Source organism: Serratia sp. CY84636 (assembly GCF_052166245.1).
Classification (GTDB): Bacteria; Pseudomonadota; Gammaproteobacteria; order Enterobacterales; family Enterobacteriaceae; genus Serratia; species Serratia nevei.
The window spans coordinates 115,344-171,062 of record NZ_JBJNOX010000006.1 but is presented as its reverse complement, the minus strand read 5'-3'; the positions used below and the strand labels follow the sequence as shown (position 1 = coordinate 171,062).

Genomic DNA, 55,719 nt, shown 5'->3' with positions numbered 1-55,719 from the left:
GGAATTCCTTTCGTGAATACTATAAGTAATATCATTATCTCCCGCTCTCTTGGTGTATGGGTGAAATTTATTCACTTAGCACAGCGAGGTTATTTTTATTTTCAAGCATCAGCAAGCCTCCTGATTGTAACGTTCCCCTCCTTAGCCACATCAGCTGTGTTGCCTAATGCAGGACAAGTCATGAGAGATCTCGAAGAGACTCGTCTTAATATTCCTGCCCCAGTAGAGATGAAGCCTTCTCCAGCCAAGGCCGCCCCCATTGCGCCTGCTGCGGATAATTCGCCCACTTTGTTGGTAAACAGTTTCTTTCTTAACGGAAACGAGAGTATTTCCTCAGCCAAACTATTGCCTTTGATTGCAGAGTTCAAGGGGCGTGAATTAACGGTGGCACAGTTAAAAACTGTCGTTCAAAGGATAACCATTCACTATCGAAACAAAGGTTATTTCCTGGCCAGCGCTTACCTGCCCCGGCAAGAGATCGTCGATGGTCAAATTCGTATTGATATAGTTGAAGGTAGCTACGGAAACATCACTCTAAATAATAAATCTCAAGTCAGAGACGATATATTACGCCGGCAGTTATCCCATATACACAGCGGCATGGCCATCACAGACGCTCAGTTAGAGCGAAACCTTTTACTGCTCAACGATATACCCGGAGTATTGATCAACAGCACTCTGTTGCCAGGTTCGCAACCCGGCACTACAGATTGGCTGATTAACGCTGCGCCAGGAAAACGGGTAGATGGCGTCTTGCAAACGGATAACTTTGGCGACGTCTATACCGGCGAATACCGCGGCATCGCATCGCTGGGCGTTAACAATCCCCTGCGGTTGGGTGACCGCCTGGACCTTCGCTTGCTGAGCAGCGATAAGCATCAACGCTATTACCGCATGGCTTACCAGCTCCCCGTCAGCCCTTGGGCGACACGAGTAGGCGTTGCGCATTCGTACATGAACTATCGGTTAGGCAAAGATTTCCGCGAGCTGAAAGCCCACGGCAACGCCACCATCGGCAGCGTCTTCGTTGCCCAGCCCCTGCTGCGCAGCCGTACCCTGAACGTCAACGCGCAGCTGCAATTTGACGACAAGACGCTTCGCGACGACATCGATCTCTTCGACAGCCGTAGCCGCAAACGCATCAGCCTGTGGACAGCAGGCGTCGATCTCAATGCCCAAGATCGTTTGTTTGGCGGGGGGCAAAGCGTGGCATCGCTTTCTTACAGCATCGGCAATCTGCACATTGAAGATCCTTCAGCTCGCCGCTGGGACGGCCGTACCGCAAAAACCGAAGGGCAGTTCAGCAAACTGGCGCTGAGTGCGGTCAGGCTGCAAAACCTGAGCGGTGCCTTCCAGCTGTCTACCCAACTCAACGCGCAATGGGCCCCAGGAAATCTGGACTCCTCTGAAAAATTCAGCGTGGGCGGCCCCTATGCCGTACGGGCTTACGCGCCGGGCAGCGGCAACGGCGATTTGGGCTGGCAAGCCAGCATAGAACTGCGCTACGCCCTCAGACCCGGCTGGCAACTGGGCACTTTTATCGACCAAGGACGCGCACGCCTCAACAAACATCCCTGGACGACGGAGAAAAACCGCGTGCACATGTCGGCCGCTGGCTCATCGCTCATCTGGGGAGGAACAAACCATCAGGTCGGTCTTACTGCAGCCTGGCCGCTCGCCGCTTCTGGCCCAGGCAGCGAGACGGATAAATCCCCACGAATTTGGCTACAGGCGGCCCGGTATTTCTAACCGCCTGATGCTAAAGACCAGCTGCTGGAAAGCGGCACTCATGAAAAATAAGGAAATGAATAATGAATAAAATCTATGCATTGGTCTGGAACCCGGTTCGGGAGTGCTGGAATGTGGTCAACGAACACTGCAGCCGCCGTGGCAAGGGCAGCGGCAAGCGCCGTCTGGCAGTGACACTTTCCCTGCTGAGCTTGCTACCGTTGGAACAGGCACTCGCGCTGCCCAGCGGGCAAAACATCGTCTCCGGCAAGGGCGACATCACCACCAACGGTCCTGATATGACCATCAATCAACACAGCTACAAATTAATCACTCAATGGGACAGTTTCAACGTAGGCGGCAACGAGAGCGTGACGTTCCGCCAGCCAGGCGACACATCCGTAGCGCTGAACCGCGTCGTCGGCGTGAATGGCAGTGACATTCAGGGCAAAATCAACGCCAACGGCAAGGTGTTCATCGTCAACCCGAACGGCGTGATATTTGGCAAAAATGCACAGGTCAACGTCGGGGGACTGGTGGCTTCTACCCACGATATCAGCAATGCCGACTTCCTGGCGGGAAAAAACCGTTTCGTCGGCAGTTCGCAAGCGGAAGTCATCAACGAAGGCCGGCTGCAAGCGGCTGACGCCGGCAGCATCGCGCTATTGGGTGCAAGGGTGAATAACCAAGGGATTGTCGTGGCGAAGATGGGTACCGTCGCCTTAGGCGCCGGCGATGACATCACGCTGAACTTCGATGGTAACAAGCTGCTTAATCTGCAGATTGACGGCGCTGCGCTCAACGCGTTGGCTCAAAACCGCGGCGTATTGCACGCCAATGGCGGCCAGGTGTTAATGAGCGCCAAAGCCGCAGGCGATGCCCTGAGAACCGTGGTAAACAACCAGGGCGTGATCGTAGCGGAAACCCTGCGCGAACAATCAGGCCGCATCATCCTCGACGGCGGCGACAATGGCGTCGTCAACCTGGACGGTACGCTGAGCGCCACCGCCAATACCGGCAACGGTGGCACCATTGAGACCAAAGGCGCGCGCGTCGTCGCGCAGCCAAATGTCCAAATCTCAACCCGCGCACTGAATGGCAAAACCGGAACCTGGAGACTGACCTCCGCCGATGTCAACGTAGCGAATGGCGGAAACTTAAATGCCAAAACGCTGGAAAATACGTTAAAAAATAGCAATGTAGATCTTGTTAGCGCCAAAGGCGATGTCACCGTTGCTGAGCAGGTAAATTGGCAGAGCGCCAACAGGCTGTCGCTGACGGCGGAACGGGCCGGGATCAAAATTAACGCCCCGATCAAAGCGACCGGCGCAGGCGGTGCTCTGGCACTTAACCACAAAACGGGCTATACGCTGAACAACAACGCTGCAGTGACCCTATCGGGCACCAACGCTGCGTTCAGCGTCAACGGTGAACAGTACAAAGTGATCCAGACGCTGTCGGAACTGCTGGATATCAATAAAAACCTGAAAGCACGTTACGTTCTGGGCAACGATATTTCCAGCGACAGCCGTATCGATGCCATCGGGGGCAACACGACCTTCAACGGTGTTTTCGAAGGACTGGGAAATATGATCCAGGGTCTGGAAATCACCAACTCTGGCCCTTATCTCGGCCTGTTCAACTCATCCACAGGCTACATAGGCAACCTGAAACTGGATGCGTTGTCGTTTAGCCCTACGTCATTCACGCAATACACCGGAGCCCTTACCGGCCTGAATGCCGGCACCGTTTCCAACGTCAAAGCGACACGGATCAGTATTCACGGCGGCGGCGATATCGGCGGACTGATCGGTATCAACCTCGGTAAAGTGCTTAATTCTTCTGCATCCGGCAAGGTGACAGGCACGACCTCCCGCAGAAACCTCGGTGGGCTGGTTGGCCATAACCTGGGGGTAATTCAGAATAGCCAAGCGAAAGTTACCGTTTCGAGTATTGCTAATGGCTCGTCTGGCCAGCTAGGCGGCCTGGTCGGCGATAACAGCGGCCTGGTGGACGGTTCCTCAAGCGAGGGTAGCGTTAGCGCATCAGGCGAGCAGATGGATCTCGGCGGTCTGGTGGGGGCTAACCACGGCACTATCTTCAACTCCGTCGCCAATACCACGGTCGTCGGTAAGCGCAACAGCCGGATCGGCGGTCTGGCCGGTTTCAACGACGGTAAGATTACTCATTCGACGGCCAACGGCCCCGTCACCGGCGAAGGTGCCTACGCCATCGGCGGTTTGGTCGGGCAGAACAGAGGCGAATTGGATACGGTACAGGCCAACGGCGACGTTACCGGTAAAAACGGCGGGAATATCGGCGGCCTCATCGGGGTTAACGACAAGCAGGCCAAAGTGAAAAATGCGCATGCGAGAAATACCGTTATCGGTGGTGATAACGCCAACATCGGTGGCCTCATCGGGCGCAACAGCGGCGAACTCGTCAACGTTTCCGCCAGAGGAAAAGTACAGGGTGGAAACCAGAGCCTCATCGGTGGCTTGATCGGCGATAACTATGGCAACCTGACAAATGCCGACGTGGAAAGCGAGGTGTATGCCGGTAAGGCCAGCGTAGCCGGTGGACTGGTGGGGCGCAATAACGAAGCCACTCTCACCCATGCCAAAGCGCAAGGCACCCTTTCGGGCGTTTTCAGTCGCACACTCGGTGGGCTGGTCGGTGAAAATAACAGCGGCACGCTTAAAAACGTCAGTGCCGATACCGACGTCAACGGCGGCAACGATGCGTATATCGGCGGCCTGGTCGGTCACAATCGCTATGGCCTCATCACGCAAGCAACGGCTCTTGGTACGGTTAGCGCTGCGGCCAATAGCCGAGTCGGCGGCCTGGTCGGCAGCAACGAGCAAGGTACCATCAGCGACGCGACGGCTAACGTCACCGTCACTGGGGGCAGCGACAGCCAGGTCGGCGGTCTGGTGGGTTACAACAAAGGGATCATCACTCAGGTGAAAACCCTGGGTAACGTTCATGGCGGAACGGGCAGCGACGTAGGGGGAATTGTCGGCCTTAATGATCTTGCCAGTACGCTCGAGCGAGCCAGCGCGTCCGGCGACGTGACCGGAGACGCTTACAGTGCGGTCGGCGGCGTGGCGGGGAGAAATGGCGGCACCCTCAGGAACGTCTCGGCTTCCGGCAAGGTGAACAGCTTCGGTATTTCCCAACGCGGCGGCTTAATTGGCCTCAATGTCGGACTCTTATACGATTCGAGCTTCACGGGTTCGATCGCCCCGGCATCGATGGAAGGCCAGTGGGTAGGCAGCCTGATAGGTTCTAATTTTGATGGGTACGTGCGCAATAATAACGTATCGGGCTCCGCGAAAGATCAACCCCTCTATGGCCGTACGCTGGAAACGCTTTCTCAGTAACATTCCTTTCCTGGTACTCGCAAAAACGGCTTCCATCCGGAAGCCGTTTTCTTAAAGTCTATGCTAAACACAACGCGCTCAGCGCATTACTCGCCTTTCACACGCTCGATGTCCGCACCCAGCGCGCGCAGCTTGTCTTCAATACGCTCATAGCCGCGGTCGATGTGGTAGATGCGATCGACGACGGTCACGCCGTCGGCGATGCAGCCGGCGATCACCAGGCTGGCGGAAGCGCGCAGATCGGTCGCCATTACCTGAGCGCCGGACAGCTGCTCAACGCCGTGGCAAATCACGGTGTTGCTCTCGATTTCCGCGTGCGCGCCCATGCGAATCAGTTCCGGCACGTGCATGAAGCGGTTTTCGAAGATGGTCTCGGTGATGACGCCGGTACCTTCCGCCACCAGGTTCAGCAGGCTGAACTGGGCCTGCATGTCAGTCGGGAAGCCCGGGTGCGGCGCGGTGCGCACGGTGACCGCTTTCGGGCGTTTGCCGTGCATGTCCAGGCTGATCCAGTCTTCACCCACTTCGATATCGGCCCCAGCTTCGCGCAGCTTGGCCAGCACCGCATCCAGCGTGTCCGGACGGGTGTTGCGGCACATCACTTTGCCGCCGGAAACCGCGGCGGCGATCAGGAAGGTGCCGGTCTCGATGCGGTCAGGCAGCACGCGGTACACGCCGCCGCCCAGACGCTCGACGCCTTCGATGGTGATCTTGTCACTGCCGGCGCCGCTGATCTTCGCGCCCAGCGTGTTGAGGAAGTTGGCGGTATCGACAATTTCCGGCTCACGCGCGGCGTTCTCGATAACGGTGGTGCCGGTCGCCAGGGTCGCGGCGCTCATGATGGTCACGGTCGCGCCCACGCTCACCTTGTCCATGACGATGTGCGCGCCCTTCAGGCGGCCCTCGACGGACGCCTTGACGTAACCTTCTTCCAGCTTGATCTCGGCACCCAACTGCTCCAGGCCGGTGATGTGCAGATCGACCGGACGCGCGCCGATCGCGCAGCCGCCCGGCAGGGAAACCTGGCCGCGGCCGAAGCGCGCCACCAGTGGCCCCAGCGCCCAGATGGATGCGCGCATGGTTTTCACCAGATCGTAAGGGGCACAGAACTCGTTCACCCCGCTGGCGTCCACGAAGACCGAACCGTTGCGCTCAATCTTGGTACCCAGCTGGTTGAGTAGTTTAATGGTGGTGTCGATGTCCTTCAGCTTAGGGACATTCTGCAGCTCGACCGGCTCTTCCGCCAACAGGGCGGCGAACAGGATCGGCAGGGCGGCGTTTTTGGCCCCGGAAATAGACACTTCACCGCTCAGGCGAGTCCGACCCTGCACACGAAATTTATCCATCTGACTACTCTCTGTTATCTAATCTGAAGCTGCCCGCCCGGCAGGGCAAACAGCCTTAAAATCCGTTGAGTTTGCGGTCTCGCTGCCACTCTTCAGGGGTGTACGCCTTGATAGACAAGGCATGAATGCGGTTGTCCGCAATGTATTCCATCAGCGGTGCGTAAACCGTCTGCTGTTTTTTGACGCGGCTCATACCGGCGAACAGTTCACCGACCACGATCGCCTGAAAATGGCTGCCGTCGCCCGTCACATGTACTTCATCCAGTGCCAATGCCTGCATCAGCACGTCTTTAATCTCGTTGGTTTCCATAGTATCCAGTTCTGCCGCTAAAGGATCATAAACAGCCTAGTATCTTAGTGGAATACGATGTTTTCTTAAACTAAAGAAAAAGCCCCTGCGTAACAGGGGCTTTGTATCGTTTTACCACGCAAGGGCGGCGTAAAACGCCGCTAACCGGCGGTATCGACAGGCATTATCGCCTGCAGGTTGTAGAGCGCGATCAGCGTTTTCAGGCGCTCGGTGGCGCCGAAAATTTTTAGCGCGACGCCGCGCTCGCGCTGCTCTTCCTGCAGATGCAACAACAGCGCCAGCCCGGCGGAGTCCACGCGCTGCAGTTGCGCCACGTCGATCGCGGTTTTATCCGCCATCAGCGCGTCGCGCTGCCGCCACAGCGGCTGCAGCGTTTCCCGGTCCAGTTCACCGCGCAGGATCAGCGTCTGCTGCTGTGATTCGAAGCTGAGCGCTGCAGACATCAGTTTTTCTTGTCCAGCGTGATAGGCTGCGCTGCGGCGGCCTGCAGCTGTTTGGTCAGGCCGTCGATGCCCTGAGTACGCAGCGTGGACGCCCACTCGTTCTGCTTGGTGGTGATCATGCTGACGCCTTCGGCGATCATGTCATACGCCTGCCAGTAGCCGGTTTTGCTGTTCTTGCGCCATTGGAAATCCAGACGCACCGGCGGACGGCCGCCGTTGTCGATGATGGTGACGCGAATGGCCACGATGTCGGCATTGCCCAGCGGCTGTTCAGGCGCGATCTGGTAAGTCTGGCCGTGGTACATCGCCAGCGCCTGACCGTACGCCTGCTCCAGGTAAGACTGGAAGGCGGTGAAGTAGGCTTCGCGCTGCGCAGGCGTCGCGTCTTTGTAGTAACGCCCCAGCACCAGCGCGCCGGCGTATTTCACCTGCACGAACGGCATCAGTTCCTGATGCACGATGGAGCGCAGGTAGTTCGGGTCCTGCTTGATCTTCGGCTGTTCGTTCTTCAAACGGCTGAAGGTCTTCTGCGCCGCGTCTTGCATCATGCTGTAAGGATTGGTTTGGTCGGCTGCGCTCGCCAGCGGTGCAACCACCAGCAGAGCCACCATCAGTAAACGTTTAAACATGCAGGTATCCTCTCTTAATGACTTGGAACAGCGGGTTGCGGTGCAGCGCCGGCAGCCGGCTCAGCGGCCGCGTCTCCCGATTTGGCGCTGTCCTGACCGCCGCTTTTATACAGGAACTGGCCGATCAGATCTTCCAGAACCATGGCTGATTTGGTGTCCTGGATGGTGCCGCCGTCTTTCAGAATGGTGGTGCCCATGTCAGGATCTTCGAAGCCCACGTTAAGCGCCAGATATTGCTCGCCCAGCAGGCCGGAGGTGCGGATCGCCAGCGAGCTGGTATCCGGGATTTGGTCGTACTTTTTCTGGATATCCAGCGCCACGCGCGGCGTGTAGGTTTTCGGATCGAGCTCGATGTCCGCCACGCGGCCGATCACCACGCCACCGATCTTCACCGGCGAACGCGGTTTCAGGCCGCCGATGTTGTCGAACGTCGCGTAAATGCGGTAGGTCGGCTCGCTGCCGATCGATTTAAGGTTCGCCACCTGCAGGCAGATAAACACGATGGCGCACAGCGCGATCAGCATAAATGCCCCAACCCAGATTTCACTCTTCTTCGTTTGCATCGAATCAATTCCCAAACATCAGTGCTGTCAGCACGAAATCCAATCCCAACACCGCCAGTGACGAATGCACCACGGTACGCGTCGTCGCCCGGCTAATCCCTTCAGAGGTAGGCACGGCGTCGTACCCGTTGAAAATGGCAATCCAGGTTACGGTAATGGCGAATACCACGCTTTTGATCAGGCAGTTGAGCAGATCTTTTTTCCACTCCACGGCGCCCTGCATCGCCGACCAGAAGAAGCCGCTGTCGATGCCCTTCCAGTCCACGCCGACCACCGAGCCGCCCCAAATGCCGATCGCAACGAAAATGATGGTCAACAGCGGCATGCTGATCAGCCCCGCCCAGAAGCGCGGCGCCACGATGCGCCGCAGCGGATCGACCGCCATCATTTCCAGGCTGGAGATCTGCTCCGTCGCCTTCATCAGGCCGATTTCCGCCGTGAGCGCGGAACCGGCGCGGCCGGCGAACAGCAGCGCCGTGACCACCGGCCCCAGTTCGCGCAGCAGCGACAGCGCCACCATCATGCCGAGGCTGGCCTCGGCGCTGTAGGTGGTGAGCACGATATAGCCCTGCAGGCCCAGCACCATGCCGATGAACAGCCCGGAGACCATGATGATCAGCAGCGACTGCACGCCGACGCTGTAGAGCTGTTTCAACAACAGCGGCCACTGCTTGCCGGGTTCCGGCCGGCCAATCAACGCGTTGAACAGCATCAACCCGGCGCGGCCGAAGCTGGCGCTGGTGTTGATGCCACTGCGCCCCAAGGACGCTAACGCTCTTAATAACATGAGCTTATTTACTCCCTAAGCCTAGCAGTTCGGTCTGATAATCCCCGGCCGGGTAACGGAACGGCACCGGCCCATCCGCTATACCATCCAGGAACTGGCGCACGCGCGCATCAGGATTGTTCTGCAATTGCTGCGTGGTGCCTTCGGCGATCACCCGGTGATCGGCCACGATGTAGGCGTAGTCGGCGATGCTCAGCACCTCCGGCACGTCGTGCGACACCACGATGCAGGTAATGCCCAGCGCATGGTTCAGCTCATCGATCAGCTTGACCAGCACCCCCATGGTGATCGGATCCTGGCCGACGAAGGGTTCGTCGAACATGATCATCTCAGGGTCCAGCGCGATCGCGCGCGCCAACGCCGCCCGGCGCGCCATGCCGCCGGAAAGCTCATTGGGCATCAGCTGGGCCGCGCCGCGCAGCCCTACCGCCTCCAGCTTCATCAGCACCGTGCTGCGCAGCAGGGGTTCAGGCAGGTTGCTGTGCTCGCGCAGCGGGTAGGCCACGTTTTCGAATACGGTCAAATCGGTGAACAGCGCGCCCGACTGGAACAGCATGCTCATCTTTTTGCGCGCGTCGTATAACTGACGGCGGGACAACGCGGGAATGTTGTCGCCGTCGAACCAAATCTCCCCGCTGTCCGGCGTCAGCTGGCCGCCTATCAGGCGCAGCAGCGTGGTTTTGCCGATGCCCGATGGCCCCATGATCGCCGTGACCTTACCGCGGGGCACCGTCAGGTTGATGTCTTCAAATATCCGCCGGTCGCCGCGCGAGAAGCTCATGTCGCGCACTTCGACCAAATTATCTGCCTTATGGAGCATGTTAATGGACCCTTTACGACTCATCTGTTGCTGAATCTACCCGTGATGTTAAAGCAATGGGCGCAATCCGTCTCATCTTTACAAAAACTTACTGCCATTTCGCGACCAATGGTGCCATTGGTTTTACTTTTCCGCGCCACCCGGTCAAAATTGGCGCCATAACGAAAAAAAACGAAACTGTTCAACTATTAGCCGGGAAAAACCGTTGCTGTGGCTCTAACGCGCGCAACGGAGGGCAAGCAATACCGCCGCATTGACGGCTTTAACCAACGAACCGGGATAATACCCGACAAAGGACCCTGCATGTTTCTCGCGATAGCATTATTAATCGTTGGTTTATTTCTACTGGTGTATGGTGCAGACCGCTTAGTTTATGGTGCTGCCGTGATTTCCCGCTCGCTCGGCGTCCCGCCGTTGATCATCGGCATGACCATCGTCGGCATCGGCACTTCGCTGCCGGAGCTGATCGTGTCCACCACCGCCGCGCTGAACGGGCAGATAGATATGGCCGTTGGCAACGTATTAGGTTCCAACATTACCAACATTTTATTGATCCTGGGCGTGGCGGCGCTGATTCACCCGCTGGCCGCGCGCTCCGAGATACTGCGGCGCGAACTGCCGCTGATGTTAGCGGTCACAGTATTGTGCGGTTTCGTGTTGATGGACGGTACCCTGAGCAGGCTGGACGGCGTACTGCTGCTGGCCGCCGCCGCCGGCTTCATCCTGCTGATGCTGAAAATCGCCCGGCTGGCGCAGCGCGAGGGCAGCGACAGCCTGACCATGGAACAGATCGCCGAGCTGCCGCAGGACAGCAGCAACACCGTGGCGGTGCTGTGGCTGGTGTTGGCGTTTATCATTCTGCCGCTCTCTTCCAGGATGGTGGTCGATAACGCGACGGTGATTGCGCACTATTTCGGCCTGAGCGAACTGGTGGTCGGGTTGACCATTATCGCCATCGGCACCAGCCTGCCTGAACTGGCCACCTCCATCGCCGGGGCGCTGAAGGGCGAGGATGATATGGCGATTGGTAATATCATCGGCTCCAATATTTTCAACACGGTGATCGTGCTGGGCGTCCCCGCCCTGCTATCGCCGGGTAGCGTGGACACCGCCGCCTTCCAGCGCGATTACTGGGTGATGCTGGCGGCCAGCGTGCTGCTGAGCGTGCTGTGCATCGGCCGCAAACACCGCATCGGCCACCTGGCGGGCGCGCTGTTATTATGCGGCTTTATTGCGTATCTTGCGGTGCTGTTCTTTAACCCTTTCAGTACTTTCGGCTAAACCGACGGGAATGAGTATGTCGAACATTGAGTTGCAACCGGGCTTCGATTTTCAGCAGGCCGGCAAAGAAGTGCTTCAGATAGAGCGTGAAGGGCTGGCTCAGCTCGACAGCTACATCAACGCAGACTTCACCCGCGCCTGCGAAACGATCGCCGCCTGCGGCGGCAAAGTGGTGGTGATGGGCATGGGCAAATCCGGCCATATCGGCTGCAAGATCGCCGCGACCTTCGCCAGCACCGGCACCCCCTCATTCTTCGTTCACCCGGCGGAGGCCAGCCATGGCGATTTGGGCATGGTCACCCCGCAGGACATCGTGCTCGCCATCTCCAACTCCGGCGAGTCCAGCGAGATCCTGGCGCTGATTCCGGTATTGAAACGCCAGCAGATCACCCTCATCTGTATGACTAACAATCCGGAAAGCTCGATGGGCAAAGCCGCGGAGATCCACCTGTGCATCAAGGTGCCGCAGGAAGCCTGCCCGCTGGGGCTGGCGCCGACCACCAGCACCACCGCCACGCTGGTGATGGGCGATGCGCTGGCCGTCGCGCTGCTGAAAGCGCGCGGTTTCACGCCGGAGGATTTCGCGCTGTCGCATCCGGGTGGCACACTCGGCCGCAAACTGCTGCTGCGGGTTAGCGATATCATGCACAGCGGCGGCGAAATGCCCCACGTCAGCGCCGACGCCTCGTTGCGCGACGCGCTGCTGGAAATTACCCGAAAAAATCTGGGCCTGACGGTGATTTGCGACGATCTGATGAAAATCGCCGGCATCTTCACCGATGGCGACCTGCGCCGGGTGTTCGACATGGGCATCAACCTGCACGAGGCGAAGATCGCCGACGTCATGACGCCGGGCGGCGTGCGGGTGCGCCCCAATATTCTGGCGGTCGATGCATTGAACCTGATGCAACAACGCCACATCACCGCGCTGCTGGTTGCCGATGGCGACCAGTTGCTGGGTGTGGTACATATGCATGACATGCTGCGCGCCGGCGTCGTTTAATTAAGGAATAGAACGGAATGGGTATGGTAGAAACCTGCTACGGGCCGGTAGAACAAGAGGTTATGGCGCGTGCCGGGAACATCCGCCTGTTGATTTGCGACGTTGACGGCGTGCTGTCGGACGGCCTGATCTTCATGGGCAACAACGGTGAAGAACTGAAGGCGTTCAACGTGCGCGACGGTTACGGCATCCGCTGCTTGAAAACCTCGGACATCGAAGTGGCGATCATCACCGGCCGCTCCGCCAAGCTGCTGGAAGACCGCGCGCAGACGCTCGGTATCACCCATCTGTATCAGGGGCAGTCCGATAAGCTTTTGGCCTTCCGCGAACTGTTGGATAAACTATCGTTAACGGCGGATCAGGTCGCCTATATCGGCGATGACCTGATCGACTGGCCGGTGATGGCGCAGGTCGGCCTGGCGGTTGCGGTGGCGGACGCCCACCCGCTGTTGACGCCGCGCGCCCACTACGTCACCCGCATTGCCGGCGGCCGCGGCGCGGTGCGCGAACTGTGCGACATCATTCTTTTGGCTCAAAATAAGCTGGAGGACGCCAAAGGGCTGTCGATATGAGTAAAACCAAACTGTGGATCACCATCCTGTTGACGGTGATCGTTCTGGCGCTGATCGGCTGGAACATGACGGACTTCAGCGACGAGACGGCCCCTGGCCCGGTCAACGATCAGGATCCGACTTACCAGAGCCAGCACACGGTCACCGTGGTGTACAACCCGGCCGGCAAGCTGAATTACAAACTGGTGGCGGAAGACGCGAAGTATTACACCGCCGGCGAGCTGAGCTGGTTCACCCAGCCGGTGATGACGCTGTTCGATGAGAATGCGGTGGCCACCTGGTCAGTTCGCGCCGATCGCGCCAAACTGACTAAAGACCGGATGCTGTATCTGTATGGTCACGTCGAGGTAAACAGCCTGACCACCACCTCGCAGCTGGAAAAAATTAAGACGGACAACGCTCAGGTAAACCTGGTCACCCAGGACGTCACCTCCGATGACGAAGTCACGCTTTACGGGACCAATTTTACCTCTAACGGCATGAAAATGCGTGGGAACCTGCGGACCAAAACCGCTGAGCTGATTGATAAGGTTAAGACCAACTATGAAATTCAGAACCAAAAACCAACTCCGTAACCTGTTGCTCGGCAGCTTAGTTTTGGCCGCCAGCGCCCCCGCACTGGCGCTGAAATCCGACTCCAGCCAGCCGGTGAGCATCGACTCGCTCAAGCAGTCGTTGGACATGCAAAGCAACGTCAGTACCTTCACCGACAACGTGGTGATCAAGCAAGGCACCATCGATATTCGCGCCGATAAGGTGGTGGTCACCCGTCCGGGCGGAGATCAGAATAAGACCTATATTGAAGCGTTCGGCAACCCGGTAACCTTCTACCAGATGCAGGACAGCGGCAAGCCGGTCAAAGGCCACGCGCAGAAAGTGCGTTACGACGTGGCGACCCAGCTGGTGACCCTGACGGGCAACGCCTATCTGGAGCAGCTCGACAGCAACGTGAAAGGCGATCGCATCACCTATCTGGTGCAACAGCAGCAAATGCAGGCGTTCAGCGATAAAGGCAAACGCGTGACAACGGTTCTGGTACCGTCGCAGTTGCAAGACAAAAACGGGCAAAAAAAGAGTAACTAATCACTTATGGCAACACTCATCGCAGAAAACCTGGCGAAAGCCTACAAGGGCCGTAAAGTTGTCGAAGACGTCAGCCTGAAAGTGAAATCCGGCGAGATCGTCGGCCTGCTCGGGCCGAACGGCGCCGGTAAAACCACCACCTTCTACATGGTGGTCGGCATCGTGCCGCGCGACGCCGGGCGCATCGTGATCGACGAAGAAGACATCAGCCTGCTGCCGCTGCACGCCCGCGCGCGCCGCGGCATCGGATACCTGCCGCAGGAAGCGTCGATCTTCCGCCGCCTGAGCGTGTACGACAACCTGATGGCGGTGCTGGAGATTCGCCCCGACCTCACCAGCGAACAACGCGAAGACCGCGCCAAAGAGCTGATGGAAGAGTTCCATATCTCCCATCTGCGCGACAGCCTCGGCCAGGCGCTGTCCGGCGGTGAACGCCGCCGCGTCGAAATCGCCCGCGCGCTGGCGGCCAACCCGAAATTCATTCTGCTGGACGAACCCTTCGCCGGGGTGGATCCGATTTCCGTTATCGACATCAAAAAAATCATCGAGCACCTGCGTGACAGCGGCCTGGGCGTGCTGATCACCGACCACAACGTGCGCGAGACGCTGGACGTATGTGAACGCGCCTACATCGTCAGCCAGGGCAAACTGATTGCCCACGGCACGCCGGATGCTATTCTGGCCGACGAGCAGGTAAAACGCGTTTATCTGGGCGAAGAGTTCCGCCTCTGAGCGCCGGCGCGCCCTGCGGGGCGACACCGTTAACGGAAGTAGACAGAAGACTATGAAGCAAGGTTTGCAACTCAGGCTCAGCCAACAGCTGGCCATGACTCCTCAGCTCCAGCAGGCGATCCGCCTGCTGCAGTTGTCCACGCTTGAGCTTCAGCAAGAGATCCAGCTGGCGCTGGAGAGCAATCCACTGCTTGAACAGACCGATCTGCACGACGAAATCGACGCCAAAGAAACCCAGGAAACCGAGGGGCTCGATACCCGCGAGGCGCTGGAACAAAAAGACATGCCGGAAGAGCTGCCGCTGGACGCCACCTGGGATGAGATCTACACCGCCGGCACGCCGTCCGGCACCGGTACCGACTACAGCGACGACGAGCTGCCGGTCTATCAGGGCGAGACTACCCAAACGCTGCAGGATTACCTGATGTGGCAGGTGGATCTGACGCCGTTCTCCGATACCGACGCCGCCATCGCCACCTCCATCGTCGACGCGGTGGACGACACCGGTTATCTCACCGTGCCGCTGGAAGACATTCTGGAAAGCCTGGGCGACGAGAACGTGACCCTCGAGGAAGTCGAGGCGGTGTTGAAGCGCGTGCAGCGTTTCGATCCGATCGGCGTCGCCGCGCGCGATCTGCGCGATTGCCTGCTGGTGCAGCTCTCCCAATACGCCAAAGACACCCCTTATCTGGCCGAAGCGCGGCTGATCATCAGCGACCATCTGGATCTGTTGGCCAACCACGACTTTCGCAGCCTGATGCGATCAACCCGGCTAAAAGAAGATACACTGAAAGAAGCGATGCTGCTGATTCAGTCGCTCGATCCGCGCCCGGGGCAGTCGATCAATACCGGCGAATCGGAGTACGTAATTCCGGACGTGCTGGTGCGCAAAACGCAGAACACGTGGACGGTCGAGCTCAACGGCGACAGCATACCGCGTTTGAAGATCAATCAGCAGTACGCCGCGCTGGGCAACAGTGCCCGCAGCGAAGCCGACGGCCAGTTCATCCGCAGCAACCTGCAGGAAGCCAAGTGGCTGATTAAAAGCCTGGAGAGCCGCAACGAGACGCTGCTGAAGGTCACCCGCTGCATCGTCAGCCAACAGCAGGCGTTCTTCGAGCAAGGCGAAGAGTTTATGAAACCCATGGTGCTGGCGGATATCGCCCAGGCCGTGGAGATGCATGAATCGACGATCTCGCGCGTCACCACGCAGAAGTTTCTGCACAGCCCGCGCGGCATTTTCGAATTGAAATATTTCTTCTCCAGCCACGTGAATACCGACAGCGGCGGCGAAGCCTCCTCGACGGCGATCCGCGCGTTGGTGAAGAAATTGATTGCGGCGGAAAACCCCGCCAAACCACTCAGCGACAGCAAGCTGGCCACCCTGCTTTCCGATCAGGGGATCATCGTGGCGCGGCGCACCGTCGCCAAGTACCGAGAGTCTTTGTCCATCCCGCCGTCGAACCAGCGTAAACAGTTGGTTTGACCTCTATTGAGAAGGAAGACACTATGCAGCTCAACATTACCGGACACCACATCGAAATCACCGATCCGTTGCGCGAGTTCGTGAACAACAAGTTCGCCAAACTCGAACAGTATTTTGATCGCATCAATCAGGTGTATGTTGTATTAAGTGTGGAAAAAGTGCAGCAAATTGCGGAAGCAACGGTGCACGTGAATGGAGGCGAGTTGCACGCCACCTCGGAAGACGAGAATATGTATGCCGCAATTGATACGCTGATCGACAAATTGGCACGTCAATTGAACAAACATAAAGACAAATTGAAGCAACACTGACACCCTAACCCATTCCGTGAGGTTGCCTCCGTCGCAGCCTCGCCCTTCGGCGCGTGACCCGCATGGGTGACGCGCCGAACGGTAATCAGGGTTAAAACCGACGAAAAACCGCCTTGCCGGGTGCGCCCGGCGGCGCGGTTTTAAGTGAAGATGAGATGAACAACGAATATATGCAATTAAGCTCGGTGTTAAACATCGAGTGCACCAAAAGCTCGGTACACTGCACCAGCAAGAAGCGGGCTTTGGAAATTATCAGCGAACTGGCCGCCAAACAGCTCAATCTGCCTTCGCAGGTGGTGTTTGACGCGGTTCTCACCCGGGAGCGCATGGGCAGCACCGGTATCGGCAACGGTATCGCCATTCCCCACGGCAAACTGGAAGAGGACACACTGCGGGCCGTTGGCGTGTTTATCCGTCTCGACCAACCCATCGCTTTCGACGCTATCGACAACCAGCCGGTCGACCTGCTGTTCGCGCTGCTGGTGCCTGCCGATCAGTGCAAAACCCATTTGCATACCCTGTCGCTGGTCGCCAAACGCCTGGCCGACAAAACCGTATGCCGCCGCCTGCGCGCCGCGCAGAGCGACGAAGAGCTTTACCAAATCATCACCGAGTGAGGCCCGGCCGGCGTGACTTCCAGCCCGGATAACGCTACTGTTTCACGATGATGGATCCGGCTGCGGCCGGAATAACAAAGTTTCCACCGGTGGCGATGAACGCCGCCGCGATGCCAGGGGAGTTGCCACATGGTGCTGATGATTGTCAGCGGCCGTTCCGGTTCCGGAAAATCCGTCGCCTTGCGGGCGCTGGAAGACATGGGTTTTTACTGCGTTGACAACCTGCCGGTGGTGCTGCTGCCGCAGCTCGCCAACACGCTGGCGGAACGCAATATCTCCGCGGCGGTCAGCATCGACGTGCGCAACATGCCGGAATCGCCGGAAGTGTTCGAATACGCGATGACTCAGTTGCCGGACAGCTTCTCGCCGCAGCTGCTGTTCCTCGATGCCGATCGCAACACGCTGATCCGCCGTTACAGCGACACCCGCCGCCTGCACCCGCTCTCCAGCAAAAACCTGTCGCTGGAAAGCGCCATCGACGAAGAGAGCGATCTGCTCGAACCGCTGCGCTCGCGGGCTGACCTGATTATCGACACCTCGGAAATGTCGGTGCACGAACTGGCCGAAATGCTGCGCACCCGCCTGCTGGGCAAGCGCGAGCGCGAGCTGACCATGGTGTTCGAATCCTTCGGCTTCAAGCACGGCATTCCGATCGATGCCGACTACGTGTTCGACGTGCGCTTCCTGCCTAACCCGCACTGGGATCCGAAGCTGCGGCCGATGACCGGTCTGGACAAGCCGGTCGCGTCGTTCCTCGATCGCCATACCGAAGTGCACAACTTCATCTACCAGACCCGCAGCTACCTGGAGCAATGGCTGCCGATGCTGGAAACCAACAACCGCAGCTACCTGACGGTCGCCATCGGCTGTACCGGCGGTAAACACCGCTCGGTATACGTGGCGGAACAGCTGGCCGATTACTTCCGCTCGCGCGGCAAGAACGTGCAGTCGCGCCACCGCACGCTGGAAAAGCGCAAACAATGACGGTCAAACAGACGGTTGAAATCAAAAACAAGCTGGGCATGCACGCGCGTCCGGCGATGAAACTGTTCGAGCTGGTGCAAAGCTTCGACGCCGAGGTGATGCTGCGCAACGAAAGCGGCACCGAAGCCGAAGCCAGCAGCGTCATCGCGCTGCTGATGCTGGACTCCGCCCAGGGCCGGCATATCGAAGTCGAAGCGACCGGCCCCGACGAAGTCAACGCGCTGGCGGCGGTGGTCGAGCTGTTCAACTCCGGGTTTGATGAAGATTAGCCGCTGAAGCCCTCTCGTGAATGCGTCGTACCGGCGCGTTCGTTCCCTTTGGTTCTTCTCCCTGACACAACCTCCCGCTTTTCACTTTGCGTACCCGCTTCCAAAATCAGCAGTAACTGCCTGTAAATGCGAGGTATGGATTTACCCGCACGGCGCTAACCGCAATAGTGTGCCACGACAGAAACGGGCTGCAGCCGGGTATTTCCCTCTCACTGCGAGCGAGGATGATAAGTTTACAATTTGTGAACGCCTAAGGCAGCCGCTATAATGTTCACCAGGCAGGAATCGAGGGAACGATGCATATCATTTCCAGGGAACCGTTCAATAACGCAACGAAGCAATACCCTAATGAAGCCGCTGCTCTCGAGGCCATTTATAAAACGTTGCGACGCGGCGAGTTCCGCACGCCGGACGAGTTAAAAGCGCTTTTTCCTTCGCTCGATCGTATGAAATACAAAGAGAAATGGTGGGTCATTGACGTAGGCGGCAACCACCTGCGAATTTTGTTCTTTGCCAGCTTTGAGACACAGAAAGTATTCATAAAGCACATTGTTAGCCACGCCGAGTACGACAAGCTGATGCAGCACTATCGAAGGAGTTCATCATGATTACAGATGCCATTAAGGCCGCCGATGCGCTGCTGCGCGCCGTGCCCTTATTGCAGGGCAACGGTTCTCAGCAAGACTACCGGGAAGCGCTCGAATTGGTGGAATATCTGCTGGAAAACGATGAACACCATCCGCTGATTGACATGCTGGCAAAAAAGATCGCCGAATATGAAGATAACAGCGCCGAATTTACCGCATTCAACCAGCGTATCGCCCAACTCCCGCAGGGGGTGGCCGCGCTTCGCGTATTGATGGAACAGCACCAACTCAGCCAAAGTGATTTTGAACATGAGATCGGCAAAAAGTCGTTGGTCAACCAAATCCTGAGCGGCAAAAGATCGCTGACCATTCCGCACATTATGGCGCTGGCCAAACGCTTCAATCTGCCCCCGGCCCTCTTTCTACCGGAAGCAGATTAGCCCCTCAACTCCGGCTCAGGCAGTCCAGCGCCACCGCTTTAAAGCTGTCGAAGCTGTCGCTGCCCAACAGGCGGCTCATTGAGCGTTCACGCACGAAGGTGACGAACAGCTCGTAGATCGCCATCGCCTCTTCATAGTCGCTCTTGCTGATCGCCAGCAGGAAAATCACGTGCGCGACCTCGCCTTCTCCCCAGGCGACGCCCTGCGGCGCCAACAGCGTCACCACCACGGTCTTTTTGGCCAGCAGCCCCAGCGAGTGCGGCAGCGCGATGCCCTCGCCCAGCAGCGTGGAAACGATCGCCTCGCGTTCGACCAGCGACGGATAGAAGTCCGCGCCGACGTACCCTTCCCGCTCCAGCTGGCCGCACACCCGGCTGAACAGCTCCGCCTGCGTCAACGGCTCGTTGAGCACCATGAAATGCTCGGCGTCGAAGAACTTCTCCAGCATGTACGGTCGGGTGCGATCCACCAGCACCAGCTTGCCCAGTTGCTCCAGTTGGTAATCGGTCGGGAACGGCGACATCACCACCACCGGCTTGTTCTTTTCGCCGATGCGGGCGTTGGAAATCACGAAGTCTTCGTCGATATGCGCAAGCATCTCGTAATCGCGCAGCGAGACAATGCGCGTCATCACCAGCTGCGGATACTTGCGCGCAATCTGCGCCTGGATCATGCGCACCGTCGAGTTGCCGGTATCGCACACCAGCATCACCTGCGGGTGGCGCTCATAACCGATGTTGTAATGCCGCTCCAGCCCCACGCCGATGTGCAGCACCAGATAGCCGATTTCGTTCTCGCTCAGGGTATAGGGTGTGTATTTGCCCCAGCTGGAGACCGCCGCCAGCGTCACGTCGTAAGCCATCGGATAGTGCTGCTTGATGTTGGCCAACAGCGGATTGGGGATATTGATCTGATATTTCACCCGCGTAATCATGGTCTTGATATGGGTGAGCAGATCGGCCCGCAGCTGCTCGTCGCCCTGCAGGTTGTAGTTATAGTGTGCGTTGATGTAGGACAGGATGTAGTCCACCAGCGCTTCTTCATCGTCGGCGTTGATCTCGGTCGGCTGCACGTCCTGCACGCGCCGCGCGGCAATGTTGACCCGCAGATAGGCCTCTTCGGCCATCGAGATCTCTTTGCCGGAGGCCGAACGCAGCTCCGCCGCCAGGCGGGTCGACACCTGACGCACCGCGTCGTCGCCGTCTTCCACCTCGAAGTCCGGCAGCGGATAGCCGTCGTTGATGCGCCGCAGCGCCACCGCGCAGTAGAAGATCAGGTACTGCTCGCCCTCGTCGGTCAGGCGAATGGCATATTGCGACAGCAGCGGGTGCAGCAATCCGGCGAACGCCGCTACCTGCGGCTGCAGCAGGATCTCGTTGTTGAGCAGCGGGTTCTCGGCGTCGGCCAGCTGCAGCTGGAACAGCAGATCGGTGAGACAGGCGCGGATCGCCATCTCAGCGCCGAACAGCTTCATGCCGTAGCGCGGCTTGGTTTCGATCGTCAACTGATAGTGCGCCAGACGCTCTCTCACCTCAGCCATGTCGTTTTGCAACGTACCGCGGCTGACGAACCACTCGTCGGCCAAATCCTCCAGTTTAAGGGAGAAGGCTGAGGTCAAAAAACGCACCAGCAGATAATGCACCCGCTCCTGCGCGCTGCGCGGGGTGGCGTGCTTGCGGCGCTCCTGATGCTGCAGGGCGCTGAACAGCGCGGCGTTATCGACCTGCAGGCGATAGCCGGCCCCGCGGCTATGCACGAAACGCGCGCCGTATTTGTCCAGAATCTCGTTCAGCGCGGTGATGTCCGCTCGTACCGTGCGGGTGGACACGGCGAAACGCTTCGCCAGCTCATCCTGCGGCAAAGTCTCGGTTTGCAAAGCATCGAACAAGTAAGCCAAACGCGGGTAAGGAAATCGCACCATTCTGTGTCCGTCAATCAGGCAACCCGCCCGGTGAACCGGGCGGGCCACGGGTTACTTCGGCAGCGGCAGGAACGCCATTTGCGAGGGGCTGCCGATCGGCAGATAGCCGCCCACAAAGCTGAGTTTGCCGTCCGTCGGGTTTACGCTGAAACGGGTAACGTTATCGCTGCGCTGGTTCAACGCATACAGATAGCGGCCATCCGGGCTCAGCGCCAGCGAACGCGGGTAATCGCCACGCGTCCAGGTTTCCGCCACCGGCTTCAACTCACCGCCGGCGCCCACGCTGAACTGGGCAATGCTGTTATGCAGCCGGTTGGCGACGTACAGCGTGTCGCCGTTCTTGCTGAGCGCCAGCCCCGCAGCGAAGCTGGTGCCCTGATAGTCGGCGGGCAGTGCGGAAACCGCATGCAGTTGTTTCAGAGTACCTTTTTGGCGATCAAAACGGTAGCTGGTCAACGTCGAGGCCTCTTCGTTCACCAGCAGCACGGTTTCGCCGTCCGGATGGAACACAAAGTGACGCGGCCCCGCGCCGGCGGAAGAGGCGGCGATCCACGGCGGATCGTTCGGCGTCAGCCGGCCGATCGCGGCGTCAAAGCGCCATTGGTAGATGCGATCCAACCCCAGATCGGTGGAGAACACGAACTTGCCGCTCGGATCGCTGGCGATCATATGGGCATGCGGGCCATTGTGATCGCTGATGGCGAAGCTGCCGTTCACCGCCGCCGCCGGTTTGGCCGCGCCCGCCGGGCCCTGCTGTTGCTGCACCGAGCTGGCGGCGCCCAGGCTGCCGTCCGCTTCGATCGGGAAAGCCGCCACGCTGCCGCTGACGTAGTTGGCCACCAGCAGATGCCGCCCGTCCGGCGTCGATGAGAGATACACCGGCCCCGCCCCCTGCGAATCCACCTGGTTGAGCTGCGTCAGGCCGCCGTCGGCCGGATTGACCCGATAAGCGGTGATGCCGCCGTGTTTGCCGCCGTTGAAATCGGCCACTTCGCTGGCGACATACAGCGTCTTGCTATCGGCGCCCAACGTCAGCTGCGCCGGATTCGGCACTTTGCTGACCAGCGTAGTGTGGCTCAGCGCGCCGCTGGCCGGATCGATCTGCACCCGGTAAACGCCTTCGCCGTTGGGATTGTAGGTGCCGATATAGGCGAAATGAGATGACGTGGAATTCATTGCATCCTCAGCATGCAGCGCCGGGCCGGTCACGGCCAGCAGCGCCAGGAACAACGCGGTGCGTCGGGTTGGAGTCTGCCAGTTTCGCATAGTAATCCTCAGTATATATCCGTCATCTTTCAAGCTGCAGCGTTGTTGGCTGCCCGCACTCACCCCAGTCACTTACTTAAGTAAGCTCCTGGGGCTCCTGCGCTTGCCGCCTAGCTGCAACTTGAAAGCTATAGGCTATAGCTAACGGCGGCGCGGCATGCCGCGCCACGAGAAAACCTTCGCCTCCCAGCGTTATCCCGTCATACTTGAAGTTGCTTCTGTGTTGGCTGCAAGCACTCCCCCCAGTCACTTACTTAAGTAAGCTCCTGGGGACTCATGCTCTTGCCGCCGGGAAGCAACTCCAATTATTTAGGGCATACCTCATCCCATTGCGCGTTCAGCCCACCAGCTTTTTGGTCATCGCCAGCAGGGTTTTCACGTCCTGCGGTCGCGTGTCGCCGCTGGCGGCGTCGATGATCGAGCTGTAGATATGCGGGATCACGCGTTTCACGCCGGCCGCCAGCGCGATCTCGACGATCGGCTCGTAGTTCTCCAGATCGATGCCGCCGGTCGGCTCCAGCATAAAGTCATGCTCGGCGCAGGCCTTGGCTACGTACTGGTACTCGTCCTTGCACTTCAGGCCGCCCATCGGGAAATATTTGATGGAGCTGCCGCCCATGTCCTTCAGCAAGGCGATGGCGGTTTCCACCGGCACGATGCCGTCAGGCGCTGCGGCACTCAAGGGGCCGGTAGAAATCTTCACCCAGCCGACGCGGCCGGTCGGCGATACCAGGCCGTTGACCACGCTGTCGTTCTGGCCCAGCAGCGCGCGGCTGGCGCCGACGCCGGTAAACACCTGGTTAACGTGCTGCGGCTGCACCTGCTGAGCGATCAGGCTGACCATCGCCGACTGTTTCGGATCGCCGGCGCCCAGGCCGACCGAGAGCGCGTTTTCAATCAGGCGCGCATAGCGCAGCATGTCGGTCACCGCGCTGTCGACGTCCGGGTAGTTCTTGGAGAGTACGCCCACCAGCACATGGCCTTCCGCCGCGGCGTAGATGTCCTGCGCGTTGGCTTTGGAGCCGGCCAGCACGTTCAGGCAGACACGGTCGCGATAGTAGTTAGGCTGCAGCTTCATGCTTGTTTCTCCGTAAACAGGTTCTTGATACAGCTAAAGACGGTCATCAGCTGTTGCTCGTCGACGCTGCGCACGTCGACCTCAATCTTGCCCTCGTTGGCCTTGTAGCCGCGGAAGTAGATGGCAATATCGCCGGTTTTCAGCGCCTGAACGATGTCATAGGTCGACCGCCCCAGCACCGCTTCGTCGAAAGTGATCTCGGCGCGGGCGATATCGCGGCCGGCGCTGTCCCAGACGGTTTTGGCGCTGACGCCGGTCAGGGTGTTGAGGCTGTCGAGGAACGGCGTCATCCGCGCCACCATCTGTTGCCCGGTGGTTTTCTCAAGCGTCAGATAGCTTTCAATCGCCTGCGTCAGGCCGAGGATGCCCTCTTTGCCGACCTTCATCGCCCGGCCGATACCGCCGGACTGCAGCTTCACCCACTCGACGTACTGTTTCTTGCCGATAACCAGGCCGCTGGTCGGCCCCTCGATGGCTTTGGCGCCGCTGTAGATCACCAGATCGGCCCCCATCTGGTAGTAACACATCAGATCTTCTTCCGCCGCGGCGTCGACGATCAGCGGCAGATTATGTTTGCGCGCCACCGCCGCCGCCTGTTCGACGGACAAAATGCTTTTCTGCACGCAGTGGTGCGATTTGACGTACAGGATCGCCGCCGTCTGCGGCGTGATGCAGGCTTCAATCTGCTCCGGCGAACATTCATTGGCGTAGCCCGCCTCCACCACCTTGCCGCCGCCCAGCGCCACCATGGTGTCCACCGGCGCGCCGAAGTTGACGTTGTGACCGCGCGGCAACACGATCTCGCGCGGCACGGCGATCGACGCCGAGTGCAGGTTCACCAGCAGATTGGCGTTATCTTTGACGATCGCTGCCGCCACCGACTGGGCGATGCCCGCCGAGGCGCAGGAAACGATCACCGCGTCCTCCACGTTGAGCAGATCGGCGATGTAGGCGCCGGTCTTGTTGACCAGATCCTTGATTTCGAAATAGTGATTCAGGCCGTAGTCAACGGCGTCAATCACGTCCTGGCGCGGCGTGGAAACGCCGAGAATGGTCATGCGGCCGGAGGTGTTGATCACCTGCTTCAAACCGTATTTTTCATAAATCGAAGACATGGGCTGCCTCCCCTTGTTCGGTTAATAGGATTTCCCCGGCCACCACCGCGGCCAGCGGCACCAACAGCTGTTCGCCCTCGGCGGTTTGCCCTTCGGCGTCGGCGAACACCTGCGGTTCGCGGCGCAGTTCAAACAGCGTGAAATCGGCGTCATAACCCGGCTCCAACCGCCCTTTGCCGCTCAGCTGCAGCGCCGACGCGGCGTTCTCCGTCACGCAGGCGATCACCTGTGGCAGCGTCAGGCCGACGCTGAAAAATTTGGACATCACCGTCGCCAGGCTGTGCACCGGCCCGTTTATGCGATTGCGGCAGTAAATATCGGAGCTGATGGTATGCGGCAAAATGCCCAGCGAGATCGCCTGGCGCGCCACCTCGAAGCTGAAGCTGGCGGTGCCGTGCCCCACGTCGAGCAACACGCCGCGCCGCAGCGCGCGCTGGATCGACTCGCGCAGCGTGCCCGCCGGCGTCAGAATGCGGTTCGGTTTGCCGTTGTAGCAGTGGGTGATGATGTCGCCACGGGTCAGCAGATCGGCGATCTCGTCCAGATTCGGCGGGTTGTTGCCGATATGCACCATCAGCGGCAGCTGGCGGTTTTCCCGCTGGATCTCTTTGGCCAACACCAGTGGCCGGGTGCCGTTCTTGCCCACCACGCTACTGCTCATGCGCGCCTTGATGCCGATGATAAAGCCGGGATGGTTGGCGATGGCCTGGCCGGCCTCGTGCTTGTCGATGTCCGTCAACTCCGCCAGCTCGTTCTGCCGCAGCAGGCCGATGCGCGAGATGTTGAGGAAGGCGAACACGTTGGTTTTGGCGCTGCGCGTCAGCTGATAAAAGGCGTCGATATCGTCGGCGCCGGTGCTGCCGGCATCGACCACGCTGGTGACGCCGCTGGCGACGCCGACCCGATCCGGCTCGTCATGGTAAATCGGCGAGTCGGGATAGCAGTGTACGTGCGCATCGATCCAACCGGCGCTCAGGCGGCAGTTGCCCGCCAGATCCAGTTGGCGAACGGCGCTGACGTCTGCCGCCAACCGCCCGACCGAGGCTATTTTGCCGTCTTTCACCGCCAGATCGATCAGCGTGTCGTCCGCCAGTCTGGCGCCTCTAATAACTAAGTCATACATACCGCATTGCTCCTGTTAGCCCGGGCGCCGCCGCAGCATCGGACGGCGCCTGGCGCAGGCCTCTTAAGAAATGGCTACCGGGAAGATCGCCCCCAGGATCATCGCGCCGAGGATCGCTCCGCCGGTGATCGGTTTACCCCAGATATAGAACAGCAGCGCGCCGAGCAGCGAACCGATGCCGATCGGGATCGAGGCGGTCATCGCCGACAGGATGATCAACGGCCCGAGGAAGCGGCCCGACGAGTTGCCCGCGCCCATCATCACGTCCGCCCCGTAGGTGGAGTTGCTCTGATTGATGGTGAATTTGCGCGCCAGGATGATCACGTAACCGATCGCCAGGCCGATGACGAGGCCGGTGGCCAGCGAAGCGGCGAAGTTGGCGACCGGGAACACGATGCCGGCCCCCAGCAGCAGCGCCGGTACGCCCAGCCCGACGCCGGTCTGAATCGCGCCACCGATGTCCAGGATCCCCACCAGCGAGCCTTCGATGATGCGCGCGAACAGGAAGCTGGCGCCGAACGCCGCCACCGCGCCATACACGCCGGTATCCATCCCCGCCCGCAGCATGGAAACGAACGCCACTTCGTTAAAGGCGCCGATGCCGTACAGGTAGTACATGTGCGTCCCGGCGAACACGCCGGAGGACAGCAGGCCAACAAAAATCGGGAATGACCAGTCGGCGTACCAGAAGCCTTTTTGGGTTTGCTCTTCCATCATCCCGCTCCTTATTTACCGCTCAGGGTGTTGTGAATGGCGTCCAGCCAGCCCGGCACGCCGAGGCTGAAGGACTCGAGAACTTTCATGTCGAAGCCGCGGAAGAAGCCGCTCAGCACGAACAGCAGCACGATCACCGCCATCATGATCTTGGTGATCTTGTTCCAGCCACTCTCTTCTACGCCTTTGCCGATCAGAATGCCCAGCACCAGGCCCGGTACGGCGTTGCCCATGATCAGCTGCGCCAGGCCGCCGAAGATGGTGCCCCAGAAGCCGGAACGGCGCCCGGCGTCGATCGCCGCCAGCCAGAAGATCACCGGCATCACGGTGTTCACCAGCAGGTTGGCCGCCGGCACCAGCACCTTGATCGCGGTGACCTGCAGCGCGGCAGGCACGGCGGAAGCGGTGGTATTGAGGAACGCCACCACCAGCATGCCGATGATGCCGCAGGCAATGGCCATTTTTTTCGGATCGTGCAGCGTTTGCGCCAGATTGCGGTTCTTGACCATCAGGGCCGCCGCGCCCCAGTGCGGGATGATGCGGTGGTCGACGTCCTGCGTGAAGGAGCCCGCCGCCACGGAAGACGCCCAGGCGTTGAAGAAGAAGCCCAGACCGAATGAGAAGTGGGAAGCCGGATCGCCCTCGCAGGAATTCAGCTCGCCCAGGGTGCGAAACGCCCCCATGCCCTGTGTTGTCGGTGCGTGGAACATGCGCGCGGCGCCGGCCCCTACGCCGACCCCCACCAGCCCACCGATAATAATCGATTTAAATAAGATGATTAAAAACATCAGTATACCCTTTCATTTATGCTAACGTTTTTATTTCGTGACGAAGACAACCTTCTCGGTATTGATAATGGTTACGTTCACGGTTATTTCCAGAGAAACGGCATAGCGCTTTCTTTCACGCGGCAAAAAGAAGAAAAGAAATTTCTCTTTAGTTATTTTCTCTTCCGCTTTCACTACGCTGACGTCCTGCGGCTCGATACGCAGCAGAATATTGTTGGTGGACTTTAATACCGCGCCCTGCACATTAGCCAAGGCGGAAGCAAAAGCTTTCGCTTTGCTGTCGCCTTTACCCTCCACCTTTACCGATGTGGTATATTGCTCTTTCATTATGGATTGCCATGCTTTTTGACATAGGCTTCCACCAGTTTCTGGCCCAGCTCTTCTTTATCCATAAAGCCGAAGCCCAGCACGTTGTAGCCTTCGTTAATTGCCGTCACGCCCTCTTCCACCGAACGCATACCATATTTAGCCTTGTAGCCGTGTTTGGTTTGCGCGGTAATCGCGCCGGCGCCGCCGCTGCCGCAAAAAGAGATGCCCAACTGCGCGTTTTCCGCTTTCATGACGTCGCCCAGCTTCATGTCCGCCGCGACGCCGGGGATGACCACCGCTTTTCCGCCTGCGCTTTCAACGCCTTGGCCAACTTTTTGCCCTTTGCCCAGACGATCGCCGATCACTACGGTAATTTGACCCATGGTATATTCTCCTGATTGAAATCGATGCGTTAACCGCTATGCGTTATTATCTTTCGCCACTTCGAAGTGCACTGACAGCAAATAGGCTTCTTCGATAGGCAATGTGCCAAACTGATTCACCACGCGCTCCGCCATTTGCATGGATTCGGCAGAGATTTCGTCGAACAACGATTTATCCACCTCCGGCAACGGCTCACCGGTTATTGAACGCAGCACCATGGCGCGAATATGCGATTCCAGCATCTGTTGCTGCACCGCATTGGTATAAATATTTTCAGCATTCAGCATCGCGGTAATATCCGCCAACACCCGAGCAGCGATCGCTCCGGCTTCGCTGACATCGGATTGTTCAATTTCTTTTATCGAAGCAGATCCATCATTCACTTTTCAGTACCCCTAGATCCTACATTAATCAGTAAGCCGTAAAGCGCATCACCTGAATAACCCGCTTTCTGTGATGTCTTTACCCTACCCCCGGTAGGATTTTCTGTGTAGACCGGTTTTTTCCAGTTCGAAGTGGAAATCGAATGACGCGCGGGGATCCATTTCGCAAAACGGTGCGGCGGTGAAAAAGTCAATGAGATAACAAATAGATAACCGGGCTAACCGTTTCTTTTGCCACGATTGACGATAAAAGCCTTCGTGATCGGGATCTCTTTCTTTTCTCGCCCCAACCGCCTACTATCAATAGGACAAATCGACATTACCCACACCCCCGCTCCTCTGGCGCGGGGGTGTTGCTTTGTGTTGTTTTTCCGAATTTATGGGTGCACAGACTGGCACCCTTTGATTTGACTGGAGAGTGGAATGACCAAACCCATCATTACTATTAATGAGCTGGATGCGGAACGCCTGGATGCGCTATTGGAACAACCGGCCTTTGCCAACACCGACGTCGCCGCCGCGCTGAACGACGAGTTGGATCGCGCGGAAATCCTGCCGCCGGAGAAAATGCCGGCCAACGTGGTGACCATGAACAGCCGCGTGCGTTTTCGCGATCTGCACACCGATGAAGAGCACGTGCGCACGCTGGTTTACCCGGCATCGCTGAAAGACAGCCACGATCAGCTGTCGGTAATGGCGCCGCTCGGCGCAGCGCTGCTCGGCATGCACGTCGGCAAGCAGATCTCCTGGCAATTGCCGAACGGTGAAGAAGCGCGGATTGAAGTGCTGGAATTGCTGTACCAACCGGAAGCGGCGGGCGAATACCACCGTTAAGCGGTTCTCAGGGCGGCATCCGGCCGCCCTTTCTGTTTCAGAGGCAAATAGCGATCAGCACGGCGATCAGCAGCAGCACGTAGATTTTGGCATGCAGCGCATCGCTCACCTTAGGCAAACAGCGCCTGGCAAACACGATCCCCGCAATTCCCGCGACCACCAGCAACCCCAGAATGTTCAGATTGACGTAGCCCAGATACTGCGGCCCGCTCATCTCGTGCCACCCCAACACGATATACATCAGCGCCCCGATCACCGCCACCGGGATCGACAGCGGATTAGCGGCGCTGACGCAATACTTCATGTCGTAACCATGGCGGCGCAGCAGCGGCACGGTCATCACGCTGCCGCCCACCCCCAGCAGGGTGGCGATGCCGCCGATCAGCGGCCCACCGCCCCACAGCGTAACGGGGGACAGTTCGGCGCGCGCCGGTTTGATCAAAAAACCCCGGCGGAACAGGCAGTCGGCGATGGTCACTGCCATATAGACCACAAACAGCCCGCGGATCACGCCGTCCGCCAGCAGCGAAGAGGCGAACGCGCCCAGCGCCGCGCCGATGCCGATGAAAAAGATCAGCGGCACGATGGTTTCACGCAGCAGGTTGCCGCTGCGCCAGTTGGTCAGCGTGGCGTAACTCGCGTTGAGGATCATCACCGCCGTCGAGGTCGCCACCGCGATATGCATCGCCTGGCCGGGCTGCTCGCCCGAGGCGGAGATCAGGTGATAGACGAAAGGCACCACCACAAAGCCGCCGCCGAAGCCGAACAGAATGGTGGTGATGCCGGTCAGAAAACCGGCACCCAGTACAATCAGGGTTTCAATCATGGCCGTGCGCCCGCACGAAGTCGTCGAACCCGGCGCAGAACTGCCCCGCCAGCGGGTGGAAACGATCGCCGACGAACAGCCCCAGATACTGCTCGCGCACGGCGTCATGCTCCACCAGCTCAATGCCCGCCTGCTCTGCCTGCGCCAGCGTCTGCGCGTCCGGGAAGCCCCAGTAGCGCGAATCGCCCTGCTTTTCCGCCGCTATCGCTTCGCTATGCTCCGCCCGCATCAGCTGGCGCGCCAGGAAAGTGCCGCTCTGCACGCCCAACAGCATCATGTTTTCCAGGAACGACAGATCGTGACGCAGCTCGGCGGGCAGGCGGGCGATCACCGGGCCGGCGTCCCAGTGCTCATCCATTTCATGCAGCGTTACCGCACAGTCCCTGTCACCGTTCATCATCGCGCGGAACAGCGTCATCACCCCGCGATAGCGCGGCAAATCCCCCGGATGCAGGTTCCAGAGCAGCTTGCCGCGTCGGCTGAAGGCGCGCACATAGTCGGCGGAGAATTTCTGATAACAGCGCAGGGAGATCACCCCATCCATATGCCCCAGGCTGCTGATAAACGCGGTGTCGTTGATGTCGAGAACGCGATGCGCTTTGACCCCGGCGGCGGCCAGGAACAGCGCCGGCGGCTGATAGACGCCCTCGCAGGCGGCGGCGTTGCGGCCCACGAACGGGAACACGAAATCGTTCAGCACTTCGCGCTCATACAGCCCCAGGTGGCGAACCGCCGGCTCCTGCGTGCGCCCGGCGCTTTTCGCCAGGGGGAAATACACCGTAAAGGCACACTCGCCTTTCAGGGCGGCGATCAGATCCTGACACACCAGCCAGGAGAAAATGTCGTTGCCGACAAAGAGCGCTACGTTTTTCATACTTCAGCCTTCTTTGCGTTGAAAATAGGGTTGTTAAACACGATCTTGCTGATATCCCGCGTGATGGACTCCATCGCCGAGGTGTAAAACAGATCGCCCTTGGCGGGCGCGCCGAGCGAGTAGAGATGCTGCTCGCGGCCGCGCCGGTCGGCGATTTTCAGCGTGTGCGGGTTGCACTTCACGCCGCCGAACAGGTTCTCTTGCACCAGCCCGTCTTGCAGCAGCTGATGGCTCAGGCGGTTGGGCGGCAGTTGATAGGAAGGCGTGGTGCAGTTGAACAGATACTGCGCGTGCACCCGCGTCTCATGGCAACGGAGGGTAAACCCGTCCGCTCCCTTGCTGATATCCGCCAGGCCGCCGCAGGCGCGCAGGCGTTGGCTCTCCAGCGCCGCCACGATCTTGTTGGCGTTCTTGATCGGCATGGCGTGCCGATTGCGCATCCAGGAGGAGTTGTAAAAACGCATGAAGACCTGCCGGTTGTTGGCATCCATCTTGACCCAGGCGGCGCACACCGCCGGGTGGATCGCCGCCAGATAGCTGCAAATATGCTCCCGGGCAAAACGCGCGCGATCGAGGCTGTCCGCCAGATCGCGGTAACAATCGCGCCTTTCCCCCAGCGCCGAGAGCACCGTCAACCGCTCCGGCCCCGGATAGTGGCGCGCCAGCGCGGCATTGATCGCATGCACCAGCTGATGCGCATCAATGAAATCGCTGCCGGCGACAAAGCGCCGTACCCCCTCCACAAACGCCTCCGGCGGCGGACGCATCAGCGCCGGCTGCACGCTGGGGAACAGGCCCGAGCGCGATAAAGCGCAGATGTCGGTCGCCCCCAGGCGCTCCATCAGCTCTACGATGGCGTCAATCGCCGTCAGGCTGCAGCCGATCACGCCGATGGTCGAATAAGGGTTGATCGGCGGCAGATCCTGGTGGGCCTGATAAGCGATCACCCCGTCCACCGGATAGAGACATTCCGGCGGGTTGTGCCCTGAGCACAGCACCAGCGCGTTCATCTGCTCGGCGCCGCCGCAGGCGGTGGTCAGCCGATAGCCGGCTTCGTGCGGCGCGATGGCATTCACTTCGGCGGTCACGAAATTCAGCGTCACATTACTGTCCGCCGCCATATAAATCGTCATGTCGCGAATAAAATCGAGATATTCCCGATACAGCCAGCGCGGCGGATAACGATCCTGGCAAAACTGCGGGAAATGCATGGCAATCCAATCAACAAAGTGCGCATCGTCGAAAATATCCGCCGACATGTTTTCCGGCGTCATATTTAATATATGGCTGTCAAAATCGCTGCTGTATGCCATACCGCCTTTGAAGCCCTGCTTGTCGAAAACCTTCAGGGAAAGCGGTCTTTTGCAATGATTAACCGACTTATTTTTTATAAAGTTATACGCAAAAGAGATCCCGGCGGCTCCGCCGCCAATCACACCGAACTTATACATGAAATATCACCTTATAGTCATTGAACTGCACTAAGAACTATTGCTTCAGGTGTTGGAATAAAATGACGCTTTATTCCTTATTAACTTCTTGTATTGCGAGAACGAGAACGTTCGTCCCACCCCGGTGTGAAAACTTGCATGGGTTGCCTGGCCGATAAAATAGCGGCGCCCCGAACAAGCGTTATTTTTCTGCCCCGATAGTAGGGCGACAACCGTTGGCTTGCTTTATATGAAGGGCCAACTATCATTGCGTTTCGGCCAATCTGCCCGCCAAAGAGGACACATGCGCAATGTCCGCATTGATGACATCGACCACGTAACGCGCGCGGTGATCGCCATCGGCACCGACTACCCGCCAGGGCATCTGCTGCCGATGCACAGCCACCGGCGCGCGCAGTTGCTGTACGGCGCCACCGGCGTCATGCACGTTTTCACCCAGCAAGGCAATTGGGTCGTCCCGCCGCAGCACGCGGTGTGGCTGCCGCCGCAGATGCCGCACGCGGTGAGGATGGTCGGCGTCACCACCCGCAGCCTGTACCTCGAACCCGGCGCGTTGCCCGCCGAACGGCCGCAGGTCTGCCAGGTGGTCAGCGTCACTCCGCTGATGCGTCAGCTGTTGATGGCGGCGGTGGATATGCCGCTGGAGTATGAACAAGAGGGGCGCGACGGAGCGCTGGCGGCGCTGCTGCTGCATGAACTGGCCCGGCTGCAACCCTTGCCGTTGCACATCCCGCTGCCCGCCGATCCTCGGCTGGGCGAGCTGTGCCACGCCTTTTTGCAGCACCCCGACGCTCACGACTCCGCGCAGCGGTGGGCGCCTCGTCTGTACATGAGCATTCGCACCTTCAGCCGCTTCTTTCGCGCGCAGACCGGCCTGCCGTTTTCGCAATGGCGCCAGCGAGCCTGCGTGGTGCTGGCGCTGGCGCTGTTGGCCGAAGGGCGCAGCGTAACGCAGGTGGCGATGGAAATGGGATATGACAGCAGCGCGGCGTTTTCAACCATGTTTCGCCGCGTGCTGGGGCAGGCGCCCTCCTCCTATCTGACGGAAGACGGGCGCGACGGTTGACGGGTTAGCGGAATTTCTTGTGGTTGGCGTCGCGGGTCTGTTTGAACCCCTGCGCCAGCTGCTTCGCTTCGGCGACTTTGCCCTGGTTGGCCAGCGCCAGTGCCTGATCGATCTGGCCGATCAGGGTATCCAGCCCGTGGCGGAAATCTTTCATTTCCGGACTGTCGGCGGCTTTGTCCTCCAGCTTCGGCGGAGTGCCCTGCTTGGCGTCCTGCGCGGCGGCGCGCATGTTTTGCAGGCTCTGTGTGAGGGTAGCGGCGGAATCGGTATTCAGCACCGTTTTGTAGTTTTCCGCCAAGGTGTCCATATCGTCGCCCAGATCGGCGGCGGCCGCCAGCGAACTGGCCGCCAGCAGCGTCAACGCCGCCAGCGCTTTCAGGGTATTCTGCATGTTTGCTCACCTTCCAGTTATTGTTTTAATTAACCCACCGTTACCATAGGCAAGGCCGGGCAAAACCGAAACCGGAGATTTGTAAGCAAGGTTGAGACGGGATAACGCGCGGCCGGCGAGCGCCGGCCGCGCAGAGGATCACTGACCGGCGATCTTCATTTCCGGCAGCAGCACCGAACCGCACTGGATATTGCTGCGGGTTTCGATATCGCTGCCGACGCTGACGATGTTGCGCAGCATGTCTTTCAGGTTGCCGGCGATGGTGATCTCGCTGACCGGGTATTGGATCTCGCCGTTTTCGACCCAGAAACCGGCGGCGCCGCGCGAGTAATCGCCGGTAACGCCGCTGACGCCCTGGCCCATCAGCTCGGTGACCACCAGGCCGGTGCCAAGCTGTTTCAACATGCCGGCGAAGTCCGCACCCTGCCCGGCAATGCGCCAGTTATGGATGCCGCCGGCATGGCCGGTGCTGTGCAGGCCCAGTTTGCGCGCCGAGTAGCTGGTCATCAGCCAGGTTTGCAGCACGCCGTCCTTGACGATATCGCGCCGCTGGGTGCGCACGCCCTCGCTGTCGAACGGCGTCGACGCCAGCCCTTTCAGCAGGTGCGGATGCTCCTCGACGGTCAGCCACGCCGGCAGGATCTGTTTGCCGAGCGAGTCCAGCAGGAAGGTCGACTTGCGGTAAACGCTGCTGCCGCTGATGGCGCCCACCAGATGGCCGAACAGCCCGGTGGCCACCTCGGAGGCGAACAGCACCGGCGCCTTCATGGTCGACAGTTTGCGCGGCGCGAGGCGCGCCAGCGTGCGACGGGCGCACTCTTGCCCCACCCACTCGGGGCTGTGCAGATCGCTCATCGCACGGCCGATGGTGTAAGCGTAATCTCGTTCCATATCGCCGTCCTGCTCAGCAATGACGCAGCTGGACAGCGAATGGCGGCTGGAACAGTAGCTTTGCAGCATGCCGTGGCTGTTGCCGAACACCTTGATGCCGTAGTGGCTGTTGAAGCTGCCGCCTTCGGTGTTGGTGATGCGCTTGTCCGCCGCCAGCGAAGCCTGCTCGGCGCGCGCCGCCAGCTCGATGCCGCGCTCGGCGTCCAGTTCGATCGGGTGGAACAGATCGAGATCCGGCGCCTCGAACGCCAGCAGATCTTTCTCCGCCGGGCCGGCGCAGGGATCTTCAGAGGTGTAGCGCGCGATATCCAACGCTGCCTGCACGGTGCGGGCGATGGCGTCCGGGCTGAGATCGGTGGAAGAGGCGCTGCCTTTGCGCTGACGGTGATACACGGTGATGCCCAGCGCGCCATCGCTGTTGAACTCGACGTTTTCCACCTCGCCGAAGCGGGTACTGACGCTGATGCCGGTCGATTTGGTGACCGCGACTTCCGCCGCGTCGGAACCGGCGCGGGCCAGCTCCAGCGCCTGAGAAACGGCCTGTTCCAGCGCCTTGCGCTGTTCTGCAACTTGAGTGACTACTTTCATCAATCTGCCATAATTAATCAGAAAATCGTTGAGAAAAGTGCCGGAGCGGCGTAGTTGTGCACGCGGGGCGGCGCGCAAAAATCCTGAGATCTCTGCCGTTGAGTCTAACAGGAACCGCGTTGAATTTCGCATAAAGCCGAACGGCAAAGCCGGGATAACATGCAAAAGCCGCGCATTACTCGACGATCAGTTTTACCGACTTGCCGATATTCGCCATCATGTTGACCAACGCGTCCAGCGTGAACTTCTCGGTTTTCTGATTCACCACGTCGGACACGCGCGGCCGGGAAGTGTGCAGATAACGCGCCGCCTCCTCCTGGCGATAACCTTCTTCCTCAATCCACGCGCTAATCTCACCCATCAGCTGTTTTTTCAGTGCGATAAGCTGCGCAATTTCCGCATTGGACTGCGCTTGCAATTGCCGAGCCTCGTCGGCGGAAAATCCCAGATCCGCAAACACATTGCCGCCTGCGGGCGTAACGTGGCGTGAACCGGTATCAATCGGTTTGGTCATGACCTTTACTCCGCTCATTAATAACCGCGTCATAACGCGCTTTGATTATCTGAATATCGTGGCGGCTGGTTTTCTCCGTCTTCTTCTGAAAGCTGTGCAAGACGTAGATCGCTTCGCTGAACTTTGCCACATAGACCACCCTGAACGCGCCGCCGGTGACATATAAACGGATTTCGATAACGCCGCTTCCGCAGCTGACCATCGGTTTCCAATTACCGGGTTCCAGACCTCTTTGCACTTTACTCAGTTCAAATCCTGCCGCTTTTCGCGCATCGATTGGAAAGGCCAGCAAATCCGCTAACGATGAACCGCGCCAATCAATGGCTTTCTCGATGCCATCATCCATGAATACCATCTCCTTTTGTATAAAATTTTATACAAACATGATGATAAAAACAACAGCATGAATTCAGAGGACAGGTGCCAAGACATGATTGTGCCCCAGCGCGGCAGCTATACTCAGTTTGCTCAAGGCACGCAATTGGCGGGTTGCCGGACAACCTGTTAGGATTAGCCTCTTTTTAACGGAGCCTACCATGAACAAACAGCCTGAAGACTGGCTCGACGATGTCCCGGAGAATGAAAACGAGGACGATGACGAGATTATCTGGGTCAGTAAAAGTGAGATTAAACGTGATGCCGAAGCGCTGAAAGACCTGGGGGCCGAAATGGTCGATCTGGGCAAAAACGCGCTGGACCGCATTCCGTTGGACGAAGATCTGCGTGCCGCCATCGAGCTGGCGCAAAAGATCAAGAAAGAGGGCCGTCGCCGTCAGCTGCAGCTGATCGGCAAGATGCTGCGCGCCCGCGATATCGAGCCGATCCAGACCGCGCTCGACAAGCTGAAAAACCGCCACAACCAGCAGGTTTCGCTGTTCCATAAACTGGAAGCGCTACGCGACCGCCTGGTGGAAGAAGGCGATGACGTCATTCCGTCGATCCTGGATCTGTATCCGGCCGCCGATCGCCAACAGCTGCGTTCACTGGTGCGCAACGCGCAGAAAGAGAAGGCCGCCAACAAGCCGCCTAAGGCTTACCGCCAAATCTTCCAATACCTGCGCGAGCTGGCCGAAGCGGCCGACTAAGCGCCGCCGCCATCCCGGGATGAAGCCGTTTCATCCCCGGTGATGGGCCGGCTCGCCGCTGCTTTCACGGATATTGAAGCGCAGGCTGCCTTCCAGCTCTTCTTCCGCCTCTTCAAACAGCAGAATGATCGCGCCGAAACGACGCTTGCTGCGGGCATTCAGGTGAGTGAACTCGATTTCCACCGGCAGGCCGATATCGCCGGTCACCACGTCCCACAGCGCGTCGAGGTTGGCGCCGAACCCCTCGTCCAGCGCAAACTTGCGCGCGAAATCGCGGTAGAAGGCCGGCACATCCTGGATCTGTTCAAAATCAAACTCTACTTTTGCCATCAAACTCACTCCACACGAATGAAGTTTTTGTAATGGTCGCGCGTGACGAAGATCAGACCGTCGCTCGAATACAGCAGGCGATCGGCGCCGCGCCGGCCACACTGGTAATTGATGTCCGCTTCGCGCCAGACCCGGCCGCCGGCGGTCGGCAATTGTCCTTCACGGTTAGAGAATCGATCGCCGCCAATCGCCTTGCCTGGCAATACCGCACAGAGGTTGCCTGAACGCGGATCCCAGCCCTGCTCGCGCGCCTGCTTCTTGGTGACGTAATAATCCGGCAGCCGCTGATGCTGCTGCAGGTAACTCACCACCGTTTGCTGCTGCGTGAGCCGATCGATGCTCTGCTGCTGCCCCGCCGGGGCCTGGACCACCGCCGGATTGCCGCCGATCGCACGGTGCTCGTTGCCGCGCAGCGCGCTGAAGACGGCGATAACCACGGCGATGACAATCGCCACCAGAATCCGCTTGTTCATGACATTCCCTGAAATTATGCCGCCGAAGGCGCCGCAGCTCCCCCAGGCTAGTTAGGTATATAGTCGACCTGGATGAAACTAAGATGACCGGCAAGTAACGTTTTCGCGGCGGCTAAGGTTTCATCCATTCATGACAATGATGCCACTTTCCAGCCGTTCTGGCACTCGGAGTCTCTCTGAAAACGGGCCGCCTCTTATGAGACGGCCGCCGTACCAGGCGCTGCTTTCAGTATAGTCAGGGAAGGCGCCGCATAACGCGGCGCAAAAGGCGGGAACGCATCAATCGATCAAGGCGTGGCGATAGCGATGCAGCATATCCGCCAGGCGTTTCACCGGCCCGGTGACGCTGAGCGGCGCCTGGTTGTCCACCAATTTTTGCTGGTACTCGTTCATTTCACCCAGCAAGCGATCGTAGTAATAGGCGCGTTTGACGTCGTTTTTGGCGGAGACCACCCTATCGGCGGTGCTGCGGATCTGGCGGTGGAAGGCCGACAGCTCTTCGCTGACCGGAATTTCCGCCCGTTGCATGCGCTGGTGGGCGATGATCAGGTTCAGCGCCAGACGATACTTGGCGATGTCGTTCGGGAACATCATCAGCAGCTGGTTAAGCTGTTGATAAAGCGCTGGCAGGTGGTTCTGCCGACGGCGCGCCGCCTTGGTGGTCAGCGCCGACACCGCGCTGCTGACGAACTGGTTGAGCAACGTGCGGCCGGTGCGCTCACGCGAATTATCGCGGATCAGCAGCAGCACCATCAGCCCGACGCAGCTGCCGAGGAACTGGCCGAGCGCCCCATCGAGAAACTGGGTGACGTTGAACTCCATCGGGTTGCTCAGCACCAGAATGTTGATGGTCCCCGCCAGCAGCCCCAGCGAACCGAGCCGTCGTTTCTGCACCTCGATGCCGATGAAAAACGCCAGCAGGCCGAGGCTGAGACACAGCAGCAAAATGCTCTGCTGCGTCGCTGGCAGGATCACCATGAAGAACAGGGAACCGACCGGGATCGCCGCCAGCATGCCCAGCACGAAATCCATCGCCACCATGCGCGGCGCCGGGGTGCGCATCGCCAGCGAGGTGATTACCGCAATGATCACCATAAAACCGCTGCCGGACGTCCAACCGGTCCACAGCCACAGCAGGCTGCCGAAGGCCGTCGCCACAAAGGTGCGCAGGCCGTTGATCATTGCGTGATGCCCTTCCGCCGAGGTCGGTTTAACCACGGTTTCGTTGCTCAACACCCCCTCTTCCACCGCGCTGATGCTGCAGTTGGCGTGCACGCCTTTCGACAGCAACAGGTAGCGCGTCGCCGCACCGACCCAGCCGGTGATGGTCGGCAGCGTTTCCTCGGAGCGATGCGTGGTCAGCACCTGGCGCAACAGCTTCATGCGCTTGTGGATCTCCTGCGGGGTTTCCGCCGGGACCATCAGCTGCTCCCGCAGGCTTTCTTTCAGCGCGTCCGGGTGATTCAACAAGATCAGGTAGGTTTCGCAGGCCTGGGTGATCAGCGTCAGCGACAGGGTATGCAGCGCCTTCACCCGACGGTTGACCTTCTGCCAGCGCGAGGATTCCATCATCAGGTTGTTGCGCATGCCGTCCAGCGACGTGGTGCTCTTGACCAGATTGCTCCAGGCGCGATCGATGTCTTCTTTGTCGGCGTTGCTGATACACATCTGCATCAGGCGGTATTGATCCACCAGCAGCTGATCCACCGCCCGATCGATGTCCTGCTTGATCGAACGCGGCGAGAACAGCAGATCCGCCAACACGGCGCTGACGATGCCCAGCACGATCTCACTGCAACGCTCGATGGCGAACTGCGGCGCTTCCAGCAGATGAGACTCGCTGGTGGCGACCGTCACGATGATGATCAGCGCGGTATACCCGGCCAGGCCCCAGGCGTAGGAGTTCTCGACCTTGATCAGCGAAGAGAGCCAGGTGCAGAAACCGGCCCAGATGCAGCACAGCAGCAACATCACCACCGGCGCACGGGCGGTGGTGATGATAATGATCAGGCCGACGAAGCAGCCGATAAAGGTGCCGATGATGCGCAGCCAGCCGCGGTGGCGGATGGCGCCGGAGAAGGGTTCACCGCCGGCGGCAAAGGCCGGGCCGGCGGCGACGATGGCGGCGGTCATCGCCGACCAGCGCGGGGTTTCCAGGTTAAGATGGAAACCGACGAACAGCGCAAACACAATCGCGAAGCTGAGTTTGAAGGCAAATCTCAGCCGGATAAAGGTTGGGCTATTCATTAGCCGAACTCACGCAGCCGGTGCATCAGGCGCACAAAAGGCGAGCCGCTGTCGGCATTACGATCGTTCTTGCCGACGATCACCACGGTGGCGGTAGTGCCGGCCGGGTACGGATGCTGTTGGTCCTTGGCGTCCAGCAGGATCTTCACCGGCACGCGCTGCGCCAGACGCACCCACTCCAGGTTGCTGTCGATCGAGGCCAGCCCTTTGCTGTTGACCGTGCTGCTGCTGTTGTTCACCGCCGCCGCCACGCTGTCGACGGTGCCGTGCATGATGCGGTTGCTGCCGAGCGGGGTGATCTCCGCGCGGTCGCCTTTATTCAGGCCGGTCAGCTTGGTTTCTTCCAGGTACGCCAGGATGTAGAAGGAGTCTTTTTTCACCAGCGCCACCGCCACCGACCCGCGGGTGATGTATTCGCCGGCGTGGACGTTGAGGTTGGTGATCCAGCCATCGGCCGGGGCGCGCACCGTGGTGCGCTCCAGATCCAGCTGCGCCAGCTCGCGCGCCGCCACGGCCTTCGCCAGCTGGTGTTGCACGGTCTGCAGCGAGTTGTTCGACTGGTCGATTTCTTCCTGCGACATCGCCTGCACGCCCAACTTCACGCGGCGGCCGGCTTCGCGCCGTTTTTCCGCCGCCAGCGTTTGATAGTAGGCGACGTCGGCACCGGCCTCCGCCAGCGCCTGCTCATAGCGCGGCCGATCGACCACGAACAGCACCTGGCCTTTCTTCACCAGCTGGTTGTCCACCACCGGCACTTCGGTCAGCAGGCCGCTGACGTCCGGCGCGATCGCCACCACGTCGGCGGTGAACTTGGCGTCACGTGTCCACGGCGACTCGGTGTAGAACACCCAGGCCTTGAACACCGCAACGATACCCAGCAGCACAAGAATCAAAGTGATCGCGATTCGGGTTATTTTTATCGAAAAATTTTTCACAGCGACCTCAAACAAAAAGACATGAAATCAGATAAAACAAGCAGCAATACAGCGCGGTGTTAAACAGCGCCGGATGCCAGACAAAATCGTAAATCCCCGTCGGCTGCAGCAGGCGGCGCAAGAGAAAAAACAGCGCCAGCGACACCAGCAGCTCGAAAAACACCGGCGGAAACGACAGTCCGAAGATGACCATAACCGGAAGCAAACTCATCACTTTTTCCTTATTGTTCACTACGCCGGGGAAAGACACATCTCGCCATTCACATTCTCTTTACATTTTAGCGTGCGCGCGCCACAAATCTTGACCGGACAGCTTGTCCAGGTCACGAACCCGAAAAAAGGTTAAACTTTGGGGCAGACATCCACGACAGGGATTGCGAGGGTGCCGGAGGAGCGGCAGGATTGCGTCGCCGCTCGCTCTCGCACGTTGGTAAGGTCTATTCACCCGACCACGTTATATTAGCCTGCTTACTATCAAGGCATCAACAATCTGTGATCTAAATCACTTTTAAGCCAGAGTGAATAATGGAAAGATTAAAACGGATGTCGGTATTCGCCAAAGTGGTTGAGTTCGGGTCGTTTACCGCGGCCGCGCGCCAACTCGACATGAGCGTTTCATCGATCAGCCAAACCGTCTCGAAACTGGAAAATGAGCTGCAGGTCAAGCTGTTGAACCGCAGCACGCGCAGCATCGGCCTGACCGAGGCCGGCAAAATCTACTATCAGGGCTGCCGACGCATGCTGCAGGAAGTCAGCGAAGTGCATGAGCAGCTGTACGCGTTTAACAATACGCCTGCCGGCACGCTGCGCATCGGCAGCTCATCCACCATGGCACAAAACGTGCTGGCGAACATGACCGCCGAGATGATGAAAGAGTACCCGGGCCTGACGGTCAACCTGGTGACCGGCATTCCGGCACCGGATCTGATCACCGATGGATTGGATCTGGTGATCCGCACCGGCGCGCTGCAGGACTCCAGCCTGTTCTCCCGCCGCCTGGGACAGATGCCGATGGTGGTGTGCGCGGCCAAAAGCTACCTCAGCCAGCACGGCACGCCGCAGAAGCCGAGCGACATGGTCAACTTTTCCTGGCTGGAGTACAGCGTGCGCCCCGACAGCGAATTTGAACTGATGTCGCCGGAGGGCATCACCACGCGCATTTCACCGCAGGGGCGCTTCGTCACCAACGACTCCTCCACCATGATCCGTTGGCTGAAAAACGGCGCCGGCATCGCCTACGCCCCGCTGATGTGGGTGATCGAAGAGATCAAGCGCGGCGAGATCGAGATCCTGTTCAAAAGCTACCATTCGGATCCGCGGCCGATCTACGCGCTCTATACCGAGAAGGACAAACTGCCGCTGAAGGTGCAGGTGTGTATCAACTACCTAACCGATTATTTCGAACGCGTGGCGGCGGTCTATCAGGGCTATCGCTGAGCGGCGCTCAAATAGCGGTGCGCCAGCGCGCCCAGCAGCATCAGCGCCAGCATGCCGAGGCCCCATAGCAGCCAGACGGCGTAGCCGGCCCAGTTCAGCAGCAGAGGAAAATAGCTCGCCAGCCCGCTGCCCAGCTGTTTCAGCCACGGCAGCCAGGCATCCAGCACCGTCTGCGGCACCAGACTCAGCGCACCGCTCACCGGCAGCGATGCGCCGCCGGCCGCTTCCGCCAACGCCGGGAGCCAGGTCAGCACGCCGGCCACGCCCCAGGCCAGCAGCGTCCATAGCGCCATGGCGCCCAGCAGCAGCACGGCTGTCCAACCGCCCCGGTTCACGGCACACCGCCACCGCACTGCGGGCAAAAGCGGCTGCCCGGCGGCAACGGCGCGGCGCACTGGCCGCAGGTGGCGCTCACTGCGGCAAATGGCTGGCCGCAGCGATGGCAATAACGCGCGCCCGGTTTATTCACCGCCTGGCATTCCGGACACTGCGGCCCCGGCTCGCCATGCTGGTTATAGCGGTTGCCATGATGCCCGCCGCGGTGACCCGCGCGCTGATGACCGCCGTTAATACCGCCTTGCCCCAATAACCTTTTCAGTAAGCTCATCCCGCCTCTCCTCTGTACATTGACGCTAAAGCTCACTGTAAACCCTGGAGTAAACTCCAGGGTAAAGCCCGGCGATGAGGATTTACGTTTCATTACATCGAAAAAGTGGCAAGGCTTTGATGCCGTTAACAAAAGCACCATCGGTATTATCCCACGCCGCCGCGCTGCGTTATGCTGCGGGAACCTCTCCCTGCATCAGGAATAACCATGAAAAAAATCATACTGGACTGTGACCCGGGGCATGACGACGCCATCGCCCTGCTGCTGGCCTGGGGCAATCCGCAGATCGACCTGCTGGCGGTCACCACCGTGGTGGGCAATCAGACGCTGGACAAAGTGACGCGCAACGCACTGGCGGTGGCGCGCATCGCCAATATCACCGGCGTGCCCTTCGCCGCCGGCTGCGCGCGCCCGCTGGTGCGCAATATCGAAGTGGCGCCCGACATTCACGGCGATTCCGGCCTCGATGGCCCGGTGCTGCCGGAACCCCACCTGCAGCTGGACTCGCGCCACGCGGTGGATCTGATCATCGATACCGTGATGGCTCACCCGCCCGGCAGCGTGACGCTGGTGCCGACCGGCGGCCTGACCAATATTGCCATGGCAGTGCGCAAAGAGCCGCGCATTGCCGAGCGGGTCAAGGAAGTGGTGCTGATGGGCGGCGGCTACCACGTGGGCAACTGGAGCGCGGTGGCGGAGTTCAATATCAAAATCGATCCCGAGGCGGCGCACATCGTGTTTAACGAAAAATGGCCGCTGACCATGGTCGGGCTGGATCTCACCCACCAGGCTTTGGCCACGCCGGCAGTCTGCGAGCGCATCGCCACCCTCGGTACCCGGCCGGCCGCCTTCGTCGGCGAACTGCTGGCCTTCTTTGGCCACATGTACCGGCAGGCGCAGGGCTTCAGCGCCCCGCCGGTACACGATCCTTGCGCGGTGGCTTACGTGATCGATCCGAGCGTGATGACGGTGCGCAAAGCGCCGGTGGATATCGAACTCACCGGCACCCTGACGCTGGGCATGACGGTCGCGGACTTCCGCGCGCCGCCGCCGCCGGACTGCCACACCCAGGTGGCGGTCAAGCTGGATCAGGATAAATTCTGGGATCTGGTGGTGGATGCGCTGGAACGGATTGGCGAAGTGGAGTGAGATCTGTGAAACATGGATTAACGCGCTTTTACAGGCGCGTTGGTCCGTCTGGCATGATGGCAACAGGGATAGGCAGACCATCTCTCCGTTATTTACAAGAGCACAGAACAATCTTAAAAAAATTTACTTTAATAAAATTCAAAAAAAACCATAAGAACAAGAATAGTCTTAACAAAAATAAAAAATGGCGTGATAAAGAAAATGTGAAATAAGATAATGAACAGCGATAAATAAAATAACGCCCACCGCACCGCCATTAGCAACAACGATTTAACAAGAAAATGCTTATCTCATTGGCTCCGTCAGCTGTTTGCCCAGACACTCGTTGCCGCTCACACGGCGTTTTATTACGCACAAAACAATCACAAACAATTGATTTAAATATAAAAATAAAACAATAGATTAAAAATTGACTGGAGCGAGATAAATTTGAGAAAATGACAACCCTGTTTAAAAAAAATAAAAAACCTTTTTGCAGGCAACTGAATACGGCTTCCCCCTTTTTATATAAGCCGTCCCCGCGCTCACAGGGGGGAATTATTTATCACTTCGATATGAAGTCTTTTCAATTCCTATAAAGCATTTCAGGCATTGACGCTTCAGCGAATTTAACCATCAGGATAAGGATAGGAAATCCTCAAAAAATGCATTCAATGAACGATATCGAGACATGGCGGGTTAACCATGACCGATAAAGCCCCCGTTAACGCACCGGCTATCGCCGTGTTGCCCCTGCTGCTGATCTGGATGGCGGTGCTCCTGCCGGTCTATCACCCCAACATGGGCGGCGGCGGCCTGGCGCTGCCGCAAAATATTCTGGCCTGGAGCGTCATGGCACTGACCACGCTGATCGTGACCTTCACCGTTTGCCTTGGCCGTACCCGTCTTTCGCTTACCCCCACGGCACGCCTGTTGCTGCTCGGCATCGCCGTGCTGGCGCTGCCGCTGCTGTATACCCGCCCCGAGTGGCGCGAAGATGCCCTGTGGCGCTGCGCCGGTTTGCTCGGCGGTTGGCTGTTCTATGTCGCCTGTCTGCAGCTGCGCCTGACAGCCCGGCAGCGCAACCTGTTGCTGTACGGCCTGCTGTTCGCCGTCGGCGTTCAGGTGCTATTGGCAGCGCTACAGCTGTTCGCCCCCACGCTGGCCTGGGTAGCCCCCAACGGCAGCCGGGTCTACGGCGTCTTTCAGCAACCGAACGTGCTGGGCAGCTTCATCGCCACCGGGCTGGCTTTGGCGCTCTGGCTGCTGCTTGCCCCTCTCTCTGCGCCGACGCGGCGGCAGCTCCCGCTGCTCGTGTTGCTGGCCGCTTTTTCCGCCCTGCTGGTGCTGATCCAGTCGCGTGCCGCCTGGCTGGGCGGTGCCCTGGCAGCGGCGTTGCTGCTGTGGCGTTTTGCCCGCCAGAGCCCGGCCGTGAGCCGCTGGGCCGGCGGTGCGCTGTTGCTGGGCATAGCCCTTGGCCTGATGGTACTGTTCACCGGCTTTGGCCTGGATGGCCGCTCAGGTCTGATCGGTCGGGAGCTTTCCAATAGCGCTCGCCTGACCATGCTCCATGACGTCGGCGCCATGATCCTGGCCAAACCGCTGCTGGGCTGGGGCTACGGCGGCTTTGAATACAGCTTCGCGCATTTCCGTCTGCAGGCAATGCCCTGGCGAGAAGTGTTGGAAGTCGCCGGGCACCCGCACAATGAAATCCTGCTGTGGTGGGTTGAGGGCGGCCTGCCGGCGCTGGCGGGTATCGTTATCGTCCTCGTCGCCGGCGCGCTGCTGTTGAAACGCGCCTGGCAACGGGATCGCGAGCAGCCGGCCGGTGCGCGCGTCGGGCTGTTTCTGGTGCTGCTGCCAATGCTGGTACACACCCAGCTGGAATACCCTTTCTATCTGTCTACGCCGCATTGGCTGGCGTTTCTGCTGCTGCTGGCGCTGCTGGACGGCCAAACCGGCGAGCCGCGCCCGCTGCCGTTCGCCAAAGCCCTGAGCCTACCGGTGGCGATGGCGGCCATCGGCGTACTGGTGATGGCGGTCTTTGCCTGGCAAGGGCGCATGGCGCTCACCCAATCGGAGCGCACCATGCTGGCCACCATCGACAGCATCGAGCAGATGCCGCCGCCGGCCGCCTGGATCTACCGGGAACGCAAAACCTTCGACGAGCAATCTCACGCGCTGCTGGTCTATAACCAAACGCGTGATGATGCCCTGTTGACCGGCTATCGGCAGTGGGCCAACGCCTATCTGCAGCGCCGTATCGACGCCAACGTCTACGCCACGCTGATCATGATCTTGCGCTACCAGGGCGCTCAGGCGGAAGCCGACGCTCGCCAGCGGGAAGCCGCTTTCCTGTTTTCTCGGGATGCGCGGTTCAGGTAGGAAAAGTGAGGTGAGAGCGTGTTGCTCTCACCTGCCGTCTTGAGATTAACGCGGCAAAATCGCGCACGTTTTATCCAGCAGCGATTCTACCGAGGCGCGGTTGCCAACGTCCCAGCCGCGCTTCGAGGCCAGCAAGATAAACCCCCGTTGGCCGGCAAACGTGGTCGGAACGACGGCCACACCATACTCCGCCAGCTGCGGCGGCGAGAGATGAAAATAATCCGCAAGATCCTTAATCGGGTAGATGCCCATCGCGGTCGGTTGCATCACGCGGCGGGCAAAGTAGGTGTGGCGCAACAGCTTATCCGGCAAAGGTCGCCATTGTTCCTGAATATAGGGGCGTTCTGCCTGCAATTGGCGCCGTACATCTTCGCGCAGACAGGTCAGGTGAATATGCAATTGGTTCTGGCTGCGGCCATAAGCGGAGTTGATCGCCATGCCCAGCCTGTCGTCCGGCACCAGCCCGCCATACTCGGCGGCCAGCCGGTAACGCATCAGCCATGCATAGCCAAAATAGTCCGTCCGCTCCCCGGCCAGCAGCAGGGGGCTTTCAATGCCGGAAAGCGGCGCCGTCGGCACCAGAATGAAGTGATAGGGATAACGCGGGTTTTGCAGCACGCTAAAACCCTGCGCTTTCCCCTGCGGCATATAAATCTGCTCACACGGGGCCGGATCGCGCTTTTGCTGATAGTTGGCCATGCAGAGCTTATCGACCACGCCCCACAGCGCATCGGAACGGGCGCAGCCCGTCAGGGAAAGAACGCCCAGCAACAGCAACCAACGCTGGGTAGACACACCAAAGCACGCCATCGTCATCTTTCTCGGCATCATCGCCGCACAGCACTCTTTGCGTGGGCGAGAAAAAACTCAAAATGGGGAATGAACAAGGGGCCAGTGCATGGCCCCTTGAGGAAAGATTACACCGTGCCGCCGACGGTCAGCGTATCCAGTTTCAGCGTCGGTTGGCCGACGCCCACCGGCACGCTCTGGCCTTCCTTGCCACACACGCCCACGCCTTTATCGAGCGCCAGATCGTTGCCGACCATCGAGATCTGCTGCATCGCCTCGATGCCGGAGCCGATCAGCGTCGCCCCTTTCACCGGTTTGGTGATGCGGCCCTTCTCGATCAGGTAGGCTTCGGTGGTGGAGAACACGAACTTGCCGGAGGTGATGTCCACCTGGCCGCCGCCAAAGTTCGGCGCGTACAGGCCGTATTCGACGCTGGCGATGATCTCTTCCGGCGTCGATTGGCCCGCCAGCATATAGGTGTTGGTCATGCGCGGCATCGGCAGATGCGCGTAGGACTCGCGGCGGCCGTTGCCGGTCGGCGCGACGCCCATCAGCCGCGCGTTGAGCTTGTCCTGCATGTAGCCTTTCAGCACGCCGTTTTCGATCAGCACGTTGTACTGGCCCGGCACGCCTTCGTCGTCGATCGCCAGCGAACCGCGCCGCCCTTGCAGGGTGCCGTCATCCACCACGGTGCACAGCTCGGAAGCCACCAGCTCGCCCATATGGCCGCTGAACACCGAGGTGCCACGCCGATTGAAGTCGCCTTCCAGGCCGTGGCCCACCGCCTCGTGCAGCAGGACACCCGGCCAGCCGGCCCCCAGCACCACCGGCATATTGCCGGCCGGCGCCGCCACCGCGCCAAGGTTGACCAGCGCCATGCGCACCGCTTCTTTGGCGTAAGCGTCGGCGCGCACGTCGCCGTCGACGGTTTCCAGGAAGTAGTCATAGCCGAAACGGCCGCCGCCGCCGCTGGAGCCGCGCTCACGCTTGCCATCCTGCTCCACCAGCACGCTGACGGAGAGGCGTACCAGCGGGCGAACGTCCGCCGCCAGCGTGCCGTCGGTGGCAGCCACCAACACCTGCTCGTAAACGCCGGTGATGCTGGCATTCACTTCCTGCACCCGTGCATCGGCGGCACGCGCCACCTTGTCGACGCGGTGCAGCAGGGCAATTTTCTCTTCGCGCGGCAGGCTTTGCAGCGGATCGAGCAGCGGGTACAGCGCCCGATAGCCGATCTCGCCCAGGGTGTGCGCCCGCCCGTCACCCTGCTCACGCACGATGCTGCGCGCCGCCTGGGCGCTCTGCTGCAGCGCATTCAGGGTGATCTGATCGGCATAGGCGAAGCCGGTCTTCTCGCCGCTGACGGCGCGCACGCCGACGCCCTGGTCGATATTGTAAGAGCCATCCTTGATGATGCCGTCCTCGATCACCCAGGCTTCGTGATAGCTGGACTGGAAATAGAGATCGGCGTAATCGATACGGCGTTCTGCCAGTTGACCCAGTACCTTGTACAGGTCTTGATGACTCAGCTTGTTGGTAGCGAGTAACTGCTCACTGACAAACGTCAGGCTCATAATGGTTTCACTCTTGATTGGAGGATAACTTGTCAGACGGCGCCGTCAGCGACGTCTGGAATCGGTTGTGCTGCAGCACCGGCATCTGCGCACGAATATTTTTCAGGCTTGCGGTGTCCACGCGCACCTTCAGCGCCGCCACGGCGTCCGCGTTCTCAGCCAGCACCTTGCCCCAGCCGTCGACAGCCAGCGTGTGGCCCCAGGTGCGGCGGGTCGGCCCGTGGCGCCCCACCTGCGCCGGCGCCAGGATCATGCACTGGTTCTCGATCGCCCGGGCGCGCAGCAGAATTTCCCAATGCGCCTCGCCGGTGACCCGGGTAAAGGCCGCCGGCACCGAAATCAGTTCGGCCCCCTGTGCCCGCAGCGCCTGGAACAGCGCGGGGAAGCGCAGATCGTAGCATATGGTCATACCCAAACGCCCGACCGGCGTATCCACTACCGTCAGGTGCTGCCCGTGCTGGTAGGTATCCGACTCGCGGTAGTGGCCGTGCGCATCGTTGATGTCCACATCGAACATGTGCAGCTTGTCGTAGCGGGCGCGGATTTCGCCCTGCTCGTCGAACAACAGGCTGCTGGTGGTGATAAGCTCCGGGTTTTCGCGGCTGATCAAGGGCATCGAGCCCACCAGCAACCACACGCCATAGCGGCGCGCCAGCTCGCGCACCGCGTTTTGCAGCGGACCGTCGCCCTGTTTTTCCGCCTGTTGGCGGTAGGCCGCGGAGTTGGCGAACAGCAGCGCGTTCTCCGGCGTCATGACCAGTTTTACCCCGGCATTGAGCTGTTTGATCTGCTGTTCAATCTGGGCCAGGTTATCGCGCACCTGATCGCCACTGCACAACTGCAACAACGCAACGTTAGCATTCCTCATGACGCCTTATCCTCCTTTGCCTTACGAAGTACCTCATTGATCTTCGGCTGGTCGAGATCGCCGCCGATATGGTAGCGAATCAGCGAAATCTTGCTCCACAGCGGCCCCAGCACCTGCGAGGCGGCAAATACCGCCGCGCCGACGATCGGGTTCACCACAAACGCCGTGGCCACGCCGACGGTCGCCGAAATCGCCGGCGCCACCACCGCCTCCATATCAATACGGCGGCGCGCCAGATCGATCTGGCCACTCATGGCGATATCCGCCGCCAAGCCGTCGATCAATAGATTATCAGTATGCATTATGCCATCTTTCAGCCAGGCGGTGCTGCGGATGGAGTCAAAGTAGAAGCCTTTGCCGAAGGTATCGCTGAAATCGAACTGCAGCTTGCGCAGCAAGGCGTCGAAGCTGACCAATCGCAGCAGCTGACCGGCGCGGCCGCCGCCCATGCTGTCGATCTCGCCCTTGCCCATCTTGACCTGCAGCGCGCCGCTCAGCGTATTGACCTGCGGCTGCCACGGCGCGCCGTGCCAGTACAGATCGAAGTCCACGTCGTAAGGCGCGCCTTTCAGCGGGATAGTGATGCCGAAGAAGGCGGCGGTTTCATCGATTTTGCCGCCGAGCAGCTTGCCTTTCAGCGAGCTGCGCTCTTCCTGCGCATTTTGCTTCCACAGGCCGGTGGCGCTCATACGCCCTTTGCCGGTGTCGACCAGGCCGTGATCCAGCGTCAGGGTATCCCCTCGATTGCTCAGATCCGCCTCGACCCTGCCGAAGTTCTGCCCCAGCACCCAGCACGACTTGCAGCGCAGCATCAGCGAAGGCCAGTCGCGGAAGGAAACTTTCTCCGCCGGCGGCGTCGGCGTGCCCGCCGCGTTTTTCGTCTCGGCGAACTGCGGGTTGTAATACAGGTAGTTGATATCGGCGCGCCACGGCCCGCGATCGGCCACCCGCAGGCTGCCGTCCACTTCATCGCTCTTAGCGCTCACCACGGTGGCACCCAGCTGTTTTTCGGCCGACAGCGTCAGCTTATGCCAGGCCTGGCCGCCCAACAGCAGCTGCGGCGTGGTCAGCGCCACGGTGGTGGGGAAGCTGAAGCCGCCCACCTGACCGCTGCCGCCCCCCTGTTTCAGCGCCGGCGCCAACAGGGCCAGCCACTGCTCGCCGTCCAGCGCCGGCAGGTTCAGCGTCATCGACTTGCCGGCCGGCAGCGGCGGCGTGCCGCCACCGTTGGTTTGCCAGGCGGCGCGCGCCAGATTCACCTGTTTTTTGTCGAAGCGCCATTCGCTGTTGAAGCGGTTTTGCTTGCCCGCGCTGCCGGTCAACATGAAGCCGTTCAGACCGCCTTTGACCTTAACGTTCACCGGCAACGCCTCGCCCGGCGGTTTGTCCAGCGGCGAAGGTAAGTGACTGCTCACTTTTTTCAAATCCGCGTCGATGCCGATATCGTAGCTGGCCGAGCCCTGATGTGGGAGCGTGATGGCCACCTGGCTCTGCCAGGGCGCACTGCCGCTGAGCGCATCGGCAGCCTCTTTCGGCAGGCCGGGGAATTTGCCCGGCTGCCAATCACCCTTCAGGCCGACGTCAATCTTGTAGTCGCGAGCGCCTTCCTGCGTGGAGAAGTTGACCGCCACCGGCTGCCCGAACCAGGTGGCCGACAGCGGGTCGCTCTGCAGGTTACCGTTGTCGAAGCGGAACTTGCCGCTGAGCTTTTGCAGTTCGCTGTCCAGCGGCTTGATCAGCAACGAGTTGTTGTTCAGCGCCACTTCACCGGTCGCTCTGACCTGCTCGCCGTCCAGGGGAATATCGAGATGTAAGCGCCCACTGACATCACCGTCAATCTGCAGCTGATCCAGCGCCGCCCCCAGCGAATCGTGCAGCGGCGTCTGCATGAAGTAGTCGTGCACGTCGCTGCCCGCGCCTGCGACTTCGGCGTCGATCAGCAGCCGCTCTTTCAGGTAATCCGGGATCACCGCGCTGATATTTTTGCCCGCCACCTTGCCCAACCGGGTTTGCGGCGCATGCATCCACAGCCCCTCGTTGGCGAAGTCGAGGTCGATCGCCAAATCGGTCAGCGCCGGCCAGCCCGGTTGGAACTGGAAGGTGGCGTGGCGCAGCGGCACGAAGACTTCAAACTGCCCTTCGTTTTTACGGTACGGGAAGTGCTGCGGATCGCCGGAATAAATCAGCGTGGCGTTATCTACCTGGCCGCCCTGAATGGCGCCGCTCAGGTAGTCCACCAGATGCTTGCCCATCAGCGGTTCCGGGAAATAGCGCCAGGCGTCGGCGCCGTCATACAGGCGGATGCCCGCCAGAATGTTCAGCCACGGATCGCCCTTGGCCGGCTGCTGATAACGAAAATCGCCGTTGACCCACAGCGACTTCGCCTTGACGTCCAGCCCCTGGCTCGCCAGCTCCCAACCCCGCTCGTTGTAACGCCAGGTCAGCGCGCCACGCGCGCTGCTGACTTCAAGCGGCGCACGGAACATATCGCCGTAAGGCAAGGTGCTGCCTGCCAGCCCCAGCGTCAGGCGGCCGTTCTCCACCCCGCCGCTCAACGCCCCGGAGAAGTGGTTGACGCCCGGCAGCAGTTCCCAATGCTGCCAGCTGACATCGCGCCACAGCGCCTGGAAACGGCTCTTTTCCGGCTGGTTCAACGGAATGTCCAGCGCCAAGGCCTCCATCATCCCCTGCGGCTGCAGATCGTTCCATCGATCGAGCACGTCCGGGCTGAGGAACGAGAAGGTCGGCAGCAGCGCCGACAGGCGCTCCAGCTGAAGGTTGGTCGCGCGCACCCGCAGCTCTTCATTCTGCGCCGGCCCCATGAACTCGGTGTTTTCCGGCAGCCACAGGGCGGAAAGCGTGCCCTGCGGCCAGGCCTGGCCGTCGGTGCTCAAGCGCAGCTGCGGCACGTCGAGCTGCCAACCGGTACCCTGGCGGCGCAGCGACAGTGCCAGATTGTCCACGTCCAGCCGGTGCTGCGCGGCGCCGGTATCCCAGTTGGCCGCCCCCTGCTTGAGCAACGCGTGGCCGCCGGCAATCTCGCCGTTCTGCACCTGCAGCCAGGCCGCCAGGCTGAAGTCGGCGCTTTCCAGCCCGGTGTTGGCGCGCAGCCAGCGGGTAAACCAGGGTTTCATGTCGATGTTATCGGCCTGCAGGTAGACCGTGCCGGTGTCCAACAGGCCCTGATTATCGCGCAGGTCCATGCGCAGCTGCACCACGCCGTGTTGGCCGTTCAGCGTCGACAGGCTGATCTGCCCCTCGGCGCGGTGACGATCGCGGCCGTTGAGCCAGGTCAGCTGAGGAATGTCGAATTCGGCGCGCGCGCCGGCGGGCGTCAGGAACGAGATACGGCTGTCGCGCAAATCAAAGTGATCGAGCTGGCGCAGCATCAGATCGCTGATTTTGCCCGGCTCAAGGCCGTCGCCCTGCCGGTCGCCGCCCAGCGTGGCGTTCAGATCGAGGCGGAATTGATAGAAGGTCAGATCGCGGAACTGCCAGCGCCAGTGCAGCAGCGATTGCCACACGTCCAGCGCCAGCGTCACGCGTTCGATATGCACATCGCTTTTGGGCAGCGTAACGCTCAGGTTACGCACTTCAAGCTGTGGGCCGAACGTTTCCCAACTGCCCTGCAGGAAATCCATCTGCACGGGCACGCCGGACAGCTTCTCTACCTGCGCCAGCAGTTGGGGACGGTAGTCGTTCAGCTTCGGCAGCATCAGGCGCAGCCCGCTGATCAGCAGCGCCACAATCACGATTAGGGTGGCGCCTGTTGCTAACAGAATCCCAGGCAGTCGCCTCACGCAGTTCTCCTTGCTCCGCTGCCTGGCAACGGGAATATCTATGCACTGACGAGCCCGGCATGCGGGCCCTTACGATGTCGGGCGGGCTACATCATGACGACGTCGAACTGCTCCTGGCTGTACAACGGTTCGATCTGCACCTTTACCTGTTTGCCGACGAAGATCTCCACTTCGGCCAGCGCATGCGACTCTTCGCTCTTCAGCGCTTCGCCGACCGCCGCCGAAGCGTACACCAGGAAGCGATCGGAATCGTAAGCATGGTGCACGCGCACAATCTCGCGCAGGATCTCGTAGCACACGGTTTCTACCGTTTTCACGGTGCCGCGCCCATTGCAAGTAGGACAATCGTGACAGAGCACATGTTCAATGCTTTCACGCGTTCGTTTACGCGTCATTTCAACTAAGCCTAGCTGAGAGAAGCCGTTGATCGTGGTTTTTACCCGATCTTTACTCAACGCCTGCTCCAGCGAGTGCAGCACCCGGCGGCGATGCTCTTCGTTGTTCATATCGATAAAGTCGATGATGATGATGCCGCCCAGGTTACGCAACCGTAGCTGGCGCGCGATGGCCTGTGTCGCCTCGATGTTGGTATTGAAGATGGTTTCGTCGAGGTTGCGGTGGCCGACGAAGGCGCCGGTGTTGATGTCGACCGTGGTCATCGCCTCGGTCTGATCGATGATCAGATAGCCGCCGGACTTCAGCTCCACCTTGCGTTCCAGCGCACGCTGGATCTCGTTTTCCACATCGTACAGATCGAAAATCGGCTGGCTGCCGGTATAGAGTTCGAGCTTGTTGGTAATGTCCGGGATGTACTCGCCGGTAAACTCCACCAGCAGATCGTGCGTCAGCCGCGAATCGACGCGGATGCGATCCAGCGCCGCGCCGGCGAAATCGCGCAAGATGCGTTGCGCCAACGCCAGTTCGCCGTACAGCTTGTATTTGGTCTGGTTGCGCTTCTTGCGCTCCATTACCTTGGTCCACAGGCGTTTAAGGAACGCGGCATCCTGCGCCAGCTCTTCCTCGCCGATACCTTCCGCCGCGGTGCGGATGATAAAACCGCCCAGCTCGTCGCAGTGCGGCGCAACGATGGATTTCAGGCGCTCGCGCTCGGCTTCGCTGTCGATACGCTGTGAAACGCCGACGTGCGCCGCGCCCGGCATGAAGACCAGATAGCGCGATGGCAGCGTGATGTCGGTGGTCAGGCGCGCGCCCTTGGTGCCGAGCGGATCTTTCACCACCTGCACCATCAGGTCTTGCCCCTGGCGCACCAGCTCGGCGATGTCGCGCACGTGGAAGTTTTTCCGCTCGTCGCCGGCGACGCATTCGGTATGCGGCATGATGTCGGAGGCGTGCAGGAAGGCGGCCTTGTCCAGGCCGATGTCGACGAACGCCGCCTGCATCCCCGGCAGGACGCGGCTGACGCGCCCTTTATAGATATTGCCGACGATGCCGCGTTTGGATTCGCGTTCGATATGGATCTCTTGCAGAATGCCGCCATCGATATAGGCGACCCGCGTTTCAGACGGTGTGATATTAACCAGTAGCTCAGCTGTCATGCCTTCTCCTCAGAGCCGGTCGATAATGGCAGCGCCCATCAACCGGTTCTTACATCACGTAATGCGACAAAATTACTGAGCAGCTCATGTGTTTCGACCAGCGGCAGACCGACCACCGCGTGATAACTCCCGGTTATCGTTCTGACGAAACAACCACCCTTTCCTTGAATTCCATAGGCGCCCGCTTTATCCATCGGTTCGCCCGTAGCAATATAGTCGCGGATATCCTGTTGTGACAGGCTGCGGAACGTCACGTCGGTCACCACCAGCTGGCAGCGCACGTCGTGGCGATCGGCGATCGCCACCGCCGTCATCACCTGATGCTGTTTGCCGGACAGGGCCGCCAGCATGTCCGCCGCATGGGCTTCGTCGCGCGGCTTCTCCAGCACCCGGCCGTTGAGCACCACGATGGTGTCGGCGCCCAGCACCGGCCGATCTTCCTGCGCCAACGCTACACCCGCTTTGGCCTTGTCCTGCGCCAGGCGGCGCACATAGGCTTCGGCGGCTTCGCCTTCCCGGCGCTGCTCTTCGGTATGCGTCAGCAGAATGTCGAACGATACGCCCAGCAGGGTCAGCAGTTCACGTCGACGTGGGGAGCCGGAGGCCAGATAAAGC

The 55,719-nt window shown here is 59.8% G+C and carries 58 protein-coding genes (1 of these 58 cut by a window edge); 21 read left to right on the top strand and 37 right to left on the bottom strand.

The genetic code is table 11. The annotated features are described in order from the left end of the window. Positions 1-180: 180 nt before the first annotated feature. Both ACJ8QI_RS17830 and ACJ8QI_RS17825 read left to right on the top strand, forming a co-directional pair. Positions 181-1,749 (top strand): ShlB/FhaC/HecB family hemolysin secretion/activation protein, encoded by a 1,569-nt coding sequence (locus ACJ8QI_RS17830; RefSeq protein ID WP_442532886.1) that lies wholly within the window; start codon positions 181-183, stop codon positions 1,747-1,749. Between the two features lie 62 nt (positions 1,750-1,811). After that, positions 1,812-5,111 (top strand): GLUG motif-containing protein, encoded by a 3,300-nt coding sequence (locus ACJ8QI_RS17825; RefSeq protein WP_442532885.1) that lies wholly within the window; start codon positions 1,812-1,814, stop codon positions 5,109-5,111. Between the two features lie 86 nt (positions 5,112-5,197). Here ACJ8QI_RS17825 and murA read toward each other — a convergent pair whose 3' ends face one another. The 7 genes from murA to mlaF form a co-directional block, all read right to left on the bottom strand. Continuing rightward, the gene (gene murA / locus ACJ8QI_RS17820) at positions 5,198-6,457 is read right to left on the bottom strand and encodes a UDP-N-acetylglucosamine 1-carboxyvinyltransferase (protein WP_442532884.1); all 1,260 of its coding nucleotides are present in this window, start codon (positions 6,455-6,457) and stop codon (positions 5,198-5,200) included. Between the two features lie 55 nt (positions 6,458-6,512). After that, entirely contained in the window at positions 6,513-6,767 is a 255-nt protein-coding gene (gene ibaG, locus ACJ8QI_RS17815) for a BolA family iron metabolism protein IbaG (RefSeq protein WP_004937066.1), read from the bottom strand. A gap of 140 nt (positions 6,768-6,907) precedes the next feature. Next, a complete protein-coding gene (gene mlaB / locus ACJ8QI_RS17810; RefSeq protein WP_442532883.1) occupies positions 6,908-7,210 on the bottom strand; it encodes a lipid asymmetry maintenance protein MlaB in 303 nt (100 codons plus the stop codon). After that, positions 7,210-7,839 carry a phospholipid-binding protein MlaC gene (gene mlaC / locus ACJ8QI_RS17805; RefSeq protein ID WP_142110563.1) on the bottom strand — a complete coding sequence of 210 codons (630 nt, stop codon included), beginning with the start codon at positions 7,837-7,839 and terminating at the stop codon, positions 7,210-7,212. The genes mlaB and mlaC overlap by 1 nt, the downstream gene beginning before the upstream one ends. A gap of 14 nt (positions 7,840-7,853) precedes the next feature. Continuing rightward, on the bottom strand, positions 7,854-8,402 hold the full coding sequence (mlaD, locus tag ACJ8QI_RS17800; protein WP_197658530.1) for an outer membrane lipid asymmetry maintenance protein MlaD: 549 nt from the start codon (positions 8,400-8,402) through the stop codon (positions 7,854-7,856). A gap of 4 nt (positions 8,403-8,406) precedes the next feature. Then, positions 8,407-9,189 (bottom strand): lipid asymmetry maintenance ABC transporter permease subunit MlaE, encoded by a 783-nt coding sequence (gene mlaE, locus ACJ8QI_RS17795; protein WP_004937059.1) that lies wholly within the window; start codon positions 9,187-9,189, stop codon positions 8,407-8,409. Positions 9,190-9,193: 4 nt separating this feature from the next. Further along, complete coding sequence (mlaF, locus tag ACJ8QI_RS17790) at positions 9,194-10,009, bottom strand: phospholipid ABC transporter ATP-binding protein MlaF (RefSeq protein ID WP_038879647.1); 816 nt, start codon at positions 10,007-10,009, stop codon at positions 9,194-9,196. A 303-nt stretch (positions 10,010-10,312) separates the two neighbouring features. Between mlaF and ACJ8QI_RS17785 the strand changes: the two genes are divergently transcribed. The 13 genes from ACJ8QI_RS17785 (at position 10,313) to ACJ8QI_RS17725 (ending at position 19,374) form a co-directional block, all read left to right on the top strand. Next, positions 10,313-11,290: a calcium/sodium antiporter gene (locus ACJ8QI_RS17785; protein ID WP_004937053.1), complete on the top strand. Its 978-nt coding sequence runs from the start codon at positions 10,313-10,315 to the stop codon at positions 11,288-11,290. A gap of 16 nt (positions 11,291-11,306) precedes the next feature. Continuing rightward, a complete protein-coding gene (kdsD, locus tag ACJ8QI_RS17780; RefSeq protein WP_442532882.1) occupies positions 11,307-12,293 on the top strand; it encodes an arabinose-5-phosphate isomerase KdsD in 987 nt (328 codons plus the stop codon). A 17-nt stretch (positions 12,294-12,310) separates the two neighbouring features. Then, positions 12,311-12,865 carry a 3-deoxy-manno-octulosonate-8-phosphatase KdsC gene (gene kdsC, locus ACJ8QI_RS17775; protein WP_021505108.1) on the top strand — a complete coding sequence of 185 codons (555 nt, stop codon included), beginning with the start codon at positions 12,311-12,313 and terminating at the stop codon, positions 12,863-12,865. Beyond that, a complete protein-coding gene (gene lptC, locus ACJ8QI_RS17770; RefSeq protein ID WP_038879652.1) occupies positions 12,862-13,440 on the top strand; it encodes an LPS export ABC transporter periplasmic protein LptC in 579 nt (192 codons plus the stop codon). Before kdsC ends, lptC begins: the two co-directional genes overlap by 4 nt. After that, positions 13,409-13,948, top strand: coding sequence for a lipopolysaccharide ABC transporter substrate-binding protein LptA (lptA, locus tag ACJ8QI_RS17765; RefSeq protein WP_025304377.1), 540 nt, complete (start codon positions 13,409-13,411; stop codon positions 13,946-13,948). The genes lptC and lptA overlap by 32 nt, the downstream gene beginning before the upstream one ends. Positions 13,949-13,954: 6 nt before the next feature. Beyond that, a complete protein-coding gene (gene lptB / locus ACJ8QI_RS17760; protein ID WP_004937040.1) occupies positions 13,955-14,680 on the top strand; it encodes an LPS export ABC transporter ATP-binding protein in 726 nt (241 codons plus the stop codon). A gap of 52 nt (positions 14,681-14,732) precedes the next feature. Then, a complete protein-coding gene (gene rpoN, locus ACJ8QI_RS17755; protein WP_049198529.1) occupies positions 14,733-16,166 on the top strand; it encodes an RNA polymerase factor sigma-54 in 1,434 nt (477 codons plus the stop codon). Positions 16,167-16,189: 23 nt separating this feature from the next. Then, positions 16,190-16,477 carry a ribosome hibernation promoting factor gene (gene hpf, locus ACJ8QI_RS17750; protein WP_004937038.1) on the top strand — a complete coding sequence of 96 codons (288 nt, stop codon included), beginning with the start codon at positions 16,190-16,192 and terminating at the stop codon, positions 16,475-16,477. Between the two features lie 155 nt (positions 16,478-16,632). After that, positions 16,633-17,094, top strand: a complete 462-nt coding sequence (gene ptsN / locus ACJ8QI_RS17745) for a PTS IIA-like nitrogen regulatory protein PtsN (protein WP_016930212.1) — start codon at positions 16,633-16,635, stop codon at positions 17,092-17,094. 129 nt (positions 17,095-17,223) lie between these two features. Beyond that, entirely contained in the window at positions 17,224-18,078 is an 855-nt protein-coding gene (gene rapZ / locus ACJ8QI_RS17740; protein WP_015379177.1) for an RNase adapter RapZ, read from the top strand. Then, on the top strand, positions 18,075-18,347 hold the full coding sequence (npr, locus tag ACJ8QI_RS17735) for a PTS phosphocarrier protein NPr (RefSeq protein WP_004937034.1): 273 nt from the start codon (positions 18,075-18,077) through the stop codon (positions 18,345-18,347). The genes rapZ and npr overlap by 4 nt, the downstream gene beginning before the upstream one ends. 296 nt (positions 18,348-18,643) lie before the next feature. Then, positions 18,644-18,955, top strand: a complete 312-nt coding sequence (locus tag ACJ8QI_RS17730; protein ID WP_060424659.1) for a type II toxin-antitoxin system HigB family toxin — start codon at positions 18,644-18,646, stop codon at positions 18,953-18,955. After that, on the top strand, positions 18,952-19,374 hold the full coding sequence (locus tag ACJ8QI_RS17725) for a helix-turn-helix domain-containing protein (protein ID WP_219228797.1): 423 nt from the start codon (positions 18,952-18,954) through the stop codon (positions 19,372-19,374). Before ACJ8QI_RS17730 ends, ACJ8QI_RS17725 begins: the two co-directional genes overlap by 4 nt. A gap of 4 nt (positions 19,375-19,378) precedes the next feature. On the opposite strand, the gene ACJ8QI_RS17720 is transcribed toward ACJ8QI_RS17725, so the two are convergent. From ACJ8QI_RS17720 to ACJ8QI_RS17675, 10 genes are all read right to left on the bottom strand, one after another. Next, positions 19,379-21,295, bottom strand: a complete 1,917-nt coding sequence (locus ACJ8QI_RS17720; RefSeq protein WP_060424654.1) for a BglG family transcription antiterminator — start codon at positions 21,293-21,295, stop codon at positions 19,379-19,381. A gap of 51 nt (positions 21,296-21,346) precedes the next feature. Continuing rightward, positions 21,347-22,561 carry a lactonase family protein gene (locus ACJ8QI_RS17715; protein ID WP_442532881.1) on the bottom strand — a complete coding sequence of 405 codons (1,215 nt, stop codon included), beginning with the start codon at positions 22,559-22,561 and terminating at the stop codon, positions 21,347-21,349. 337 nt (positions 22,562-22,898) lie between these two features. Next, the gene (dagF, locus tag ACJ8QI_RS17710) at positions 22,899-23,639 is read right to left on the bottom strand and encodes a 2-dehydro-3-deoxy-phosphogluconate aldolase (protein WP_033648993.1); all 741 of its coding nucleotides are present in this window, start codon (positions 23,637-23,639) and stop codon (positions 22,899-22,901) included. Then, positions 23,636-24,754, bottom strand: coding sequence for a DgaE family pyridoxal phosphate-dependent ammonia lyase (locus tag ACJ8QI_RS17705; RefSeq protein WP_070915412.1), 1,119 nt, complete (start codon positions 24,752-24,754; stop codon positions 23,636-23,638). The genes dagF and ACJ8QI_RS17705 overlap by 4 nt, the downstream gene beginning before the upstream one ends. After that, complete coding sequence (locus tag ACJ8QI_RS17700) at positions 24,738-25,877, bottom strand: amidohydrolase/deacetylase family metallohydrolase (protein ID WP_141960334.1); 1,140 nt, start codon at positions 25,875-25,877, stop codon at positions 24,738-24,740. The genes ACJ8QI_RS17705 and ACJ8QI_RS17700 overlap by 17 nt, the downstream gene beginning before the upstream one ends. 63 nt (positions 25,878-25,940) lie before the next feature. Beyond that, positions 25,941-26,591, bottom strand: coding sequence for a DUF4310 family protein (locus ACJ8QI_RS17695; protein WP_048234891.1), 651 nt, complete (start codon positions 26,589-26,591; stop codon positions 25,941-25,943). Between the two features lie 11 nt (positions 26,592-26,602). Next, positions 26,603-27,379, bottom strand: coding sequence for a DUF4311 domain-containing protein (locus ACJ8QI_RS17690; protein ID WP_004937006.1), 777 nt, complete (start codon positions 27,377-27,379; stop codon positions 26,603-26,605). A 30-nt stretch (positions 27,380-27,409) separates the two neighbouring features. Beyond that, positions 27,410-27,706 (bottom strand): DUF4312 family protein, encoded by a 297-nt coding sequence (locus ACJ8QI_RS17685; protein WP_047729783.1) that lies wholly within the window; start codon positions 27,704-27,706, stop codon positions 27,410-27,412. Further along, positions 27,706-28,071 carry a glycine-rich SFCGS family protein gene (locus ACJ8QI_RS17680; RefSeq protein ID WP_019453148.1) on the bottom strand — a complete coding sequence of 122 codons (366 nt, stop codon included), beginning with the start codon at positions 28,069-28,071 and terminating at the stop codon, positions 27,706-27,708. Before ACJ8QI_RS17680 ends, ACJ8QI_RS17685 begins: the two co-directional genes overlap by 1 nt. A gap of 36 nt (positions 28,072-28,107) precedes the next feature. Further along, the gene (locus ACJ8QI_RS17675; protein ID WP_369803947.1) at positions 28,108-28,434 is read right to left on the bottom strand and encodes a glycine dehydrogenase; all 327 of its coding nucleotides are present in this window, start codon (positions 28,432-28,434) and stop codon (positions 28,108-28,110) included. A gap of 444 nt (positions 28,435-28,878) precedes the next feature. On the opposite strand from ACJ8QI_RS17675, the gene rnk reads away from it, so the two are divergent. Continuing rightward, positions 28,879-29,289: a nucleoside diphosphate kinase regulator gene (gene rnk / locus ACJ8QI_RS17670; RefSeq protein WP_004936993.1), complete on the top strand. Its 411-nt coding sequence runs from the start codon at positions 28,879-28,881 to the stop codon at positions 29,287-29,289. A 37-nt stretch (positions 29,290-29,326) separates the two neighbouring features. On the opposite strand, the gene ACJ8QI_RS17665 is transcribed toward rnk, so the two are convergent. Genes ACJ8QI_RS17665 through ACJ8QI_RS17655 form a run of 3 tightly spaced genes read right to left on the bottom strand, consistent with a single transcriptional unit; the run spans position 29,327 to position 32,440 of the window. After that, positions 29,327-30,115: a sulfite exporter TauE/SafE family protein gene (locus ACJ8QI_RS17665; RefSeq protein ID WP_060424644.1), complete on the bottom strand. Its 789-nt coding sequence runs from the start codon at positions 30,113-30,115 to the stop codon at positions 29,327-29,329. Further along, the gene (locus ACJ8QI_RS17660) at positions 30,108-30,989 is read right to left on the bottom strand and encodes a formyltransferase family protein (protein ID WP_442532880.1); all 882 of its coding nucleotides are present in this window, start codon (positions 30,987-30,989) and stop codon (positions 30,108-30,110) included. Before ACJ8QI_RS17660 ends, ACJ8QI_RS17665 begins: the two co-directional genes overlap by 8 nt. Next, positions 30,986-32,440 (bottom strand): FAD/NAD(P)-binding protein, encoded by a 1,455-nt coding sequence (locus tag ACJ8QI_RS17655; RefSeq protein WP_049273715.1) that lies wholly within the window; start codon positions 32,438-32,440, stop codon positions 30,986-30,988. The genes ACJ8QI_RS17660 and ACJ8QI_RS17655 overlap by 4 nt, the downstream gene beginning before the upstream one ends. A 283-nt stretch (positions 32,441-32,723) precedes the next feature. Here ACJ8QI_RS17655 and ACJ8QI_RS17650 point away from each other — a divergent pair, with 283 nt between their 5' ends. Beyond that, a complete protein-coding gene (locus ACJ8QI_RS17650; protein WP_342120763.1) occupies positions 32,724-33,506 on the top strand; it encodes an AraC family transcriptional regulator in 783 nt (260 codons plus the stop codon). A gap of 4 nt (positions 33,507-33,510) precedes the next feature. Here ACJ8QI_RS17650 and cybC read toward each other — a convergent pair whose 3' ends face one another. The 4 genes from cybC to ACJ8QI_RS17630 form a co-directional block, all read right to left on the bottom strand. Then, positions 33,511-33,897: a cytochrome b562 gene (cybC, locus tag ACJ8QI_RS17645; protein WP_038879687.1), complete on the bottom strand. Its 387-nt coding sequence runs from the start codon at positions 33,895-33,897 to the stop codon at positions 33,511-33,513. Between the two features lie 138 nt (positions 33,898-34,035). Further along, complete coding sequence (gene pmbA / locus ACJ8QI_RS17640; protein WP_089186497.1) at positions 34,036-35,376, bottom strand: metalloprotease PmbA; 1,341 nt, start codon at positions 35,374-35,376, stop codon at positions 34,036-34,038. Positions 35,377-35,551: 175 nt separating this feature from the next. Beyond that, on the bottom strand, positions 35,552-35,890 hold the full coding sequence (locus ACJ8QI_RS17635; RefSeq protein WP_033636158.1) for a helix-turn-helix domain-containing protein: 339 nt from the start codon (positions 35,888-35,890) through the stop codon (positions 35,552-35,554). Further along, complete coding sequence (locus tag ACJ8QI_RS17630) at positions 35,874-36,236, bottom strand: type II toxin-antitoxin system RelE/ParE family toxin (RefSeq protein WP_089186498.1); 363 nt, start codon at positions 36,234-36,236, stop codon at positions 35,874-35,876. Before ACJ8QI_RS17630 ends, ACJ8QI_RS17635 begins: the two co-directional genes overlap by 17 nt. 190 nt (positions 36,237-36,426) lie before the next feature. Between ACJ8QI_RS17630 and yjgA the strand changes: the two genes are divergently transcribed. Further along, positions 36,427-36,975, top strand: a complete 549-nt coding sequence (gene yjgA / locus ACJ8QI_RS17625; protein WP_004936968.1) for a ribosome biogenesis factor YjgA — start codon at positions 36,427-36,429, stop codon at positions 36,973-36,975. A 30-nt stretch (positions 36,976-37,005) separates the two neighbouring features. Here the strand turns inward: yjgA and ACJ8QI_RS17620 are convergent, their stop codons facing one another. The 5 genes from ACJ8QI_RS17620 to aaeX all read right to left on the bottom strand — a co-directional run bounded on the left by ACJ8QI_RS17620 (position 37,006) and on the right by aaeX (position 41,171). Next, entirely contained in the window at positions 37,006-37,305 is a 300-nt protein-coding gene (locus tag ACJ8QI_RS17620; protein ID WP_047730838.1) for a barstar family protein, read from the bottom strand. Between the two features lie 5 nt (positions 37,306-37,310). Next, entirely contained in the window at positions 37,311-37,778 is a 468-nt protein-coding gene (locus tag ACJ8QI_RS17615) for a ribonuclease (protein WP_141960343.1), read from the bottom strand. 279 nt (positions 37,779-38,057) lie between these two features. Beyond that, positions 38,058-40,025, bottom strand: a complete 1,968-nt coding sequence (gene aaeB / locus ACJ8QI_RS17610; protein ID WP_442532879.1) for a p-hydroxybenzoic acid efflux pump subunit AaeB — start codon at positions 40,023-40,025, stop codon at positions 38,058-38,060. Next, a complete protein-coding gene (gene aaeA / locus ACJ8QI_RS17605; RefSeq protein ID WP_084827489.1) occupies positions 40,025-40,960 on the bottom strand; it encodes a p-hydroxybenzoic acid efflux pump subunit AaeA in 936 nt (311 codons plus the stop codon). The genes aaeB and aaeA overlap by 1 nt, the downstream gene beginning before the upstream one ends. A 7-nt stretch (positions 40,961-40,967) precedes the next feature. Beyond that, the gene (aaeX, locus tag ACJ8QI_RS17600) at positions 40,968-41,171 is read right to left on the bottom strand and encodes a p-hydroxybenzoic acid efflux pump operon protein AaeX (protein WP_004936952.1); all 204 of its coding nucleotides are present in this window, start codon (positions 41,169-41,171) and stop codon (positions 40,968-40,970) included. Between the two features lie 314 nt (positions 41,172-41,485). On the opposite strand from aaeX, the gene aaeR reads away from it, so the two are divergent. After that, positions 41,486-42,397, top strand: coding sequence for an HTH-type transcriptional activator AaeR (aaeR, locus tag ACJ8QI_RS17595; protein ID WP_004936950.1), 912 nt, complete (start codon positions 41,486-41,488; stop codon positions 42,395-42,397). Here aaeR and ACJ8QI_RS17590 read toward each other — a convergent pair. Both ACJ8QI_RS17590 and ACJ8QI_RS17585 read right to left on the bottom strand, forming a co-directional pair. After that, positions 42,388-42,732 carry a hypothetical protein gene (locus ACJ8QI_RS17590; RefSeq protein WP_442532878.1) on the bottom strand — a complete coding sequence of 115 codons (345 nt, stop codon included), beginning with the start codon at positions 42,730-42,732 and terminating at the stop codon, positions 42,388-42,390. The genes aaeR and ACJ8QI_RS17590 overlap by 10 nt on opposite strands. Then, positions 42,729-43,004 (bottom strand): zinc ribbon domain-containing protein, encoded by a 276-nt coding sequence (locus ACJ8QI_RS17585; RefSeq protein ID WP_048234874.1) that lies wholly within the window; start codon positions 43,002-43,004, stop codon positions 42,729-42,731. The genes ACJ8QI_RS17590 and ACJ8QI_RS17585 overlap by 4 nt, the downstream gene beginning before the upstream one ends. A gap of 207 nt (positions 43,005-43,211) precedes the next feature. Between ACJ8QI_RS17585 and uriH the strand changes: the two genes are divergently transcribed. Further along, positions 43,212-44,153, top strand: coding sequence for a uridine-preferring nucleoside hydrolase UriH (gene uriH, locus ACJ8QI_RS17580; protein WP_442532877.1), 942 nt, complete (start codon positions 43,212-43,214; stop codon positions 44,151-44,153). A gap of 684 nt (positions 44,154-44,837) precedes the next feature. Next, entirely contained in the window at positions 44,838-46,517 is a 1,680-nt protein-coding gene (locus tag ACJ8QI_RS17575) for a PglL family O-oligosaccharyltransferase (RefSeq protein ID WP_336843861.1), read from the top strand. Positions 46,518-46,562: 45 nt separating this feature from the next. On the opposite strand, the gene ACJ8QI_RS17570 is transcribed toward ACJ8QI_RS17575, so the two are convergent. The 6 genes from ACJ8QI_RS17570 to ACJ8QI_RS17545 all read right to left on the bottom strand — a co-directional run. Next, the gene (locus ACJ8QI_RS17570; RefSeq protein WP_419722780.1) at positions 46,563-47,327 is read right to left on the bottom strand and encodes a CDP-diacylglycerol diphosphatase; all 765 of its coding nucleotides are present in this window, start codon (positions 47,325-47,327) and stop codon (positions 46,563-46,565) included. A gap of 107 nt (positions 47,328-47,434) precedes the next feature. Next, positions 47,435-48,880, bottom strand: coding sequence for a metalloprotease TldD (tldD, locus tag ACJ8QI_RS17565; protein WP_442532876.1), 1,446 nt, complete (start codon positions 48,878-48,880; stop codon positions 47,435-47,437). Between the two features lie 7 nt (positions 48,881-48,887). Continuing rightward, a complete protein-coding gene (gene nit1 / locus ACJ8QI_RS17560) occupies positions 48,888-49,748 on the bottom strand; it encodes a deaminated glutathione amidase (RefSeq protein WP_004936930.1) in 861 nt (286 codons plus the stop codon). Then, positions 49,745-53,548 carry an AsmA2 domain-containing protein YhdP gene (gene yhdP, locus ACJ8QI_RS17555; RefSeq protein WP_442532875.1) on the bottom strand — a complete coding sequence of 1,268 codons (3,804 nt, stop codon included), beginning with the start codon at positions 53,546-53,548 and terminating at the stop codon, positions 49,745-49,747. Before yhdP ends, nit1 begins: the two co-directional genes overlap by 4 nt. An 86-nt stretch (positions 53,549-53,634) precedes the next feature. Next, on the bottom strand, positions 53,635-55,104 hold the full coding sequence (rng, locus tag ACJ8QI_RS17550; RefSeq protein ID WP_025304418.1) for a ribonuclease G: 1,470 nt from the start codon (positions 55,102-55,104) through the stop codon (positions 53,635-53,637). A 38-nt stretch (positions 55,105-55,142) separates the two neighbouring features. Next, positions 55,143-55,719, bottom strand: partial view of a Maf family protein gene (locus tag ACJ8QI_RS17545; RefSeq protein WP_004936921.1) — the 3' portion only. 8 nt of this gene lie beyond the right edge of the window; the window shows 577 of its 585 coding nt (coding positions 9-585); its start codon lies beyond the right edge, outside the window — the gene reads right to left on this strand; the stop codon is at positions 55,143-55,145.

Bases quoted from the DNA above. Each gene is read 5' to 3' on its own strand.
- ACJ8QI_RS17830 (WP_442532886.1), top strand. From the start codon at position 181: ATGAGAGATCTCGAAGAGACTCGTCTTAATATTCCTGCCCCAGTAGAG.
- ACJ8QI_RS17825 (WP_442532885.1), top strand. From the start codon at position 1,812: ATGAATAAAATCTATGCATTGGTCTGGAACCCGGTTCGGGAGTGCTGG.
- murA (WP_442532884.1), bottom strand. From the start codon at position 6,457: ATGGATAAATTTCGTGTGCAGGGTCGGACTCGCCTGAGCGGTGAAGTG.
- ibaG (WP_004937066.1), bottom strand. From the start codon at position 6,767: ATGGAAACCAACGAGATTAAAGACGTGCTGATGCAGGCATTGGCACTG.
- mlaB (WP_442532883.1), bottom strand. From the start codon at position 7,210: ATGTCTGCAGCGCTCAGCTTCGAATCACAGCAGCAGACGCTGATCCTG.
- mlaC (WP_142110563.1), bottom strand. From the start codon at position 7,839: ATGTTTAAACGTTTACTGATGGTGGCTCTGCTGGTGGTTGCACCGCTG.
- mlaD (WP_197658530.1), bottom strand. From the start codon at position 8,402: ATGCAAACGAAGAAGAGTGAAATCTGGGTTGGGGCATTTATGCTGATC.
- mlaE (WP_004937059.1), bottom strand. From the start codon at position 9,189: ATGTTATTAAGAGCGTTAGCGTCCTTGGGGCGCAGTGGCATCAACACC.
- mlaF (WP_038879647.1), bottom strand. From the start codon at position 10,009: ATGCTCCATAAGGCAGATAATTTGGTCGAAGTGCGCGACATGAGCTTC.
- ACJ8QI_RS17785 (WP_004937053.1), top strand. From the start codon at position 10,313: ATGTTTCTCGCGATAGCATTATTAATCGTTGGTTTATTTCTACTGGTG.
- kdsD (WP_442532882.1), top strand. From the start codon at position 11,307: ATGTCGAACATTGAGTTGCAACCGGGCTTCGATTTTCAGCAGGCCGGC.
- kdsC (WP_021505108.1), top strand. From the start codon at position 12,311: ATGGGTATGGTAGAAACCTGCTACGGGCCGGTAGAACAAGAGGTTATG.
- lptC (WP_038879652.1), top strand. From the start codon at position 12,862: ATGAGTAAAACCAAACTGTGGATCACCATCCTGTTGACGGTGATCGTT.
- lptA (WP_025304377.1), top strand. From the start codon at position 13,409: ATGAAATTCAGAACCAAAAACCAACTCCGTAACCTGTTGCTCGGCAGC.
- lptB (WP_004937040.1), top strand. From the start codon at position 13,955: ATGGCAACACTCATCGCAGAAAACCTGGCGAAAGCCTACAAGGGCCGT.
- rpoN (WP_049198529.1), top strand. From the start codon at position 14,733: ATGAAGCAAGGTTTGCAACTCAGGCTCAGCCAACAGCTGGCCATGACT.
- hpf (WP_004937038.1), top strand. From the start codon at position 16,190: ATGCAGCTCAACATTACCGGACACCACATCGAAATCACCGATCCGTTG.
- ptsN (WP_016930212.1), top strand. From the start codon at position 16,633: ATGAACAACGAATATATGCAATTAAGCTCGGTGTTAAACATCGAGTGC.
- rapZ (WP_015379177.1), top strand. From the start codon at position 17,224: ATGGTGCTGATGATTGTCAGCGGCCGTTCCGGTTCCGGAAAATCCGTC.
- npr (WP_004937034.1), top strand. From the start codon at position 18,075: ATGACGGTCAAACAGACGGTTGAAATCAAAAACAAGCTGGGCATGCAC.
- ACJ8QI_RS17730 (WP_060424659.1), top strand. From the start codon at position 18,644: ATGCATATCATTTCCAGGGAACCGTTCAATAACGCAACGAAGCAATAC.
- ACJ8QI_RS17725 (WP_219228797.1), top strand. From the start codon at position 18,952: ATGATTACAGATGCCATTAAGGCCGCCGATGCGCTGCTGCGCGCCGTG.
- ACJ8QI_RS17720 (WP_060424654.1), bottom strand. From the start codon at position 21,295: ATGGTGCGATTTCCTTACCCGCGTTTGGCTTACTTGTTCGATGCTTTG.
- ACJ8QI_RS17715 (WP_442532881.1), bottom strand. From the start codon at position 22,561: ATGCGAAACTGGCAGACTCCAACCCGACGCACCGCGTTGTTCCTGGCG.
- dagF (WP_033648993.1), bottom strand. From the start codon at position 23,639: ATGAAGCTGCAGCCTAACTACTATCGCGACCGTGTCTGCCTGAACGTG.
- ACJ8QI_RS17705 (WP_070915412.1), bottom strand. From the start codon at position 24,754: ATGTCTTCGATTTATGAAAAATACGGTTTGAAGCAGGTGATCAACACC.
- ACJ8QI_RS17700 (WP_141960334.1), bottom strand. From the start codon at position 25,877: ATGTATGACTTAGTTATTAGAGGCGCCAGACTGGCGGACGACACGCTG.
- ACJ8QI_RS17695 (WP_048234891.1), bottom strand. From the start codon at position 26,591: ATGGAAGAGCAAACCCAAAAAGGCTTCTGGTACGCCGACTGGTCATTC.
- ACJ8QI_RS17690 (WP_004937006.1), bottom strand. From the start codon at position 27,379: ATGTTTTTAATCATCTTATTTAAATCGATTATTATCGGTGGGCTGGTG.
- ACJ8QI_RS17685 (WP_047729783.1), bottom strand. From the start codon at position 27,706: ATGAAAGAGCAATATACCACATCGGTAAAGGTGGAGGGTAAAGGCGAC.
- ACJ8QI_RS17680 (WP_019453148.1), bottom strand. From the start codon at position 28,071: ATGGGTCAAATTACCGTAGTGATCGGCGATCGTCTGGGCAAAGGGCAA.
- rnk (WP_004936993.1), top strand. From the start codon at position 28,879: ATGACCAAACCCATCATTACTATTAATGAGCTGGATGCGGAACGCCTG.
- ACJ8QI_RS17665 (WP_060424644.1), bottom strand. From the start codon at position 30,115: ATGATTGAAACCCTGATTGTACTGGGTGCCGGTTTTCTGACCGGCATC.
- ACJ8QI_RS17660 (WP_442532880.1), bottom strand. From the start codon at position 30,989: ATGAAAAACGTAGCGCTCTTTGTCGGCAACGACATTTTCTCCTGGCTG.
- ACJ8QI_RS17655 (WP_049273715.1), bottom strand. From the start codon at position 32,440: ATGTATAAGTTCGGTGTGATTGGCGGCGGAGCCGCCGGGATCTCTTTT.
- ACJ8QI_RS17650 (WP_342120763.1), top strand. From the start codon at position 32,724: ATGCGCAATGTCCGCATTGATGACATCGACCACGTAACGCGCGCGGTG.
- cybC (WP_038879687.1), bottom strand. From the start codon at position 33,897: ATGCAGAATACCCTGAAAGCGCTGGCGGCGTTGACGCTGCTGGCGGCC.
- pmbA (WP_089186497.1), bottom strand. From the start codon at position 35,376: ATGAAAGTAGTCACTCAAGTTGCAGAACAGCGCAAGGCGCTGGAACAG.
- ACJ8QI_RS17635 (WP_033636158.1), bottom strand. From the start codon at position 35,890: ATGACCAAACCGATTGATACCGGTTCACGCCACGTTACGCCCGCAGGC.
- ACJ8QI_RS17630 (WP_089186498.1), bottom strand. From the start codon at position 36,236: ATGGATGATGGCATCGAGAAAGCCATTGATTGGCGCGGTTCATCGTTA.
- yjgA (WP_004936968.1), top strand. From the start codon at position 36,427: ATGAACAAACAGCCTGAAGACTGGCTCGACGATGTCCCGGAGAATGAA.
- ACJ8QI_RS17620 (WP_047730838.1), bottom strand. From the start codon at position 37,305: ATGGCAAAAGTAGAGTTTGATTTTGAACAGATCCAGGATGTGCCGGCC.
- ACJ8QI_RS17615 (WP_141960343.1), bottom strand. From the start codon at position 37,778: ATGAACAAGCGGATTCTGGTGGCGATTGTCATCGCCGTGGTTATCGCC.
- aaeB (WP_442532879.1), bottom strand. From the start codon at position 40,025: ATGAATAGCCCAACCTTTATCCGGCTGAGATTTGCCTTCAAACTCAGC.
- aaeX (WP_004936952.1), bottom strand. From the start codon at position 41,171: ATGAGTTTGCTTCCGGTTATGGTCATCTTCGGACTGTCGTTTCCGCCG.
- aaeR (WP_004936950.1), top strand. From the start codon at position 41,486: ATGGAAAGATTAAAACGGATGTCGGTATTCGCCAAAGTGGTTGAGTTC.
- ACJ8QI_RS17585 (WP_048234874.1), bottom strand. From the start codon at position 43,004: ATGAGCTTACTGAAAAGGTTATTGGGGCAAGGCGGTATTAACGGCGGT.
- uriH (WP_442532877.1), top strand. From the start codon at position 43,212: ATGAAAAAAATCATACTGGACTGTGACCCGGGGCATGACGACGCCATC.
- ACJ8QI_RS17575 (WP_336843861.1), top strand. From the start codon at position 44,838: ATGACCGATAAAGCCCCCGTTAACGCACCGGCTATCGCCGTGTTGCCC.
- ACJ8QI_RS17570 (WP_419722780.1), bottom strand. From the start codon at position 47,327: ATGGCGTGCTTTGGTGTGTCTACCCAGCGTTGGTTGCTGTTGCTGGGC.
- tldD (WP_442532876.1), bottom strand. From the start codon at position 48,880: ATGAGCCTGACGTTTGTCAGTGAGCAGTTACTCGCTACCAACAAGCTG.
- nit1 (WP_004936930.1), bottom strand. From the start codon at position 49,748: ATGAGGAATGCTAACGTTGCGTTGTTGCAGTTGTGCAGTGGCGATCAG.
- rng (WP_025304418.1), bottom strand. From the start codon at position 55,104: ATGACAGCTGAGCTACTGGTTAATATCACACCGTCTGAAACGCGGGTC.